The 55,828-nt window shown below is 71.4% G+C and carries 52 protein-coding genes and 1 tRNA gene (1 of these 53 cut by a window edge); 25 read left to right on the top strand and 28 right to left on the bottom strand.

Annotated features, from left to right (window positions below; genetic code table 11):
• From ubiM to GXW76_RS01560, 3 genes are all read right to left on the bottom strand, one after another.
• The coding region (gene ubiM / locus GXW76_RS01550) for a 5-demethoxyubiquinol-8 5-hydroxylase UbiM (protein WP_211860229.1) at positions 1–1,118 on the bottom strand (1,118 nt) is incomplete at its 3' end.
• Between the two features lie 62 nt (positions 1,119–1,180).
• Complete coding sequence (locus tag GXW76_RS01555) at positions 1,181–1,876, bottom strand: TVP38/TMEM64 family protein (RefSeq protein WP_211860230.1); 696 nt, start codon at positions 1,874–1,876, stop codon at positions 1,181–1,183.
• The gene (locus GXW76_RS01560) at positions 1,873–2,661 is read right to left on the bottom strand and encodes a glycosyltransferase family 2 protein (protein ID WP_211860231.1); all 789 of its coding nucleotides are present in this window, start codon (positions 2,659–2,661) and stop codon (positions 1,873–1,875) included. The genes GXW76_RS01555 and GXW76_RS01560 overlap by 4 nt, the downstream gene beginning before the upstream one ends.
• Before the next feature lie 99 nt (positions 2,662–2,760).
• On the opposite strand from GXW76_RS01560, the gene GXW76_RS01565 reads away from it, so the two are divergent.
• From GXW76_RS01565 to tldD, 3 genes are read left to right on the top strand one after another with little or no spacing between them, the layout of a single operon-like run.
• Positions 2,761–3,849 (top strand): COX15/CtaA family protein, encoded by a 1,089-nt coding sequence (locus GXW76_RS01565; RefSeq protein ID WP_211860232.1) that lies wholly within the window; start codon positions 2,761–2,763, stop codon positions 3,847–3,849.
• Entirely contained in the window at positions 3,846–6,482 is a 2,637-nt protein-coding gene (locus tag GXW76_RS01570; protein ID WP_338150863.1) for a sensor histidine kinase, read from the top strand. Before GXW76_RS01565 ends, GXW76_RS01570 begins: the two co-directional genes overlap by 4 nt.
• On the top strand, positions 6,479–7,909 hold the full coding sequence (tldD, locus tag GXW76_RS01575) for a metalloprotease TldD (RefSeq protein WP_211860234.1): 1,431 nt from the start codon (positions 6,479–6,481) through the stop codon (positions 7,907–7,909). Before GXW76_RS01570 ends, tldD begins: the two co-directional genes overlap by 4 nt.
• A gap of 178 nt (positions 7,910–8,087) precedes the next feature.
• On the opposite strand, the gene GXW76_RS01580 is transcribed toward tldD, so the two are convergent.
• The 8 genes from GXW76_RS01580 to rpmI form a co-directional block, all read right to left on the bottom strand.
• Positions 8,088–8,178: transfer RNA gene (locus GXW76_RS01580), tRNA-Ser, on the bottom strand.
• Positions 8,179–8,242: 64 nt separating this feature from the next.
• On the bottom strand, positions 8,243–9,232 hold the full coding sequence (locus GXW76_RS01585) for a tripartite tricarboxylate transporter substrate-binding protein (RefSeq protein WP_211860235.1): 990 nt from the start codon (positions 9,230–9,232) through the stop codon (positions 8,243–8,245).
• Between the two features lie 161 nt (positions 9,233–9,393).
• Positions 9,394–11,199 (bottom strand): translation elongation factor 4, encoded by a 1,806-nt coding sequence (gene lepA, locus GXW76_RS01590; RefSeq protein WP_211860236.1) that lies wholly within the window; start codon positions 11,197–11,199, stop codon positions 9,394–9,396.
• Positions 11,200–11,311: 112 nt separating this feature from the next.
• A complete protein-coding gene (locus tag GXW76_RS01595) occupies positions 11,312–12,493 on the bottom strand; it encodes an MFS transporter (protein WP_211860237.1) in 1,182 nt (393 codons plus the stop codon).
• On the bottom strand, positions 12,490–14,985 hold the full coding sequence (gene pheT / locus GXW76_RS01600; RefSeq protein ID WP_211860238.1) for a phenylalanine--tRNA ligase subunit beta: 2,496 nt from the start codon (positions 14,983–14,985) through the stop codon (positions 12,490–12,492). The genes GXW76_RS01595 and pheT overlap by 4 nt, the downstream gene beginning before the upstream one ends.
• Before the next feature lie 177 nt (positions 14,986–15,162).
• Positions 15,163–16,242 (bottom strand): phenylalanine--tRNA ligase subunit alpha, encoded by a 1,080-nt coding sequence (gene pheS / locus GXW76_RS01605; RefSeq protein ID WP_211860239.1) that lies wholly within the window; start codon positions 16,240–16,242, stop codon positions 15,163–15,165.
• Between the two features lie 250 nt (positions 16,243–16,492).
• Complete coding sequence (gene rplT / locus GXW76_RS01610; protein ID WP_211860240.1) at positions 16,493–16,849, bottom strand: 50S ribosomal protein L20; 357 nt, start codon at positions 16,847–16,849, stop codon at positions 16,493–16,495.
• Positions 16,850–16,864: 15 nt separating this feature from the next.
• A complete protein-coding gene (gene rpmI, locus GXW76_RS01615) occupies positions 16,865–17,071 on the bottom strand; it encodes a 50S ribosomal protein L35 (protein ID WP_168040549.1) in 207 nt (68 codons plus the stop codon).
• 227 nt (positions 17,072–17,298) lie between these two features.
• On the opposite strand from rpmI, the gene GXW76_RS01620 reads away from it, so the two are divergent.
• The 11 genes from GXW76_RS01620 to GXW76_RS25910 all read left to right on the top strand — a co-directional run bounded on the left by GXW76_RS01620 (position 17,299) and on the right by GXW76_RS25910 (position 26,011).
• Positions 17,299–17,889 carry a hypothetical protein gene (locus GXW76_RS01620; RefSeq protein ID WP_211860241.1) on the top strand — a complete coding sequence of 197 codons (591 nt, stop codon included), beginning with the start codon at positions 17,299–17,301 and terminating at the stop codon, positions 17,887–17,889.
• A 68-nt stretch (positions 17,890–17,957) separates the two neighbouring features.
• A complete protein-coding gene (gene dapF / locus GXW76_RS01625) occupies positions 17,958–18,791 on the top strand; it encodes a diaminopimelate epimerase (protein ID WP_456307097.1) in 834 nt (277 codons plus the stop codon).
• Positions 18,788–20,056 carry a tRNA (N(6)-L-threonylcarbamoyladenosine(37)-C(2))-methylthiotransferase MtaB gene (gene mtaB / locus GXW76_RS01630; RefSeq protein ID WP_211860242.1) on the top strand — a complete coding sequence of 423 codons (1,269 nt, stop codon included), beginning with the start codon at positions 18,788–18,790 and terminating at the stop codon, positions 20,054–20,056. Before dapF ends, mtaB begins: the two co-directional genes overlap by 4 nt.
• A gap of 659 nt (positions 20,057–20,715) precedes the next feature.
• Entirely contained in the window at positions 20,716–21,603 is an 888-nt protein-coding gene (gene ftsY / locus GXW76_RS01635; protein WP_246513840.1) for a signal recognition particle-docking protein FtsY, read from the top strand.
• Entirely contained in the window at positions 21,600–22,058 is a 459-nt protein-coding gene (locus GXW76_RS01640) for a hypothetical protein (RefSeq protein WP_211860243.1), read from the top strand. Before ftsY ends, GXW76_RS01640 begins: the two co-directional genes overlap by 4 nt.
• Before the next feature lie 68 nt (positions 22,059–22,126).
• Complete coding sequence (locus GXW76_RS01645; RefSeq protein WP_211860244.1) at positions 22,127–22,702, top strand: peroxidase-related enzyme; 576 nt, start codon at positions 22,127–22,129, stop codon at positions 22,700–22,702.
• A 1-nt stretch (position 22,703) separates the two neighbouring features.
• Positions 22,704–23,501, top strand: a complete 798-nt coding sequence (locus GXW76_RS01650; protein ID WP_211860245.1) for a creatininase family protein — start codon at positions 22,704–22,706, stop codon at positions 23,499–23,501.
• Positions 23,498–24,100 carry a C39 family peptidase gene (locus GXW76_RS01655; RefSeq protein WP_246513833.1) on the top strand — a complete coding sequence of 201 codons (603 nt, stop codon included), beginning with the start codon at positions 23,498–23,500 and terminating at the stop codon, positions 24,098–24,100. Before GXW76_RS01650 ends, GXW76_RS01655 begins: the two co-directional genes overlap by 4 nt.
• A gap of 201 nt (positions 24,101–24,301) precedes the next feature.
• A complete protein-coding gene (fdhD, locus tag GXW76_RS01660) occupies positions 24,302–25,198 on the top strand; it encodes a formate dehydrogenase accessory sulfurtransferase FdhD (protein WP_211860247.1) in 897 nt (298 codons plus the stop codon).
• Complete coding sequence (gene mobA / locus GXW76_RS01665; RefSeq protein WP_211860248.1) at positions 25,188–25,889, top strand: molybdenum cofactor guanylyltransferase MobA; 702 nt, start codon at positions 25,188–25,190, stop codon at positions 25,887–25,889. The genes fdhD and mobA overlap by 11 nt, the downstream gene beginning before the upstream one ends.
• A complete protein-coding gene (locus GXW76_RS25910; RefSeq protein ID WP_272876000.1) occupies positions 25,886–26,011 on the top strand; it encodes a hypothetical protein in 126 nt (41 codons plus the stop codon). The genes mobA and GXW76_RS25910 overlap by 4 nt, the downstream gene beginning before the upstream one ends.
• Before the next feature lie 457 nt (positions 26,012–26,468).
• Here the strand turns inward: GXW76_RS25910 and GXW76_RS01670 are convergent, their stop codons facing one another.
• The 12 genes from GXW76_RS01670 to GXW76_RS01725 all read right to left on the bottom strand — a co-directional run bounded on the left by GXW76_RS01670 (position 26,469) and on the right by GXW76_RS01725 (position 37,359).
• On the bottom strand, positions 26,469–27,746 hold the full coding sequence (locus GXW76_RS01670) for a molybdopterin molybdotransferase MoeA (protein WP_211860249.1): 1,278 nt from the start codon (positions 27,744–27,746) through the stop codon (positions 26,469–26,471).
• Entirely contained in the window at positions 27,747–28,277 is a 531-nt protein-coding gene (gene mobB, locus GXW76_RS01675) for a molybdopterin-guanine dinucleotide biosynthesis protein B (protein WP_408904293.1), read from the bottom strand.
• 79 nt (positions 28,278–28,356) lie between these two features.
• Entirely contained in the window at positions 28,357–29,352 is a 996-nt protein-coding gene (locus tag GXW76_RS01680) for a formate dehydrogenase subunit gamma (protein WP_211860250.1), read from the bottom strand.
• Between the two features lie 14 nt (positions 29,353–29,366).
• Entirely contained in the window at positions 29,367–29,963 is a 597-nt protein-coding gene (gene fdh3B, locus GXW76_RS01685; RefSeq protein ID WP_211860251.1) for a formate dehydrogenase FDH3 subunit beta, read from the bottom strand.
• A gap of 15 nt (positions 29,964–29,978) precedes the next feature.
• The gene (locus GXW76_RS01690) at positions 29,979–32,900 is read right to left on the bottom strand and encodes a formate dehydrogenase subunit alpha (RefSeq protein WP_211860252.1); all 2,922 of its coding nucleotides are present in this window, start codon (positions 32,898–32,900) and stop codon (positions 29,979–29,981) included.
• Positions 32,901–32,924: 24 nt separating this feature from the next.
• On the bottom strand, positions 32,925–33,161 hold the full coding sequence (locus tag GXW76_RS01695) for a twin-arginine translocation signal domain-containing protein (RefSeq protein WP_211860253.1): 237 nt from the start codon (positions 33,159–33,161) through the stop codon (positions 32,925–32,927).
• A 25-nt stretch (positions 33,162–33,186) separates the two neighbouring features.
• A complete protein-coding gene (locus tag GXW76_RS01700) occupies positions 33,187–33,789 on the bottom strand; it encodes a TorD/DmsD family molecular chaperone (RefSeq protein WP_211860254.1) in 603 nt (200 codons plus the stop codon).
• Between the two features lie 145 nt (positions 33,790–33,934).
• The gene (locus GXW76_RS01705) at positions 33,935–34,543 is read right to left on the bottom strand and encodes a DUF3306 domain-containing protein (protein ID WP_211860255.1); all 609 of its coding nucleotides are present in this window, start codon (positions 34,541–34,543) and stop codon (positions 33,935–33,937) included.
• On the bottom strand, positions 34,540–35,052 hold the full coding sequence (locus tag GXW76_RS01710) for a DUF3305 domain-containing protein (RefSeq protein WP_211860256.1): 513 nt from the start codon (positions 35,050–35,052) through the stop codon (positions 34,540–34,542). Before GXW76_RS01710 ends, GXW76_RS01705 begins: the two co-directional genes overlap by 4 nt.
• Complete coding sequence (locus tag GXW76_RS01715) at positions 35,049–36,089, bottom strand: DUF6352 family protein (protein ID WP_211860257.1); 1,041 nt, start codon at positions 36,087–36,089, stop codon at positions 35,049–35,051. The genes GXW76_RS01710 and GXW76_RS01715 overlap by 4 nt, the downstream gene beginning before the upstream one ends.
• Positions 36,086–36,634: a DUF6505 family protein gene (locus GXW76_RS01720; protein WP_211860258.1), complete on the bottom strand. Its 549-nt coding sequence runs from the start codon at positions 36,632–36,634 to the stop codon at positions 36,086–36,088. The genes GXW76_RS01715 and GXW76_RS01720 overlap by 4 nt, the downstream gene beginning before the upstream one ends.
• Positions 36,631–37,359 (bottom strand): biotin/lipoate--protein ligase family protein, encoded by a 729-nt coding sequence (locus tag GXW76_RS01725; RefSeq protein ID WP_246513834.1) that lies wholly within the window; start codon positions 37,357–37,359, stop codon positions 36,631–36,633. The genes GXW76_RS01720 and GXW76_RS01725 overlap by 4 nt, the downstream gene beginning before the upstream one ends.
• A 56-nt stretch (positions 37,360–37,415) precedes the next feature.
• Between GXW76_RS01725 and GXW76_RS01730 the strand changes: the two genes are divergently transcribed.
• A complete protein-coding gene (locus tag GXW76_RS01730) occupies positions 37,416–39,455 on the top strand; it encodes a 4Fe-4S dicluster domain-containing protein (protein WP_211860259.1) in 2,040 nt (679 codons plus the stop codon).
• Positions 39,456–40,019: 564 nt separating this feature from the next.
• Here the strand turns inward: GXW76_RS01730 and aroC are convergent.
• Positions 40,020–41,126, bottom strand: a complete 1,107-nt coding sequence (gene aroC / locus GXW76_RS01735) for a chorismate synthase (protein ID WP_211860260.1) — start codon at positions 41,124–41,126, stop codon at positions 40,020–40,022.
• A gap of 19 nt (positions 41,127–41,145) precedes the next feature.
• The gene (fabI, locus tag GXW76_RS01740; protein WP_211860361.1) at positions 41,146–41,988 is read right to left on the bottom strand and encodes an enoyl-ACP reductase FabI; all 843 of its coding nucleotides are present in this window, start codon (positions 41,986–41,988) and stop codon (positions 41,146–41,148) included.
• 168 nt (positions 41,989–42,156) lie between these two features.
• On the opposite strand from fabI, the gene pdxH reads away from it, so the two are divergent.
• The 4 genes from pdxH (at position 42,157) to GXW76_RS01760 (ending at position 46,133) form a co-directional block, all read left to right on the top strand.
• Positions 42,157–42,741: a pyridoxamine 5'-phosphate oxidase gene (gene pdxH, locus GXW76_RS01745; protein WP_211860261.1), complete on the top strand. Its 585-nt coding sequence runs from the start codon at positions 42,157–42,159 to the stop codon at positions 42,739–42,741.
• Positions 42,742–42,895: 154 nt separating this feature from the next.
• Entirely contained in the window at positions 42,896–44,350 is a 1,455-nt protein-coding gene (locus tag GXW76_RS01750) for a bifunctional aminoglycoside phosphotransferase/ATP-binding protein (RefSeq protein WP_211860262.1), read from the top strand.
• Between the two features lie 67 nt (positions 44,351–44,417).
• Positions 44,418–45,296: a universal stress protein gene (locus GXW76_RS01755; protein WP_211860263.1), complete on the top strand. Its 879-nt coding sequence runs from the start codon at positions 44,418–44,420 to the stop codon at positions 45,294–45,296.
• Between the two features lie 126 nt (positions 45,297–45,422).
• Positions 45,423–46,133 (top strand): pirin family protein, encoded by a 711-nt coding sequence (locus GXW76_RS01760; protein WP_211860264.1) that lies wholly within the window; start codon positions 45,423–45,425, stop codon positions 46,131–46,133.
• A gap of 132 nt (positions 46,134–46,265) precedes the next feature.
• Here GXW76_RS01760 and GXW76_RS01765 read toward each other — a convergent pair whose 3' ends face one another.
• Positions 46,266–46,754: a hypothetical protein gene (locus GXW76_RS01765; protein WP_211860265.1), complete on the bottom strand. Its 489-nt coding sequence runs from the start codon at positions 46,752–46,754 to the stop codon at positions 46,266–46,268.
• A gap of 187 nt (positions 46,755–46,941) precedes the next feature.
• Here GXW76_RS01765 and GXW76_RS01770 point away from each other — a divergent pair, with 187 nt between their 5' ends.
• The gene (locus GXW76_RS01770) at positions 46,942–47,766 is read left to right on the top strand and encodes an aldo/keto reductase (RefSeq protein WP_211860266.1); all 825 of its coding nucleotides are present in this window, start codon (positions 46,942–46,944) and stop codon (positions 47,764–47,766) included.
• Between the two features lie 42 nt (positions 47,767–47,808).
• Here GXW76_RS01770 and GXW76_RS01775 read toward each other — a convergent pair whose 3' ends face one another.
• A complete protein-coding gene (locus GXW76_RS01775) occupies positions 47,809–49,221 on the bottom strand; it encodes a TRAP transporter large permease (RefSeq protein WP_211860267.1) in 1,413 nt (470 codons plus the stop codon).
• 4 nt (positions 49,222–49,225) lie between these two features.
• Positions 49,226–49,774, bottom strand: a complete 549-nt coding sequence (locus GXW76_RS01780) for a TRAP transporter small permease subunit (RefSeq protein WP_211860268.1) — start codon at positions 49,772–49,774, stop codon at positions 49,226–49,228.
• Between the two features lie 196 nt (positions 49,775–49,970).
• Here GXW76_RS01780 and GXW76_RS01785 point away from each other — a divergent pair, with 196 nt between their 5' ends.
• The 5 genes from GXW76_RS01785 to GXW76_RS01805 form a co-directional block, all read left to right on the top strand.
• Positions 49,971–51,986 (top strand): proton-conducting transporter transmembrane domain-containing protein, encoded by a 2,016-nt coding sequence (locus GXW76_RS01785; RefSeq protein WP_211860269.1) that lies wholly within the window; start codon positions 49,971–49,973, stop codon positions 51,984–51,986.
• Between the two features lies 1 nt (position 51,987).
• Positions 51,988–52,947, top strand: a complete 960-nt coding sequence (locus GXW76_RS01790) for a respiratory chain complex I subunit 1 family protein (protein ID WP_211860270.1) — start codon at positions 51,988–51,990, stop codon at positions 52,945–52,947.
• Positions 52,944–53,612, top strand: a complete 669-nt coding sequence (locus GXW76_RS01795) for a hydrogenase-4 component E (RefSeq protein WP_211860271.1) — start codon at positions 52,944–52,946, stop codon at positions 53,610–53,612. The genes GXW76_RS01790 and GXW76_RS01795 overlap by 4 nt, the downstream gene beginning before the upstream one ends.
• Positions 53,612–55,048, top strand: coding sequence for a hydrogenase 4 subunit F (locus GXW76_RS01800; RefSeq protein WP_211860272.1), 1,437 nt, complete (start codon positions 53,612–53,614; stop codon positions 55,046–55,048). Before GXW76_RS01795 ends, GXW76_RS01800 begins: the two co-directional genes overlap by 1 nt.
• 157 nt (positions 55,049–55,205) lie before the next feature.
• Positions 55,206–55,828, top strand: the 5' end (the start) of a protein-coding gene (locus tag GXW76_RS01805; protein ID WP_211860273.1) for a hydrogenase large subunit. The gene runs 889 nt beyond the window's last position; the window shows 623 of its 1,512 coding nt (coding positions 1–623); its start codon is at positions 55,206–55,208; the stop codon falls past the right edge of the window.

A 55,828-nucleotide genomic window follows, 5' to 3' on the forward strand; every position in this document is an offset into this window, starting at 1 on the left:
ACCGGCGCCAGCGCCGCGCCCGCGCCGATCAGCGCCGCCCGCGCCAGCCGCGCCGGCGCCCGGTCGTCCGTGTAGAGCCGGGCGATCGCGTTGGTCCCCAGGAACATCGGCAGCGTCGCCCGCCGGTGGGCCGAGGCGTAACCGGCCAGCACCCCGGCCTCGCCCGGATCGGCGGCCCGGCGGATTCGCGCCGCCAGCACCTCCGCCCCCGAAAGCCCGAAATTGAACCCGTGCGCCGTGACGGGATGCATGCCCACCGCGGCATCCCCCAGCAGCGCGAAGCGCCGTCCGGCGAAGCGGTGCGCATAGACTGCCACCAGCGGATAGGCATGCCGCGTCGCCACCAGGCGCATCTGCCCGAGCCGCGCCTCGTAGCGCTTCGTCACCTCGGCGCCGAACTCCTCCGGCGTCATCGCCATCAGCCGTTCCGCCTTGTGCGGCGGCAGGGTCAGCACGACAGAGGAGACCTCCCCGTTCAGCGGCAGCATGGCGATGGTCTGCCCGTGGCCGAACCATTCCGTCGCGATGCCCTCGTGCGGCTGTTCGTGCGACACCCGCGCGACGATCATGGTGCGCCCGAAATCGAGCATGGCGGCGCCGATGCCCGCCCGCCGGCGCGATTCCGAAAAGCGGGAATCGGCGGCGACGACGAGGCGCGCCCGCACCTCCTGCCCGCCGTCGAGCGTCACGCGCGCCTCCTTCGGCAGCAGCGCCAGCCCGGTGACGGACCGCCCGGCCACCAGCCGCGCGTCCTGTCCGGCCGCGGCGCAATCGAATAGCGCGCGGCGGATCAGGTGGTTCGGCACCAGCCGGCCCAGCGGCTCGCCATCCGCCCCCGGCGCGAAGTGCAGCGCCAGCGGGGAGGCGCCATTGATCACCTTCGCCTCGCGCAATGGCGCCGTCTCGGCGGCCGGGATGCGCTCCCAGGCACCGACGTCGCGCAGGATGGCCTGGGAACGGTGGGTCAGCGCGATCTCACGCCCGTCGAAGGCGGGGTCGGCGATCGCGGCCTCCGGCGCCCGTTCCAGCAGCGTGACCTTGAGCCCGCTGCCCTCGAGCGCGCAGGCCAGCGCCAGCCCCGCCGGCCCCGCCCCGATGATCGCGACATCCGTGTCCATGCCGTCCCATCCCCCCGGACGGCCCGCGCCGTCCATGATCCAGCGCAACCGGCGCCTTGGCCCTACTCGTCCTCGTCCATCGCCTGCCCGGCGCGGTGCCGTCGCAGCAGCGCGAAACCGAGCGCCGCCGACACCACGAAAAGCCCCGCCGCCAGCGCAAGCTGCCACGCCCCATCCACCCGGACGCCCTTGCCGAGCAACGCGAAGACCACCGTCTGCGGCAGGTACCCGATGGCCGAGGCCGCCAGGAAGGGCCAGGCGCTGATCGCCGCCATCCCCGCCAGCAGGTTCAGCGCGAGGTTGTTGCCGATCGGCAGCAGCCGCAGCGCCAGCGTCGCGTTGAAGGGGCTGCCCGCCAGCACGTCCCGCAGCGGCCGCAGCCGGTGTCCGTAGCGGCCGGCCAGCCGGCGTTCCGCCCAGCCCCGCCCGACCGCCCTCGCCCAGCCATAGGACAGGCCGCAGCCCGCCACCTGCGCGATCAGCGAAAGCAGCGTGCCCTCCACCGCCCCGAAAGCGTAGCCCGCGAGGAACGCCACCCCCTGGCGCGGCGCGCCGGCGGCGGTGACGGCAGCCCCGATCGCGATGAAGACCAGGTCCCCGAGCAGCCCCTGCCCGAGCACCCAGCGGTCCACCCAGTCCGTGCCCGGCGCCAGGCCGATGCCGCGCAACAGGAACCCCGCCGCCACCAGCCCGGCCGCGAGGGTGGCCAGTTTCAGCAGCGCCGCGCGGCGCCGGGCCGCCGCCGCCAGGGCGGTCATGGCCCCTCGTCGCGCTCGATCACCGGCCGGCGGCCGCGCCGCTGCAGCCAGGCCACGCCGACCAGGTCGAACAGGCCGACCATCAGCCGGTCCAGCGTGCCGTAGTTGGACGCGCCGCGCACGCGCGGCCGGTGATTCACCGGCTCGCTGACCACGGTGCCGCCGGCGCGCAGGGTGAGCGCCGGCAGGTAGCGGTGCATGTGGTCGAACTGCGGGAATTCGAGGAACAGGTCCCGCGGGAAGACCTTCAGCCCGCAGCCGGTATCCGGCGTCGCGTCCTTCAGCAGGCGCGACCGCACGGCGTTGGCGATGCGGCTGGTGTAGCGCTTCATCCCGCTGTCCCGCCGGTTCACCCGGTGGCCGGCGACCAGGGTGCGGCGCCCTGCGGCGGCCTCGGCCTCGGCGCGGGCGAGCAGGCGGGGGATGTCGGCGGGGTCGTTCTGCCCGTCCCCGTCCAGGGTTGCGATCCAGCGGCCGCGCGCGGCCTTCACCCCGGTCACGACGGCGGCGGACTGGCCGCAGGAGTCGCGGTGGCGGATCGCGCGCACCGGCGCGCCGGCGGCCCGTGCCTCGCGCAACGCATCGGGCGTGCCGTCGGTCGATCCGTCGTCGACATAGACGATCTCATGCGGAACTGGCCCGAGCGCGGCCTCGATCTCGGCCACCAGGGGCGCGATGTTGGGCGCCTCGTTGCGGACGGGGATGACGACGGACAGCAGAGGGGGCGCGACGATATCCGGCGCCGCCTCGGCGGGCACGGAACCGGCGCTGGGCGCGGGAACCATGCGGCGGGCGGTAGCAGCCCGGCCCCGCCCCCGCAAGCAGCCCGGACGAACGGGGCACCCCCCGTGCGTCGGGCCGGCGCCTCCCCTATATCGCGCGGCATGCCCTTCGATCCCCGCAGCCAGACCCTCCCTTCCGCCGAGGATTCCGCCGACCGTCGCCGCGCCGTGGCGCGCTGGCTCCTCTTCGTTGCGGGGTTGGTCTGGATCATGATCGCGATCGGTGGGGCCACGCGGCTGACCGGTTCCGGCCTGTCCATCATGGAATGGGCGCCGATCACGGGCTTCCTGCCGCCGCTCTCGGACGCGGAATGGAACCGCCTTTACGATCTGTACCGGACCATTCCGCAGTATCAGCTCATGAACCAGGGCTTCGGGTTGGAAGGGTTCAAGGAAATCTTCTGGCTGGAATGGATCCACCGCTTCTGGGGACGGCTGATCGGCATCGCCTATGTGGCGGGGTTGGCGTGGTTCTGGCTGCGCGGACGGGTGCCGGCGGAGCTTAAGCCGCGGCTGCTGCTGCTGCTGGCGCTCGGCGGCCTGCAAGGGGCGGTGGGCTGGTTCATGGTCGCCTCGGGCTTCGAGGCCGACCGCACCGCAGTTTCCCCATATCGCCTGGTGATCCATCTCGGCATGGCGCTGCTGCTTTATGCCGTGCTCCTCTGGACCGCCTTGACCCTTGTGCGACCCGCGCCCGAGCCCAACCCCGCCCCGCCCGCGCTGCGCCGCTGGGCGCATGCTGCGGCTGGGCTCGCGCTGCTCGCCATGCTGGCGGGCGGCTTCGTTGCAGGCATCCGGGCCGGTTTCGACTACAATACCTTCCCATTGATGGAGGGACGCCTGGTGCCCGAAGGCTATTGGCGCCTGGAACCGGCGTGGACAAACCTCGCGACCAATATCGCGGCGGTGCAGTTCAACCACCGGCTGCTCGCGACGGCGGCGCTTGCCGCTTCCGCGTGGGCCGCGCTGCTGGCTTGGCGCAGCCTGCCGCGCGGGCGCGTCCGCGGCGCGGTGACGGGCCTCGGGATCGCCATCGTGCTGCAATACTCGCTCGGCGTTGCCACGCTGCTCGCCGTGGTGCCGGTCTGGCTCGGCACGCTGCACCAGGCCGTCGCCGTGCTGGTGCTGACCGGCGCCATCCTGGCCATGCACGCGCTTCGCCGCCCGGCGGCGACGGTCCCCTCCGGGTGACGGCGGAAAACGCCGCGCTGCGGGCCCTCGGGGCCCTGCCACACCCAGTCCTCGTGATGGATGGCGAGGATCGGCTGATCCTGGCCAATGGCGCGCTGTGGCGGGAGGTCGGCGCCGATCCCGCCCGCTTCCCTGCCGGTACGCCGCTGCGTGACATCCTTAGTCTCCTCGCCTTCCGCGGGCTGCTCGGCCCGGGCGACCCCGCCGCGCTGGCGGCCGAAGCGCTGGCGCAGGACCGCAGCACCGCGCGTGTCTGGCACAAGTGCAGCGCCGACGGCGCGCGCCTCGCGGAGGTCACGACCCTGCCGCTGCCCGGCGGCGGCTTCGTGCTCTGCTCGATCGACATCACCACCCTGCAGCGCGCCGAGGGCCATGCGCGCGCCACAGCGGCGCTGCTGGAACGCGTGCTCGGAGCCCAGCGCGGCGGCGTCGCCCTGTTCGACAAGGCGCAGCGCCTGGTCCTGCACAACCCCGCCTATCGACGCCATTCGGGCGCCACGCCGGAGCTCCTGGCCGGCCACCCGACCCTGCGCGAGATCATGGAAGGCCTGGCAAAAGCCGGCGAGTTCCTCACCAGCGAAGGTCGCGAACATTTCGCCACCGGCGTCTCCGCCGACCGCCGCAAGCCGCGCGTCGCCGAGCGCGAGCGCGCGGATGGCTTGATCGTGCGCTTCGCAAGTTCGCCGCAGTCCGATGGCGGCTTCCTGATCGAGGCCGACGACGTCACCGAACTGCGCCGCACCGAGGACGAGGCCCGCCGCCGCGCCGCCCTCATCGACGGCGTGCTCGAGGCGCTGCCCCACGGCATCTGCGTCTGGACGCACGACCGGCGCGTGGCGCGGTTCAACACCGCCTATGTCCGGCTGATGGAAGGCGCGCCGCTGTGGGTCGGCGACACGCTGCAGGATGTCATCCGCCGTCGCGCCGAAGCCTGCGAATACGGACCGGGCGAGGCGGCGGAGGTCTATGCGCGGGAGATTGCGCGCGACACCTCCCGCCCGCAGGAACGGCGACGCCTGCGCCCCAACGGCACCACGCTCGACGTCCGCACCGCACCGCTGCCCGATGGCGGGCACGTCTCCGTCATCACCGACATCACCGCCGTCTGGCGGGCCGAGGAGGAGGCGCGCCGGCGCGCCGCGGTGCTGGAAACCGCGATGGCCTCCATGCGGCACGGCCTCATCGTCTACGGCCCCGACCGGAAGGTGATCACCGCGAATGCGCTCGCCGGCGCGCTGGCCGGGCACGAGCCCGGCGAGATCCGCCCGGGGCGGAGCGTCGACGACCTGGTCACGCTGCTTCACGTCACGGGACGTCTCGGGCCGGATGGCGACCGGCTGGCGCGCGCGGCGCTGGAACTCGACCGCAGCAAACCCTATCGCGGCGTGCGGAAGACGCCCGAGGGGCGCGTGCTCGAGGTCTCCTCCGACCCGACGCCCGATGGCGGCTTCGTCGTCACCCATGTCGACATCACCGCGCTCGCCACGGCGCAGGCGGAGGCCGAGCGCCGCGCCGGCATCCTGCAGGTGATGCTCGACAACATCCGTCACGGCATCTGCCTTTTCGACGCCGAGGGGCGGGTGGTCATGGCCAATGCCCTGGCCGCCGCCATGACCGGCCTGCAGCCGGAGGCCTTCCGCCCCGGCCGGACCGTCTTCGAACTGCGGCAGGATCAGATCCGCGCGGGCGAATACGTCTCGAACAGGGACATGGAGGTGGTCCTCGGCGAGCGCCTGGCGGACCCGCTGCGCGCCCCGGACCGGTATATCCGTCGCCGCGCCAACGGCCTCATCGTTGAGGTGACGACCGACCGCACGCCCGATGGCGGCTACGTGCGCACCTACAGCGACGTCACGGAGGACTGGCGCATCCGCGACGAACTCGAAAGCGCCCGCATCGCGGCCGAGGCGGCCAGCCAGGCGAAGTCCCGCTTCCTCGCGACCATGAGCCACGAGTTGCGCACCCCCCTCTCGGCCGTCATCGGCTTCGCCGAGACCCTCCTGGCCGACCCGGCACCGGAGCAGGTCGCCGAATACGCCGAAGCGGTGCGCGACGCCGGGCGGCAATTGCTCTCGCTGATCGAGGACATCCTCGACGTCGCCCGCGCCGCCGGCCCGCAGGACGCGGCGGCCCGGATGCCGGTCGATGTCGTCGCGCTCGCCGCCTCGCTCCGCGAGGCGATGCGGAGCGCGGCAACGGAGGCGCACCTCACGCTCGACGTCGAGGCCACGCCGGACCTGCCGCATGCCGTCTGCGACGAGCGGCGGCTGCGCCGCATCCTGCTCGCCCTGCTCGACAACGCGGTGAAATTCACCCCGCCAGGCGGGCGGGCCAGCATCACGGTGACACCGGAGGAAGGGGGCGGCCTCGCCTTCCGAATCACGGACACCGGCATCGGCATGCCGCCCGAGCAGATCCCGCGCGCCTTCGAGCCGTTCACCCAGCTCGAATCCTCCCATGCGCGGCGCTTCGCCGGATCCGGCCTCGGCCTGCATCTGTCGCAGGTGCTGGCAGAAGCCATGGGCGCGACCCTCAACCTGGAGAGCGCCCCCGGCCACGGCACCACCGCCACCCTTCGCCTGCCGCCGGGGATCACCATCTCCCCGACAGCCGCGACCCAGGAGACGACATGAGCGCCCTTGCCACCACCGATGCCCTGTTCTTCGGCATGCTCGACCGCGATGCGGCCGAGCGCCGCCTGCGCGAGGCGACGGCGGGCTGCGAGGACGGCGAGCTCTTCCTGGAATACCGCGAGAGCGAGGCGATCTCGCTCGAGGACGGGCGCATCCGCTCCGCCTCCTACGACGCGACGCGCGGCTTCGGCCTGCGCGCCGTGGCGGGTGAGGCGGCGGGCTACGCCCATGCCGGCGAACTCTCCGACGCCGCGCTCGCCCGCGCGGCGGAGACGGTGAGGACAGTGCGCCAGGGCCGCTCCGGCACGCTGGAGACCGGGCCGCGCGCGACCAATGCCCGCCTCTATTCCGACGCCAATCCGCTTCCGGCGATGGATTTCGCCGCCAAGACCACGCTGCTGCAGGAGATCGACGCCTTCGCCCGCGCGCGCGACCCGCGGGTGGTGCAGGTGATGGCCTCGATCTCCGGGGAATGGCAGGCGGTGCAGATCCTGCGTCCGGACGGCCAGCGCGTGGCGGACCTGCGCCCGCTGGTGCGCATGAACGTCTCGGTCGTGGTGGAGGCCAACGGGCGGCGCGAGACCGGATCCTTCGGCACCGGCGGCCGCTTCGACTACGGCCGCATCCTCTCGGAGGCGCAGTGGAAGGCCGCGGTGGAGGAAGCCTTGCGCCAGGCACTGGTGAACCTCGACAGCGTCCCCGCCCCGGCGGGCGAGATGGAGGTGGTGCTCGGCCCCGGCTGGCCCGGCATCCTGCTGCACGAGGCGATCGGCCACGGGCTGGAGGGCGACTTCAACCGCAAGAAGACCTCCGCCTTCGCCGGGTTGCTCGGCCAGCGCATCGCTTCCCCCGGCGTGACGGTGGTCGATGACGGCACCCTCCCCGACCGGCGCGGTTCGATCACGGTGGATGACGAGGGCACCCCCTCCGGCCGCACCGTGCTGATCGAGGACGGCATCCTGACCGGCTTCCTGCAGGACCGGCAGAATGCGCGGCTGATGGGCGTGGCGCCGACCGGCAACGGCCGCCGCCAGTCCCACGCGCATATCCCGATGCCGCGCATGACCAACACGGTGATGCTCGGCGGCGCCCATACTCCGCAGGACGTTCTGGCGAGCGTGAAGCGCGGCCTCTACGCCGTGAACTTCGGCGGCGGGCAGGTGGACATCACCAGCGGCAAGTTCGTGTTCAGCGCATCCGAGGCCTATCTGATCGAGAACGGCAGGATCGGCGCGCCGGTGAAGGGCGCGACGCTGATCGGCAACGGACCGGATGCGCTGACCAAGGTGACGATGGTGGCCAACGACATGGCGCTCGACCCCGGCATCGGCACCTGCGGCAAGCAAGGCCAGGGGGTGCCGGTAGGCGTGGGGCAGCCGACGCTCAAGATGGCCGGGCTGACGGTGGGCGGCACGGCCGTCCGCTGACGCGTTTCCTCGCGGCGGATGCAACGCAGTGCGGAGACCGGCACGGTTCCGAGGGGCGAGGATTATCCCGACCCCGCCGCAGTCGATGCCGCGGCGGATGGCACTCCCGGGGCCATGGTCAAAACCTGCCACCTGGCGCGGTGGTTGGTCAGGTGGAGAGCGCGGCACTCATAGGAACTGGCGGACAGGGAGGGATTCGAACCCTCGATACGCTTTTGACGTATACGCACTTTCCAGGCGCGCGCCTTCGACCGCTCGGCCACCTGTCCGGAGGGCGCGGAACATAATCAGGCTGCGGCCGCAGGGCAACCCACCAACCGCAGCCTTTTCACATCAATCTGCGAACTGCCCCGCCGCCTGGATCAGCGGCCGCCACTTGGCGATATCCGCCTGCCAGAACTCGCGGTGGATCTGCGGCGTCGCCCGCGCCACAGGCACCGGCGCCGTGCCGAGATCGGCGAAACGCCGCGCAATCCCTTCATCCTGCAGCGCCTTCACCAGCGCCTGGTTCAACCGCGCGACGATCGGCGCCGGCGTGCCCTTCGGCGCATAGAGGCCATGCCACACGCTCACCTCGAAGCCCGGCAGGCCGCCCTGCGCGGAGGTCGGCAGATCAGGCAGCGCGGCGATTCGCTCGGGCGTCGTCACCGCGAAGGCGCGCACCGTGCCGGCGCGGATCTGCTCGGTCGTGTTGGTGGTCTGGTCGCACATGATATCCACCGTGCCGGCGACCAGGTCGTTCATTGCCGGGCCCGTGCCGCGATAGGGCACGGTCGTCATGCGCGTATCGACCGCCTTCATCAGCAGCAGGCCACAGAGGTGGCTCGCGGCGCCGATGCCGGCATTGGCGTAGTTCAATCCCTCACCGCGCCGGCGGATCAACGCGACCAGCTCGGCCAGGCTGTTCGCCTCGATGTTGCGGCGGGCGATTAGCGTCATCGGCACCTCGGTCACCAGGCCGAGAGTCTCGAAGCCGCCCACCGGGTCGTAGGAGAGGCGGCGGTAGAGCGTCGGGATCGTCGCCATGCCGATGTGATGCAGCAGGACGGTATGGCCATCCGGCCGCGCCTGCGCGACGCGCTGCGCGCCGAGCGTGCCGCCGGCGCCGCCGACATTCTCCACCACCACCGGCTGGCCGAGCTCGGCGCTCATGGCCTGCGCGATCAGCCGGCCGACCGTGTCCGTCGGGCCGCCGGCCGCGAAGGGGATCACCATCGTGACCGGACGGGACGGGAAGGCCTGCTGGGCCAGGGCCGGTGCGGCGAGCGCGCCGGACGCCGTAATGGCGAGCGCGGCCAGGCCGCGGCGTGAGAGATGAAGCATGATGTCTCCTCGGCGACGGGCTTGCGTGGCCCGTGATTGTTCTTTGATTCGTCAATGGGTACTCAGCCACCCGGCGTCAAGTCACACGGGCGGGTGGCGCCGATCCGTCGCCGGTCTCGCCCCCCGATCAACCCGATGCCAGGCGACCGGGAGGCGACGGCTCAGGCGTCCATCTTCAGCGCGGCGATGAAGGCGCTCTGCGGGATCTCGACCTTGCCGAACTGCCGCATGCGCTTCTTGCCCTCCTTCTGCTTCTCGAGGAGCTTGCGCTTGCGGCTGATGTCGCCGCCATAGCACTTCGCGGTGACGTCCTTCGACAGGGCGGAAATCGTTTCGCGCGCGATGACGCGCCCGCCGATCGCCGCCTGGATCGGGATCTTGAAGAGCTGGCGGGGGATCAGTTCCTTCAGCTTCTCGCAGATCTGCCGGCCGCGGCGTTCCGACTGGCTGCGGTGCGCCATGAACGACAGCGCATCCACCGGCTCGTTGTTCACGAGGATGGAGATCTTCACGAGGTCGCCCTCGGCATAGCCGTCCATCTGGTAGTCGAAGGAAGCGTAGCCGCGGCTGACCGACTTCAGCCGGTCGTAGAAGTCGAACACCACCTCATTCAACGGCAGGCGATAGACCAGCATGGCGCGCGCGCCGACATAGGTCAGTTCCACCTGCTGGCCCCGGCGTTCGTTGCACAGCGCGAGCACCGGGCCGAGGTAGTCGTCCGGCAGCATGATGGTCGCCTTGATCCACGGCTCCTCGATGTGGTCGAGCAGGCTGCCATCCGGCATGTCGGCCGGGTTGTGCAACTCGTACATCTCGCCGCTGGTCTTGTGCACCTTGTAGACGACCGAGGGCGCCGTCGCGATCAGGTCGAGGTCGAACTCGCGCGACAGGCGTTCCTGGATGATTTCCAGGTGCAGCAGGCCGAGGAATCCGCAGCGGAAGCCGAAGCCGAGCGCGGCAGAGGTTTCCATCTCGAAGTGGAAGGAGGCGTCGTTGAGCCGCAGCTTCGCCAGCGACTCACGCAGCTTCTCGAAGTCGTCCGCATCCACCGGATAGAGGCCGCACCACACCACGGGAATGGAGGGCTTGAAGCCCGGCAGCGGCTCGTCCGCGGGACTGCGGTCGTCGGTGATGGTGTCGCCGACATTGGTGTCGGCCACCGTCTTGATGGCGGCGGTGACGTAGCCCACCTCGCCCGGCCCGAGGCTGTCCATCGGCGTCAGCTTCGGCTTGAAGACGCCGACCTGCTCGATGGTGTGCACCGCGCCGTTCGACATCATGCGGATGCGCTGGCCCTTCTTCAGGTGCCCGTCCTTCACCCGCACCAGGATCACCACGCCGAGATAGGCGTCGTACCAGGAATCGACGAGCAGCGCCTTGGTGGTGGTGCTGGCGTCGCCCTTCGGCGGCGGCAGGCGCTGCACGATGGCCTCGAGCACGCCCTCGATGTTCAGGCCGGTCTTGGCGCTGATCATCACCGCGTCGGAGGTGTCGAGGCCGATCACATCCTCGATCTGCTGCTTCACGCGGTCGGGCTCGGCCGCCGGGAGGTCGATCTTGTTCAGGACCGGCACGATCTCGTGCCCCGCATCGATCGCCTGATAGACGTTGGCGAGCGTCTGCGCCTCGACCCCCTGGGAGGCATCGACCACCAGCAGGGACCCCTCGCAGGCCGCGAGCGAGCGGCTCACCTCATAGGCGAAGTCCACATGGCCCGGCGTGTCCATCAGGTTCAGGACGTAGGTCTTGCCGTCCTTCGCCGGATAGGTCAGGCGCACGGTCTGCGCCTTGATGGTGATGCCGCGCTCGCGCTCGATGTCCATGTTGTCGAGTATCTGCTCCTTCATCTCGCGCTGGGTCAGCGCGCCGGTCTGCTGGATCAGACGGTCGGCGAGCGTGGACTTCCCATGATCGATATGGGCGATGATGGAGAAGTTGCGGATCAGTTCGAGCGGCGTGTCGGTCATGGGAATCCGAGGAAGGGCCGGCGCCGGGTGACGCTCGGCCGTCTGCGCGGGGAGATAAGGCAGAAGTGCCGCGAGTCCAACCTTTCCGGCGCCATTCGGTGCGGGTTCGGACCTACCCGGCGGCCGGGCGCGGCAGCATCGGCGCCAGCCGCCACATCGCCACCGCCCCGAGCAGCGGCCCGATGCCCAGCAGCGCGAAGCCCCAACCCGGCCCGAGCTCCGCCATGGCGACAGGCAGCAGCGCGATGGTCCCCGCCGTCAGCAGGAAGCCCAGGGAGGTCTGCACCGTCAGCATGGTCCCGACGTAATCCGGCGGGGACAGGCTGACGATGCAGGCCGAGAATTGCGCCGAATCCGCCACCACCGTGAACCCCCAGAGGAACGCCAGACCCAGCGCCAGCGCGGGCCAGGCCGAAGCCGGCCCGATCAGCACCGCGCAGGATCCCGACGCCACCATGCAGAGCGCGGCGACCCTCGCCCGGTTCCACCGGTCCGCCACCAGTCCCGCCAGCACGCAGCCAGCGGCGCCCGCCGCCAGCACGCCGAACACCCAGGTCCCGACATACGGCCGCCCCAACATCGAGGCCAGGAACACCCCGATCCAGGCCCACATGGCATAGAGTTCCCACATGTGCCCGAGGTAGCCGAGGTTCGCGAGGCGCAATCCCCGGTTGCGCCAAGCCTCCAGCACCTGCGCCGGGTGGAAGGGCGGGCGGGCGCCGAGCAGCGGCCCCGCCCGGAATGGCAGGATCAGCGCCCCGCCCGCCGCCGCCAGCACCCCGGCCCCGGCATAGGCGGTGCGCCAGTCGAGGCTGCCTGCAACCTCCGGCAGCAGATGCGGCAATCCGGAACCCAGCGTGACCGCCCCGACCACGATGCCGATCAGCAGCCCGAGATCGCCCTTCGCCCAGGACGCCGCCAGCTTCATGCCCACGGGATAGACGCCGGCCATGGCCGCACCGGCCACGAAGCGCAGGGCGAAGGCCGCCCCGCCCGCCGGCGCCGCCTGCGTCTGCGCCAGCGTCGCGACCGCGGCGAGCAGCGCGCAACCAAGGAACAGCCGCCGTGCGTCCATCCGGTCGGCCAGCGACAGCACCGCGCTGACCAGCGTTCCGGCGACGAAGCCGAGTTGCACGCAGGCCGTCAGCCAGGCCGCCCGGCCCGGCGAGATGAGCCCCTGCCCGATCAGCGACGGCACCGCGACCGTCCCGGCGAACCAGACCGACAGCACCAGCACGATCGCCGCGGCCAGCAGCGCCAGGTTCAGGCGCTTGCCGTCCGCGGCGGCGGTCATGCGCGGAGCACCGCCCCGGTGGCCTTGGCAACCGCCGCCACCACGCGGTCCGCGACGGATTCGATCTGCGCGTCGGTCAGCGTGGCTTCCCGCGGCTGGATCGTGACCTGGACGGCGAGGCTCTTCGACCCCTCCGGCACGCCCTTGCCCTGGTAGACGTCGAACAGCGAGACCTCGGCGATCAGCGCCTTGTCCGCCCCGCGCGCGGCGCGCAGCACGGCTTCGGCGGCGACCTTGTCCTCCACGATGAAGGCGAAGTCGCGCCGCAGCGGCTGGAAGGCCGGCAGGTCGGGGGCACCCTTCTTGCGACGCTTCGGCTCGGGGACGGCGTCGAGAAAGACCTCGAAGGCCACCGCCGGACCCGGCAGGTCGAGGGCGGCGAGCACCTTCGGGTGGATCTCGCCGAAGGTGGCGAGCACCGTCTTCGGCCCCTGGCGGACCACGCCGGAACGGCCGGGATGGTAGAAGCCCGGCGCGTCCGTCGTCACCTGCAGCGCCGCCATCGGCACGCCGAGCGCGGTGAGCACCGCCAGCGCGTCGCCCTTCGCGTCCAGCGCATCGACGCCGCGCGACGCTTCCGCCCAGTGGCGCGGCGTGGAGCCGTGACGTACGCCCGCCGCCACCGAGGCCTGACCGTCCGGCGTGACGTCGCGATAGGCGGCGCCGAGCTCGCACAGCGCCACATCCGCGAAGCCGCGCGCCGCATTGCGGGATGCCGCGAGCAGCAGGGAGGCGACCGGCGTCGGCCGCATCTGGTCGAGATCGGCGGCGATCGGGTTGACCAGCCGCAGGGCCTCGGGCGTGGCGCCGAACAGGGCGGCGGTCTTCGCCTCCATGAAGGCAAAGGTGACGCTTTCCTGCATGCCGCGCGCAGCCAGCACGCGGCGGGCGAGCGCGGCGCGCGCCTGCTTCGGCGTGAAGGCCGGCGGCGGGATGACGGCGAGCGCCGGCAGCGAGACCGCCGGCACGGCATCGAGACCGCCGAGGCGCAGCACTTCCTCGACCAGGTCGCATTCCGGCTCGATGGCGGCGCAGCCCTCGGCGGCCTTGGCGGCGCGGGCCGGGTCGAGGCCCGCGAACTGCGCCAGGGCACCGCCCCCAGCACGGTAGGAGGAGAGGTCGGAGGCCACGTCGTTGCGCCAGGACGGCACCGCGACGGTGACGCTCGCCGCATCCCGCGCCTGCACGGCGAAGCCGAGGCGCTGCAGGCGCGCGACGGATTCATCCGCCGGCAGGTCGAGGCCGCCGTAGTCGCGCACGCGGTCGAAGCGCAGCGTGGCGGAACGCTTCCAGGACGGCTGCGCGCCCGCTTCAGACACTTCGCTCGCCTCGCCGCCGCAAAGCTCGATGATCATGCGCGTCGCCGCTTCCAGCGCATCGGGCAGGAAGGCCGGGTCGAGGCCGCGCTCGAAGCGCGCGCGGGCGTCGGTGCGGACATCATGGCGACGGCCGGACAGCGCGATGCGCACCGGATCGAACAGCGCGCATTCGATGAAGCATTCGGTCGTCGTCTCGTCGCAGCCCGAATGCTCGCCGCCGATGACGCCGCCGAGGGCTTCCGCACCAGCCGCGTCCGCGATCACGCCATCCTCGGCCGTCAGCGCGTATTCCTTGCCGTTCAGCGCGGTCAGCGTCTCGCCGTCCCGCGCCATGCGCATGGTCAGGTCGGTGCCCTTCACCTTCGCCACGTCGAAGACATGCAGCGGGCGGCCGAGGTCGAAGGTGAAGAAGTTGGTGATGTCCACCAGCGCGGAAATCGGGCGCAGGCCGATCGCGGTCAGGCGGTCCTGCAGCCACTTCGGCGAAGGCCCGTTCTTCACGCCACGAACGGCGCGACCGAGCACCCAGAGGCAGGCGCGCGGATCCTCGATCTTCCAGTTCAGCGGCGACTTGTAGGCCGGCGCCGCCGCCGGAGCCGACCACGGCTTCAGCGTGCCGAGACCCGCCGCCGCCAGGTCCCGCGCGACGCCGCGCACGGACAGTGCATCGCCACGGTTCGGCGTGACGCTGATCTCGATGATCGGATCATCGAGCCCCGCCCACTTCACGTAGGATTCGCCGAGCGGCGCATCGGCCGGCAGGTCCACGATGCCGGAGTGATCGTCGCCGAGGCCCATCTCGCGGGCCGAGAGCATCATCGCTTCCGACTTCACGCCGCGGATCTCGCCGACCTTCAGCGTGACGCCAGTGCCGGGGACGTATTCGCCCGGCAGCGCGGCGACGCCCATCATGCCCGTGCGCGCATTCGGCGCGCCGCAGACGACGGAACGCTCGACGCCGTCGCCGATATCGACGCGCAGGTGGCGCAGCCGGTCGGCATTCGGGTGCTGCACCGCCTCGATGACGCGGGCGATGCGGAAGGTGGCGAGCGCGGCGCCGCGATCCTCGATGCCTTCGACCTCGAGGCCGATGGCGTTGAGCGTGCGGGCGATCTCGTCGATGCCGGCCTCGGTGTCGAGGTGGTCGCGCAGCCAGGAGAGAGTAAACTTCATCGGGTCAGCCTCGTCTTCCTGGAGGGGCCTTGCCCCTCCAGACCACCCCACCAAAGGCCGAAAGGCCTTTGGAAACCATCACATGGCGCCCCACCGCCGAGGGTGGCGCGGTATCGGGTTCCGAGGGCCTTTCGGCCCTCGGCGGGGGAGCGCGAGGGGGCGGCGCCCCCTCGCACGTCACACCCCTTCATGCAGCGTCGCCGGCGCCAGCGGATCCGCGCCGTAATGCCGCAGCCAGCGGATATCGGCCTCATAGAACGGCCGCAGGTCCGGGATGCCGTGCTTGAGCATGGTGATGCGCTCGATCCCCATGCCGAAGGCGAAGCCCTGCCACTCGCGCGGGTCGATGCCGCAATTCGCCAGCACCTTCGGGTGGACCATGCCGGAGCCCAGGATCTCCAGCCAGTCGCCGCCCTTGCCGAGTTCGCCGGTCTTCCGGCTCCAGCCGATGTCCACCTCCATGGAGGGCTCGGTGAACGGGAAGTAGGACGACCGGAACCGCACCGGCAGGTCGGCGATGCCGAAGAAGGCGCGCAGGAAGTCGATCAGGCAGCCCTTGAGATGCCCGAGCGTGATGCCGCGGTCGATCACCAGCCCCTCGACCTGGTGGAACATCGGCGAATGCGTCGCGTCATGGTCGGCGCGGTAGGTGCGGCCGGGAACGATGACGCGGATCGGCGGTTCCTGCGCGATCATGGTGCGGATCTGCACCGGGGATGTGTGGGTGCGCAGCACCGGGCGCTTCCCGTCCGCTTCCGGCAGGTAGAAGGTGTCGTGATCCTGCCGCGCCGGGTGGTGGTCGGGGATGTTGAGCGCGCCGAAATTGTACCAGTCGCCCTCGATGTCCGGCCCCTCGGCGACCTTGAAGCCCATGGCGCCGAACAGGGCGGTCAGTTCCTCCATGGTCCGCGCGATGGGGTGGATGCCGCCATCGGATGCAGTGCCGGCTGCGAAGGGGCGCGGCGGCAGCGTCACGTCCATGCGCTCGGCGGCGAGGCGCGCGTCCAGCGCCGCGGCATCCAGCACCAAGCGGCGGGCGTCGATCGCCGCCTCGATCGCTGTCTTCAGCCGGTTCAGCGCGGCGCCGCGCTCCTTGCGCTGGTCGGCGGGGACGGCGCCCAGCCCCTTGAGCAGCGCGGTCAGGCTGCCGGACTTGCCCATCACCCCCACGCGCACGGCATCGAGCGCACGGAGGTCGGCGGCGGCCGCGAGTGCGGCCTCGGTCTCGGCCTGCAGGGAAGCAAGGTCGTCGGTCATTGGCACCATGTCCGGAAAGCACGAAGGGCCGCGCCCCGTCGCCGGGAAGCGGCCCTTTGCTAAACGCTGAGGAGGCCCGGGGGAACCCCCGGATGACGAGACACGCCTGAGCCGGTTTCGCGAAACCTGCGGCTCGCCGATCGGCGAGCCGAGGCCGCGAATGCGGCCCGCGGCTAGTGCCGCGAGGCCAAGGCGGCCGGATGGCCGCCGCCCGGCGCCTGAGGGGCGCGCGCGGTGCGCGCGCGCACCATCAAGCCAGCTTCGCCTTCGCCTTCTCGACCAGCGCCGCGAAGGCCGCCGGTTCGTCGAAGGCCAGCGCCGCCATCACCTTGCGGTCCATCTCGATCCCCGCCGCCTTGATGCCGGCGATGAAGCGGGAATAGGTCAGGCCGTGCTCACGGACCGCGGCGTTGATGCGCTGGATCCACAGGCCGCGGAACTCGCGCTTCCGGTTGCGGCGGTCGCGATAGGCGTACTGCAGCGCCTTCTCGACGCGCTCGAGCGCGGGGCGGTAGGCGGTCGAGGACCGGCCGACATAACCCTCGGCGAGCTTGAGAACCTTCTTGTGACGGGCGTGCTTGGTGACGCCGCGCTTTACACGAGCCATGGTGCGTCCCCTTCCTTACCGATCCAGCCCGTAGGGCAGCCACTGCTTCACGGTATCGCCATCCTGCTTGTCCAGGACGTACATGCCGCGATTCTGGCGCTTCATCTTGTTGGTCTTGGCTGTCAGCATGTGGCGCTTGTTGCCGGCGCCGGCCTTGACCTTGCCCGTGGCGGTCAGTCGGAAGCGCTTCTTCACGCTCGACTTCGTCTTCATCTTGGACATTTGGCCCTCCTGTGGGGTCGGCACGTCCCGCTTCGCTCCCGGCAGGCCGGGGCCGCACCATGCGGCGGGGACGCGTGTTCCCGGCCGGGCATGTCCATGGGGCCACGACGCGGGAGGCGGGCGTATAGACCCCGGCGCCGACTGCCGCAACCCTGCCCCCCCCCGCAACGGAGCCTTTATCTTCCGAGGTGTCTGATGGGTGCGCCCCCTTTCCCGAGGCCAGCCCCTTGCCGCCCGAGACCGCCGAGACGATCCGCACCGCCCTCGCCCCCGACTTCGCCGCGCTGCGCGCCTTCATGGACCGCCGCATCGCGGAACTCAGCGCGGAGGTCGCTGCCTCCGTCCAGTTGCTGGGGATGAGCGAGGAGAACCTCGCCGCCCGCATCACGGAGGTCCAGGCCCAGATCGCCCGGCTGATCGCCATCCCGGCCTCCGGCGCCCGCAATTCCGGCCTGGAGCTCGAAGCCGTGGTCCAGGCCACCGAAACCGCGGCCGAGACCATCCTCGAAGCCGCCGAGGCGATCCAGTCCTGGCTGGACGATGCCCCACAGGATGCCGCCTCGCTCGCCGTGCTGACCGAACGGGTGAACGCCATCTTCCAGGCGTGCTCCTTCCAGGACCTGACGGGCCAGCGCATCCGCCGCGCCATCCGCCAGTTGCAGCAGGTGGAAACCATCCTGGACGGCCTGGTGCCGGGCCTCGTGCCGGCCGATGCCCCACGGCTCGAGGTCCACGGCGCCGCACCCACCATCGCCGACCCCGCCACCGCCGGCCCGGACCTCGCCCAGGCCGAGATCGACCGGTTGCTGAACGGCTGAACGCCGCGCGTGGCAGTCCCGCGCGCTAAGCCCTTGGATCGCGAGGCCCGGCGGGGCATATCGACCCCGTGATGGTCCCCTTCCGCAAGATGCACGGCCTGGGCAACGACTTCGTCGTGCTGGACGCGCGCGCCGGCGCCCTGCCGGTCACCCCCGCCCGCGCCGCCGCCATCGCCGACCGCCATTTCGGCATCGGCTGCGACCAGTTCATCATCATGGAGAAGCCGCCGCCCGGCGCCGACGTCTTCATGCGCATCCGCAACCCGGACGGCTCCGAGGCCGGCGCCTGCGGCAATGCCACGCGCTGCATCGCCTCCCTGGTGGCGGAGGAGGCCGGCAAGGACCGCGTGGTGGTCCGCACCATCGCCGGCGACCTGCCGGTGGAGCGCCTGCCGGGTGGCCTCTGGCGCGCCGACATGGGCCCCGCCCGGCTGCGCTGGGACGACGTGCCGCTGGCCCGCAAGGTGGATACGCTGCACGTGCCGCTCTCCCTCGGGCCGGTGTCGGGCCCCGCGGCCTGCTCCATGGGCAATCCGCACGCGACCTTCTTCGTGGAGGACCTCGACGCCATCCCGGTGGCCGAACTCGGCCCGAAGCTCGAACGCGATCCGATCTTCCCGGACCGCGCCAATATCGGCTTCGCGCAGGTGCTCTCGCCCGCGCATATCCGGCTGGTGATCTGGGAACGCGGCGCGGGGCTGACGCTCGCCTGCGGCTCGGGCGCCTGCGCGACGGTGGTGAACGCCGCGCGCCGCGGCCTGACCGGGCGGCGCGCGACCGTGTCCCTGCCCGGCGGCGACCTTGTGATCGAATGGCGTGAAGCCGACGGCCACGTGCTGATGACCGGCCCGGTCGCCACCGCATTTTCCGGCACGCTGGACCTCGGGGCCTACGGCGCATGACGGTCGAGGTCCTCACCTTCGGATGCCGCCTCAACACCTATGAATCCGAGGCGATGCGCGACCTTGCGTCCCGCGCCCTCGCGGGCGACGCCACCAAGGCCGGGCAGACGGGCGCCATCGTCGTGAACACCTGCGCCGTCACCGCCGAGGCCGAGCGCCAGGCCCGCCAGGCCATCCGCAAGGCACACCGCGACAATCCCGGCGCCCGCATCATCGTCACCGGCTGCGCCGCGCAGATCGCGCCGGAGAAGTGGTCCGCCCTGCCCGGCGTCGATCGCGTGATCGGCAATGCCGACAAGCTGAAGCCCGAGACCTGGGCCGCGCTGGACGCCCCCCCTGCCCCGGTCAGCGACATCATGGCGGCGACCGAGACGGCGGCGCATCTCGTCACCGAATTCGCCGGACGCGCGCGGGCCTTCGTGCAGGTCCAGCAGGGCTGCGACCACCGCTGCACCTTCTGCGTCATCCCCTTCGGCCGCGGGCCGTCGCGCTCGGTGCCGATCGGCGCGGTGGTGGAGCAGGTGCGCGCGCTGGTGCAGGCCGGCTATCGCGAGGTCGTGCTGACCGGGGTGGACATCACCTCCTACGGCCCCGACCTGCCGGGCAGGCCGAGCCTCGGCCAGATGGTGCGGCGGCTGCTCGCGCTGGTGCCGGAACTGCCGCGGCTGCGGCTGTCCTCGCTGGATCCGGTCGAGGTGGACGAGGATCTCTGGCGCCTGATCGCCGAGGAACCGCGGCTGATGCCGCACCTGCATCTTTCCTTGCAGCATGGCGCGGACCTGATCCTCAAGCGCATGAAGCGCCGCCACCTGCGCGCGGACGCCATCGCGCTGGCCGAGCGCGCCCGCCGCCTGCGCCCCGGCATGGTCTTCGGCGCCGACCTGATCGCCGGCTTCCCGACCGAGACGGAAGAACACTTCGCCGATACCCTCGCCCTGGTCGAGGATTGCGGCCTGAGCTTCCTGCACGTCTTCCCGTATTCCGAGCGTCCCGACACGCCCGCCGCGCGCATGCCGCAACTGCCCGTGCCCTTACGCAAGGAACGCGCAGCCAGGCTGCGCGAAGCCGGCGCCCGCGCCGCCGCGCGGCTGTTCAACGCCCGCATCGGCCAGGAGGAGGCAGTGCTGTTCGAACACGCCGACCGTGGCCACACGGAACACTTCGCGCCCCTGCGCCTCGCGCGCGGCACCGCCACCCCCGGCGAGATCCGCCGCCTGCGCGTGACCGGCGCGACCCCTGACGCCCTGCTGGCGGAGGCCGCCTGATGGTCCTCAAATCCCTCTTCAGCCGTTTCCGCTCCCGCGGGGAGGAGGCTCCCTCCGATCCCCAGCGCCCGCCGGAACTCCCCATCCCCGGCCCGCCGGAGGCCCCGCCCTCCGGCCCCGAGACGCCTGAACCCGGCCCCGCCGAGACGCCGCCCTTCATCCCCGACCCGTCGCCGGAGCCGATGCCGGTCGAGATCCCGCCACCCAGCGGGGGTGCGCCCGTCGTCGAGGCCTGGGCACCGGCAAGCATCGCCACCCCGCCCGCGCCGGTCGCCGATGCCGGGCGTCCCTCCGACGCCACGCGCCAGCCGGCGACCGCCAGGGCTGCGCCGCCCGTGCCTGCCGCCGAGGCCGCATGGTCCGCGCCCCTCGTGGAAACGCTGCCACGTCCGGAGGTCGCACCAGCCGCCGAGGCCGCGTCCGGGACCGCATTCTACGCACCTCTCGCGGAAGCCCCGCCTCGCCCGCCGCTCGCGCCCTCGGCGCCTGCCCCCGCGGCCCTTCCGGCCGCCTCGCCGAGCGAGCCCGCCGCCGTCGCAACCACGGCCCCGCTACCGGCCGGCCACACCGCGACCTCTGCCGACACGACTGCGGCTGCCCCCGCGCCGCAGCCAGGCACGGAGCCGCGCCAGGGCTGGTTCTCCCGCCTCAAGGCCGGCCTGGCGCGTTCCACCGCGAAGCTGACCGACAGCGTCACCACCCTATTTCGCAAGCGCCGCCTCGATGAGGAAGCGCTGGAGGAACTCGAGGAAACGCTGATCGCCGCCGACCTCGGCGTCGCCGCCTCCCGCCGCATCGTCGAGGGCTTCCGCAAGACGCGCTTCGGCAAGGAAGTGACGGATGAGGAAGTGAAGGCGACGCTGGCCGAGGAGATCGCCGCCATCCTCGCCCCGGTCGCGCAGCCGCTGGTGATCGAGCCCGCCCGCGCGCCGCATGTCGTGCTGGTGGTCGGCGTGAACGGCACCGGCAAGACGACGACCATCGCCAAGCTCGGCCGGCAGTACCGCGAGGCCGGGCTGAAGACCGGCTTCGTCGCCGGCGACACCTTCCGCGCCGCGGCCGTCGAGCAGTTGCAGGTCTGGGCTGACCGCACCGGGGCTCGCTTCTTCCCGCCCGCAAAGCCCGGCGCGGACGCCGCCGGCCTCGCCTTCGACGCGCTGGGCACGGCGCGGGCGGAGGGCCTCGACGTGCTGCTGGTCGATACCGCCGGCCGCCTGCACAACAAGTCCGCGCTGATGGAGGAACTGCGGAAGGTCATCCGCGTCATCCGCCGCGTGGACGAGACCGCGCCGCATTCCGTCCTGCTCGTGCTGGACGCCACCACCGGCCAGAACGCCGTCCAGCAGGTGAAGGTGTTCAAGGAGATGGTGGACGTCTCCGGCCTTGCGGTTACGAAGCTCGACGGCTCGGCCAAGGGCGGCGTCGTCGTCGCGCTGGCGCAGGAATTCGGCCTGCCGGTGCACGTGGTCGGCGTTGGCGAGAAGGCCGAGGACCTGCGGCCCTTCGAGGCAAGGGACTACGCGCGCGGGCTGCTCGGGCTCGAATGATCCCGCGCGGCGGCCGGCGAGCCTTTCTGCTGGCCGCGCTGCCCGTCCTCACCGCGCAGGCGGGCGGGGACTTCATCGAGATCTCGCCCGGCCTCGGCACCCGGCCCGTGCTGATCGCGGCAAGCCAGGTGGTGCGGATCGGCCGTGCCGAGGGCTACACGGTGGTGGACACCACCGCCTGGGTGCAGCAGCGCACGGTCGAGCCATTGGAAGCCATCGCGCAGCGGGTCGCCGCGACCGGACAGCGGCTCATCCCGCTGACCGACCTCAACGGCCAGCGCATCTACATCGCCGCCGACCGCGTCGTGCTGGTCCGGGAATCGCAGGAACGCCACGCCGCCGGGGCGCGCGCGGCTATCGTGATGGTCGGGCTGCGCTTCAACACCGACGTCGCCGTGCGCGAGACGCCGGAGGACGTGATGGCCGCGCTGCGGGGCGCGGCGCCGCCCCGCTGACCGCCCACCCCTTGCCAGGGGCGGCGGGTGGCGCGACATCCTCGGGGCAGGAACTCCAGGACCAGGCCATGCCCAAGACCCGCCCGATCGCCCGCACGCCCATCCCCGACCTGAACACCCTGCCGGATGACATCCGCACCCGGATCCTGAAGGTGCAGGAGAAGTCGGGCTTCATCCCGAACGTCTTCCTGATGCTCGCGCATCGGCCGGAAGAGTTCCGCGCCTTCATGGCCTACCACGACACGCTGATGGACAAGTCGGAAGGCGTGACCAAGGCGGAGCGCGAGATGATCGTCGTCGCGGTGTCGTCGCGGAACCAATGCCAGTACTGCGTGGTGGCGCACGGGGCCATTCTGCGTATCCGCGCCAAGAACCCGCTGATCGCCGACCAGGTCACCGCCAACTGGCGCAAGGCCGACATCACCGACAAGCAGAAGGCGATGCTGGAATTCGCCATGAAGGTGAACGACCGCGCCAACGAGGTGAACGAGGCCGACCACGAGGCGCTGCGCAAGGCCGGCTTCAACGATGAGGCGATCTGGGACATCGCCGCCATCGCCGCCTTCTTCGGCATGTCCAACCGGCTGGCGAACGTGACCAGCCTGCGCCCGAACGACGAGTTCTACGCGATGGGGAGGGGCTGAGATGACCGAGGTCCGCTGGGAACGCCTGACGGCGCCGGAACTGCGCGCGCTCGCCGAACGCGACGCCGTGGTGGTGGTGCCGGTCGCGAGCATCGAGCAGCACGGCCCACACCTGCCGGTCTGGACCGACAGCTTCATCGGCCATTCGGTCAGCATCCGCGCGGCGGAACTTTGCGAAGACCTGCCGGCGGTGGTGCTGCCGCCGATGTGGCTCGGCCTGTCCGAGCACCACTTCCCCTTCGGCGGCACGATCAGCGTGGACTACGCGACCTTCGCCGGCATCCTGCGCTGCATCGTGCGCTCGCTGCTGGCGGATGGCTTCTCGAAGGTGATGTTCTTCAACAGCCATGGCGGCAATGCAGACCCGCTTGCGGTGGCCACGCGCGAACTGGCGCATGAGTTCGGCATCCCGGTGCTGACCACTGCCATCACGCGCGTCGCGCCGAAGGAGATCGCGGCAGCCCTCACCGCGCAGCCCGGCATCCATCACGCCTGCGAGGGCGAGACGAGCCTCTGGATGCATCTCGACCCGAACCAGGTGCGGACGGCGGAGATCGCGAATTCCGTCTCGCCCGGGAACTTCGACGCATCCAGCCAGGCCGTCACGCGCTTCTGGTCCTTCTCCGAACGTGCGCCGGTGACCGGCGTGCGCGGCGATGCGCGCGCCGCGACGCCGGAAAAGGGCAAGGCCATCTTCGAGGCGATGGCCGCCGGCCTGGCGCGCGAACTGCGTGACCCGGCCAACTGGTCGAAGCCCGACGATGTGTGGCGGCGCGGGCGGGCCCAGGGGCCGCGGTGATCCCGCCCTTCTTCGGGCAGTGGGAATCCGCCGAGCGGATCGGCGACATCCTCTCGGGCGCGCTGCGCGCGGAGGATGATCCGCTCTGGCCTCGATCCGGCGCGCGCGACGCAGCGGAATACGCGGAGTGGGCGGACCATCTCTGCGGCGTGGCGTGCCTGCGCATGGCGCTCGGCGCACGCGGCATCGCGCCGCCGCGCGCCTTCGACCTCGCACGCGAACTGACCACGCGCGGCGGCTACGTCGTGCAGCCGGACGGCTTCATCCGCGGGCTGATCTACGCGCCGGCCGCTTCCTGGCTGGCCGAGGCGCACGGCATCGCCGCCGAGGTCCGCGTGGACATGCCGGCCGAGGCGATCCCGGCCCTGGTGGCGAAGGGCGGGATGTTCGTCGCCTCAGTGCATCCCTGGGTGCGCTGGCAGGAACGCGAACCGCCCTCGCGCGGGGGGCATCTCGTGCTGGTCTTCGCGGCCGCGGGCGACGTGCTGCGCTTTCACAACCCCTCGGGCCACTCGCCGGCAGCACAAGCGGATACACGCCTGCCGGTGGCGGATTTCGCGCGCTTCTATGCGGGGCGTGGGATCTGGCTTCCGGGGTGATTGCCGGAGGGGCGCTGCCCCTCCGGACCTCCCCGGCAAAGGCCGAAAGGCCTTTGCGAACCATCACCTGGTATCGACGCAGACCGACGCCCGCTGCTCCCGGTAACGGGCTCCGAGGGCCTTTCGGCCCTCGGCAGGGTGGCGCGGAGGGGCGGCGCCCCTCCGCTTGCTTCGCATCGCGCGATCGCCCATCTGCCTCGTATGGATGACCTCCTCCGCGTCAAGCCCGACCCCACCGATCCGCGCCTGACGCGCCGCGTTGCCGGCGTGGATCACACCGGTGCCCCGATCGAGACCAGCGTCACCGTGGAGCGCCCGCTGACGCTGTTCCTCAATGGCCAGGAGATCGTCACGATGATGACGATCGGCGACCGGCCGGAGGACCTCGCGATCGGCTACCTGCTGAACCAGGGCATGCTGAAGCCGGATGCCGTGGTGACGGGCGTGGACTACGACGACGACCTCGGCGTGGTGGTTGTGCGCACGCCGGAGCGCACCGACTTCGAGGCGAAGCTGCGCAAGAAGACGCTCACCTCCGGCTGCGCGCAGGGCACCGCCTTCGGCGACCTGATGGAGGGCTTCGCGCAGGTCCGCCTGCCGAGGACGGAGTTGCGCACGACCTGGCTCTACCGCCTGCTCCACCGCATCAACACGCTGCCGACGCTGTATCTGGAAGCCGGCGCGATCCACGGCTGCGCGCTGTGCTGGCAGGACCAGCCGGTCGTCTACATGGAGGATGTCGGCCGCCACAACGCGGTGGACAAGATCGCGGGCTGGATGTTCCGCAACCACGAGGCGCCCGGCGACAAGATCTTCTACACGACCGGGCGCCTGACCTCGGAGATGGTCATCAAGACCGTGCGCATGGGCATCCCGATCCTGGTCTCGCGCTCGGGCTTCACCGCCTGGGGCGTGGAACTGGCGCGCGAGGCGGGGCTGACGCTGATCGGCCGCTGCAAGGGCAAGCGCTTCGTCGCACTCTCGGGGCAGGAGCGCATCGTCTTCGACGCCGACCTGACCTACGTCGAGGAGGAATCCGCGAAGCACTGGCGCAAGAACAGCGCCGAGGCGATGGCGGCGACCGACGATGCGGGCTGACACGCAGGGCATCGCGCAGCAGGCGCGCGGGACGCTCGGTTGCGTGCTCGCGGGCGGTCTCGCGCGGCGGATGGGCGGCGGGGACAAGCCGCTGCGGCTGCTCGGCGGAAAGCCGATGCTGGACCACGCGCTGGATCGGCTCTCGCCGCAGGTGGCGGCGATGGTGATCAACGCGAACGGCGACCCTGCGCGCTTCGCGGGCTACGGCCTGCCGGTGGTGGCGGATGGGCTGCCGGACTATCCGGGGCCCCTCGCGGGCATCCTCGCCGCGCTGGACTGGGCCGCGGCGAAGCGGCCGGACCTGCCCTGGGTGGCGTCCGTGCCCGGCGATTCCCCTTTCATCCCCCTGGACCTCGTGGCGCGGCTGCATGCGGCGCGGGAGGAGGCGGGCGTGCCGCTCGCCTGCGCGCGTTCCGCCGGCCAGGCGCATCCGCCGGTCGGCCTCTGGCCCGTCGCGCTGCGGGAGGACCTGCGCGCCGCCCTGACCGGCGGGGAACGCAAGATCGACCGCTGGACCGCCCGCCACGGCTGCGCCCATGCCGACTGGCCGGACAGCCCCGTGGACCCCTTCTTCAACGCCAATTCGCCCGCGGAACTCGAGGCCGCCCAGGCCCTCCTGCCGCTGTTGCAATCGGCCGGTGGCAACGCCATAGACAATACCGATCACGCTTGCGGGGAGCGCCAGACATGAAGGCCATCATCACCGGCATCGTCATCGCGGTCATTGTCGCGGTGGGCGCAGCCTATGTGCTCGACACCAAGGTGCAGCAGACCGCCGAGGTTGCCTTCACCACATCCGGCGCGCGGCTGTAGGTCTCAGCCCCAGCCCTCGCGGATAACGAGGGCGATCGGCACGACGCCCCAGGGCAGCCGGAACCGGAGTAGGCCGCAGACATCGAAGGCCGTGCGCGGCGCACGCGGATCATGCGGCACAACCACCCGCATGGGCGCGCTCGCGGGACTTCCGCTGGGGGCCCGGTTCACCGGGACGCTAGAGCGGTTTCCGTTCGCCTCAGCTCACGAACACCGCTCCAGGCCTTTGTTTTTTCGAGCATCTTCACCCGATCAGGTGATTCCACCTGATCGGGATCTGCTCTAGCCGCTTCCCCATTCGGCAGGGCATGGTCCACGCTTGCGATATCGCCGATCCCCGTCCGCCGGGTGACGACGCCCTGCGCCCGCTCCCAGCCAAACCGCCGCACCAGGCTCCGCAGGTCCGGCTGCTGGAACATCATGCCGAGGCCGCAGAGAAAGTGACCGTAGCCCCCTGTCAAAGCAGGCCGGTGAAGGGCATCACCATCACGCGGTCCCCGGGAGCCACCTCGGTCACCTCCTCCGGCAGTTCGGCAAAGCCGTCCGACTGCGTCAGGGAGGAGAGGAGCCCTGCCCCCTCGCGCGGGAATTTCCGCGCCCTCGTCACGCCATCCGCCGTAACCAGCGTGACCCGCACGTATTCGCGCCGCCCGGCCTTCTTGCGATAGGCGAAATCCGCGGTGGCGACGAAGCGCGCCGGCGCTTCCCCCGCCGCGCCGGCGAGGCGCAGCACCAGCGGCCGGGCCAGGTGCAGGAAGCAGACCACCGCCGCGACCGGGTTGCCCGGCAATCCCACCACCGGCGTACCGCCCGCGGCGAAATCGCCGCCCGACTTCGGCAGGACGCCCATCGCCGCCGGCCGGCCCGGCTTCACCGCGAGCCGCCAGAACACCAGCCGGCCGCCCGTCTCGATGGCGGCGCGGACATGGTCCTCCTCCCCCGTCGAGACGCCGCCGCTGGTCAGCAGCAGGTCATGGTCGCGCGCGGCCTCGGCCAGCGCCGCGGAAGTGCGTTCCGCATCGTCGGGCAGGATGCCGAGATCGGTCGCCACGCAGGGCAGGCCCGCGAGCATCGCGAGCAGGGTGAAGCGGTTGCTGTCGTAGGTCTGCGCCGGACCGAGCGGCACGCCCGGCTCGGCCAGTTCGTCGCCGGTGGAAAAGACCCCCACGCGCGGCAGCGGCCGAACGGGAAGCGCCCGCTGGCCGAGTGCCGCGGCCAGCCCGAGTTCCGCCGCGCCGAGGATGGTCCCGGCGACGAGCGCCACCGCCCCGCGCGCCACGTCCTCCCCGGCCGGGCGGGCATTGGCGCCGCGCTTCAGCCCGGGAGGGACAAGGATGGCGCCGCCCTCGCGCCGCACATCCTCCTGCATCACGCAGGTATCCGTGCCGGGGGGCATGGGTGCTCCGGTGAAGACGCGCACCGCCTCCCCCGGCCCCACCGGGCGCGCGTTCAGGTGGCCGGCGGCGATCCGCCCGGCCTCGATGAAGCGCGTCGGCGCGCCTTCCACCAGGTCGACATGGCGAAAGGCCCATCCGTCCACCGCGGCATTGAAGAAGGGCGGCAGCGGCATCGGGGCGACGAGGTCCCGCGCCAGCACGCGGCCGCGCGCGGCCATGAGCGGCACCTCCTCCTCGCCCTCGGGAGCGGGAATGCGCGCGGCGATCAGCGCCTGCGCCTCCTCCACCGGCATCAGTGCGCCGCCGAAGGCGAAGCAGTCGTCGCTGAGCTGCGCCATTCAGCCCTCCTGCCGCGTCGCCCAGGCGATCGACGCAAGGGGCACGGCATGCGCCAGCACCAGCTCCGCGATGGCCTCCACGTCGTCGAGCCCGGCCCGCGGCAGGTCGTAGGGCGGCGGCACGTCGGAGGCGACGGCGACGATGCCCGGCATGTCCGGCCGCATCCACGGCTTCTCGTTGGCCGCGCGGTGGATCTCGATCTTCGGGTGGGCGTCGCGCTTGAAGCCCTCGACGATGATGAGGTCCACCGGGTCCATCCGCGCGACCAGTTCCGGCAGGCTCGGCTCCCGCGCGGTGCGGAGTTCCGTCATCAGCGCCCAGCGCGCGCCGGAAGCGACCATCACCTGCCGCGCGCCGGCCTTGCGGTGCTCGTAGGAATCCTTGCCCGGCACGTCCACGTCGAAGCGATGATGCGCGTGCTTGAGCGTGGAGACGGAAACGCCCCGCCCGATCAGGCAGGGCAGCAGCTTGACCATCAGCGTGGTCTTGCCGGCCCCGCTCCAGCCCGCGAGGCCGATGATGCGCGTCACGTGTGCGATCCCCTCAAAAGCGACGGGCGCACGGCCTTCGCCATGCGCCCGCGTGTCATGGCAGCGATGGGCGGCGCGGTCAGTCCGCGCCGGCCGGCCTCGCGGCGGGGGGCGGAGTCGCGGTGCGGCCCTTCGCCAGTTCCTGCTCGACCCACAGGTTGTGGTGCTGCTTCGCCCAGTTGAGATCCACCTGGCCGGTGCTCATGGCATCGATCGCACCCTCCATGCCCACCGTGCCGATGTAGATGTGGGCCAGCATCACGGCGATCATCAGCGCTGCGATGATGCTGTGGATCATGTGGCTGAGCTGCATGCCGGCGATGTCGGTGAAGAAGAAGGGGAAGACCAGCATGTAGCCGGTGACGGCCACCGCCGCGCCGCCGAGCACGGTGATCCAGAAGATCCCCTTCTGCCCCGCGTTGAACCGCCCGCTGTCCGGATGCGCGTTGCCGATGAGGCCGCCGCCCGCCTTCACCCAGCGGATGTCGGTCCCGTTCGGGATGTTGTCCTTGATCCAGACCAGCAGCATCAGCACGAGGCCGAGGGTGAACGGGAAGGCCAGGAAGTTGTGGGCGTACTTGCCCCATTGGCTGACCGCGGTGAACGCCTCCGGCCCTACCACCGGCAGCAGCACGTGCCGTCCGAAGGTGAGGTTCAGCCCCGACAGCGCGAGGATGATGAAGCAGGACGCCACCATCCAGTGGTTCGCGCGCTCAAACCCATTGAAGCGCTGGATGGTGCGGCCGGACGGGCCGCCCTCGATCGGGATGCGCCCCTTGGCGAGGCGGAACACGACCAGGATGGCCAGCATGCCCAGCACCGCGATGCCGCCCACCCAGGCGAGCGTCACGTTGTGGAACTCACGCCATTCGCGGCCCTGGGGCTGGATCAGGTTGGCCGCGCGCTGGTCCGGGATGGTGATGCGGCCATGCACGGTCTCGCCGCGCAGGAGAGCCTGGATCGCCATCTCGTCGGCCAGCGACGGCGCCTGCTGCGCCGTCCCCTGCGCGAGGGCCGGCAGCCCCGCCGCGCCGATGAACAGCGCGGCGAGCAGGGCGAGGATGCGGATCTTCATCTTGCTGCCCTCCCTCAGATCGCGACCGTTTCGCGGTACGCCGTGCGCCAGCCCCAGGCGCCCGACCCGTAGCCGCGCTTCTGCACGCGCTCGCGGTAGATCTGGGCAATGATCTCCCCGTCGCCGGCGAGCAGCGCCTTGGTCGAGCACATCTCCGCGCAGAGCGGCAGCTTGCCCTCCGCGATGCGGTTGGCGCCGTACTGGATGTACTCGGCTTCCGTGTTGTCGGCCTGCGGGCCGCCGGCGCAATAGGTGCACTTGTCCATCTTGCCGCGGCTGCCGAAGTTGCCGACGCGCGGATATTGCGGCGCGCCGAAGGGGCAGGCGTAGAAGCAGTAGCCGCAGCCGATGCACAGGTCCTTGTCGTGCAGCACGATCGCATCCGCGGTCGTGTAGAAGCACGACACCGGGCAGACCGCCGCGCAGGGCGCGTCGGTGCAGTGCATGCAGGCCATCGAGATCGAGCGTTCCCCCGGCTTGCCGTCATTGATGGTGACGACGCGCCGGCGGTTGATGCCCCAGGGCACCTCGTTCTCGTTCTTGCATGCGGTGACGCAGGCGTTGCACTCGATGCAGCGCTCGGCGTCGAGAAGGAACTTCATGCGGGCCATCTTCGTGGTCCTCCCTTACGCCGCGCGGATCTGGCAGAGCGTGACCTTCGTCTCCTGCATGAAGGTCACCGGGTCGTAGCCGTAGGTCGTCACGGTGTTCACGCTTTCGCCAAGGACGTAGGGGTCCGACCCCTGCGGGTAGCGGCTGCGCTGGTCCTCCTGCATGAACCATCCGGCGAAGTGGAAGGGCATCCAGGCGACGCCCGGGCCCACGCGCTCGGTCACCAGCGCCTTGACGCGCACCTGCTTGTCGCGCGGCATCTCCGGCCCCTGCACGAGCACCCAGGCGCCGTCGCGGATGTTCCGCGCCGCGGCGTCGCGCGGGTTGATCTCGACGAACATGTCCTGCTGCAGTTCGGCAAGCCACTTGTTGGAGCGCGTCTCCTCGCCGCCGCCCTCGTACTCCACCAGCCGGCCGGAGGAGAGGATGATCGGGAAGTTCGGCGCCACCTGCGGCATGCGGTTCTGCAGGGACTGGCCGAGATGCGGCAGGCGGAAGGCCCGCCGGTCCGGCAGCGTCGGGTATTGCGCGATCAGGTCGGTGCGCGGCGTGTAGATCGGCTCGCGGTGCACCGGCACGGGGTCGGGCAGGTTCCAGGCATTGGCGCGGGCCTTGGCGTTGCCGTAGGGCACGCAGCCATGCTCCATGGCGACGCGGATGATGCCGGCGGACAGGTCGGTGGCCCAGGATGCCGTGCCGCCCTGCCGCGCGATCTGCGCCTTCTCCGCTTCGGTCAGCTGGTCGTACCAGCCGAGGCGCTGCAGGACGGCCGTGGTGAATTCGGGATAGCCGTCCGTCAGTTCCGAGCCCTTGGAATAGGACCCCTCGGCGAGCAGCGAGACGCCGTTGCGCTCCACGCCGAAGCGCGCGCGGAAGGTGCCGCCGCCTTCCTTCACGTGCAGGTTGGTGTTGTAGAGGATATGCGTGCCGGGATGCTTCATCTCCGGCGTGCCCCAGCAGGGCCAGGGCAGGCCGTAGAATTCGCCGGCGACCGGCGTGCCTTCCTTGCCGCGCAGGGTCACCAGGTCGAAATGCTCCTGGTTCGCCATGTGCAGCTTCAGCCGCTCCGGCGACTGGCCGGAATAGCCGGTGCTGAGCGCGCCGCGGTTCATCTCCTTCAGGATGCTTTCCGAGGTCGGGCCTTCAGGCCCGATCTCGTAGGTCTTGAAGCATTCCGCCTGGAGGCGGAAGGCCATGTTGCGCCGTTCCGCCGCGCGGTCGAGCGCGCCGGCGAAGCGATACATCGCCTCGTAGTCGTTCTTCGATTCGAAGATCGGCTTGACGATCTGCTCGCCCCACTGGAGCGAACGGTTCGACGCCGTCCTGCTGCCCGTGCATTCGAGCTGGGTGCAGATCGGCAGGAGATAGGTGTTGTCCTGCCGGTTCGCGAGCACGGCGAAGGTGGTCGGCACCGGGTCGGCCACCACCAGCAGGTCGAGCTTCTCGAGCCCGCGGGCCACTTCCGGCATGCGGGTGACGGTGTTGCCGCCATGGCCGAACACCACCATGCCCTTCAGGTTGTCGCGCTGCTGCACCTGGTCCTTCGGCAGCAGCACGGCATCGAAGTAGCGCGTCGACGGGATGCCCGGCGTCTCGGCCATCTGCGGGCTGTCGAAGCGCGCCATCATGCTTTCGTAGGAGACTTCCCACACGCGCGACCAGTGCCGCCAGGCATTCGCGTCGAGGCCGTAGTAGTGCGGCAGGGTCACGACATCGAGCCCGACATCGGTGGCGCCCTGCACGTTGCAGTGGCCGCGGAAGATGTTGGCGCCGTTGCCGTTGCCGCCGACATTGCCGGTCGCCAGCAGCAGCGTGCAGAAGGCGCGCACGTTGGCGGTGCCTACCGAGTGCTGGGTCGCGCCCATGCACCAGATGAGCGTCGCCGGCTTCTCCTTCGCGAAGGTCTCCGCGACCTTGCGCAGCTGCGCCTCCGGCACGCCGGTGACCCGCTCGACCTCCTGCGGGTTCCACTTCGCGACCTCGGTGCGGACGTCGTCCATGCCGTAGACGCGCTGGCGGATGAAGTCCTTGTCCTCCCAGCCGTTCTGGAAGATGTGCCAGAGCATGCCCCAGATCACGGGGATGTCGGTGCCCGGCCGGATGCGCACGTATTCGGTCGCGTGCGCCGCCGTGCGCGTGAAGCGCGGGTCGATGACGATCATGTTGGCGCGGTTCATCTCCTTGCCCGACAGCAGGTGCTGGAGCGAGACCGGATGCGCCTCGGCGGGGTTGCCGCCCATGATGATCATCGTCTTGGAAGTGCGGATGTCGTTGTAGCTGTTCGTCATCGCGCCGTAGCCCCAGGTGTTGGCTACGCCGGCGACGGTCGTCGAATGGCAGATGCGCGCCTGGTGGTCGACGTTGTTCGTCCCCCAGAAGGCGGCGAACTTCCGCATCAGGTAGGCGCCCTCGTTCGACTGCTTGGCGCTGCCGAGCCAGAAGACCGCATCCGGCCCGCTCGCCTGGCGGATCGCCATCAGCTTGTCGGCGATCTCATTCAGCGCGGTGTCCCAGTCGATCCGCTGCCACTGCCCGTTGACCTTCTTCATCGGGTACTTGAGGCGCCGGTCGCCGTGCACCAGCTCGCGGATCGCGGCACCCTTCGCGCAATGCGTGCCGCGGTTGATCGGGCTGTCCCAGGACGGCTCCTGGCCGACCCAGACACCGTTCTGCACCTCGGCCGTCACCGTGCAGCCGACGGAGCAATGCGTGCAGATGTTCTTGATGCGCGTGATCGGCTGGGCGAAATTGGTTGGCCCGGCCGCCGCCGGCCGCACCGTGGTCAGCGGAATGGCGCCGAGCGCGGACAGCCCGACGCCGGTCAGCCCGGCCTGCTTCAGGAAGGCGCGGCGGTCGAGCCCGCCCGCGGACAGCCCGGCATAGGCCGCGGCGAGACGCTGCTTTCCGGCGCGAGCCTCGGAACGCTTGATCAGCATGGGGTTTCGCTCCCTCTTCTCGGCTCAGCCGCCGTAGCGGTTGGTGCGGTAATAGGCCTGGATGTGGGCGCTGTTCGGCTGGTAGCGCGCCTTGAGGCGGTCGGCCTCACTCTCCTTGCGCGCGGTGCCGGCGGGCACGGCGTCGGCCCGCTGGGGGCCGGCGGCTTCCGCGACACCCGCGGCGGCGGCGCCGCCCGCGGCCAAGCCCAGCGCCTTCAGGAACCCACGACGTTCGGCCACTTCCTTGTCTCTCGTGCTCATCTCGCGGCTCTCCCCGGTCCAGTTCCTAAGCCGGCAGCCCAAGGGCCGCCTGCTCGATCTCCACTGCCACGCGCCCGAGCTGCCCGACGGCGCGGTAGAACCGCCCCGCCTCGGCCTTCTCGAGATCGGCGAAGAACCTGCCGGCCCAGGGCCGCAGGTGCTTCCCGAAGAACGCCTCGGCTTCCGCCGCGCCGCCCTCGAAGCTGCCCGAGAGCAGCCCGGCATAGACTTCGCACTCCGAGCCGACGTGGTCTTCCGGCTCGGAAACGCCAGCGGCGCGCTCGAGCCCGAGCCGGACGAGGTCGCCGCGCAGCTCGGCCAGCGGCCGCTCATGCAGGAATCCGGTCAGGTAGTAGGAGGCGAAGGGCAGCAGCTCGCCGCGCCCGAGGCCGATGAAAAGGTCATGGAACTCGCGCTCGACGGTCACGGGGTCGGTGGCGGCGGCGGCCTCGGCCAGCGCGCCATAGGTTTCGCCGAGCGGGGTGCGGTCCCCGCGCAGGCCTTGCAGGGCGGCGAGCAGTCCCGCATCCGGAGCGGCCACCAGGAGTCGCCCGAGGAGCGCGAAGAGCCTCGCCCGCTCGGTCGTCAGCGCGTCCCGCGCTATGTCGGCGGTGGCCTCCGTGGACATGCCGTGACTGGCCTCCCTCTCCCCCGATTTCCGACTATTATACTCCGAAAATCCGAAACGGGACAATTCCTGCAAGTCGTCGTCCTTTTCGTGGCTAAGGGGCGCAAGTCCCGGGTGGCGCGCATGGCTGTCGTGGGAGCGTCCCTCAACAGGGAAGGGCCGAGCCGTGCCGCCGCGGCGCCAATGGGGCCTCGGCCGTCACGGCCGCGCCACTGCCGGTTTCCTCCGCGACGACCGGCGCCGCGGGCTCGGGCTCGGGCTCGGGCTCGGGTGCCGACGGGGCGGCGGCGACGTCCTCCTCCACCGCGGCGGCCCTTGCCGCGGCCTCGCGCGCTGCCTCGGCCGCTTCCTCGTCGCGTTCGAGGCCGATGGCCTGGGCCAGCAACTGCTTCACGTCGCCGCCGAGTTCGAGTGAGAAGCCCGGCACGCCGTCCGGGGCGTTGTAATCCCACGCGTAGTCGGCAGGGCCGACGAAGTCGCGGATCGCGGGGTCGAGCGCCCAGGCCTTCCGCAGCGCCGCCCGCTTCAGCGCCTCCGGCACTTCCTTGCGGAGGAAGGCGGCGAAGTCGCTCTCGATCGTCAGCGAGTCGACCGGGGGCAGGCTGGCGGGATCGAAGGCGGGTTCCTCCGGCGCGGCGGGTGCTGGCGCGGGCGCTTCGGACAGGGGAACGACAGCCGGCTCCGGCGCCGGCTGCCCTGCCTCGGCCGCACGCTTGCGGCGCGACCAGCGTGAGAGGAAGCCCTCGTCGCTCATGTTTCCTCCACCCGCGTGCGGCGGCCGAGTCCCTGGGTGTCCGCGCGGTCGCGCTTGCGCTTGTGGAATTCGCGCACCTTGTGGTGCTCGGCGACGAAGCGTTCGAGCAACAGGCGCAGGCTGGGCGGCATCGGCAGCGCCTCGAGCAGGTCGGAGCCGGAATCCGCGTAGAGTTCCGCCTCCCCCGCATCGACCGTCGCGGTGTGCAGGGCGAAGCCGGGCGCCGCCTCGACCGGGCGCAGGACCACCCAGATGCGTGGCGGATCCTGCTGCAGGTTGTGGATGTAGTTGTCGGTGTCGGTCGGGTAGATCGCGACCTCGGCATTGCCGGCGAAGAACAGCGTGCGGCCGCCGTCCTCGCGCAGCACGCTCCAGGGCGGGACCGGCGGCGCGTCCTCCAGCACCTCGCGCGCCGCCCAGACGTGCTCGGCCCAGGGCGTGACGCCGGGGCGGCGTTCCACGACCACGCCGACGGGGATGCGGATCGTGCCGGGAACCTCGAGCGTCATGCGGCTTCCTCCTTCGCCACCAGCGGCAGGCCGGAGACCAGGTTCTGCGGCTTCATCCGCACCCGGTTCGCCGCATCCATCGCCAGCGCGAGATAGACCGGCCGCCCCGCGACGCGCGGCAGCACGCGCGAGGCATCGCCGAATTCCATCACGCCGAGCCAGAGGATGCGCGCCAGCCGTTCCTGCTTCACCTTCTTGCCCTGCCAGAGATCGTTGGCGATCGCCGTCGCCTCGGCGTCGAGGCCGACATGCCAGGTCCAGTTGGAATCCTCGATGACCGGCACGGGGCGGATCGCGACCTCCTCCGCGAAGATGTGGCGGATGAAGCGTTCCAGCGCGCGCGCCAGGCCGCGCTGCCCGTCGCGGCCCTCGGCGATGTCGAGGGCGAAGTCGTGCGCGTCCGAACGCCCGGCATAGAGCGGGCCGTTCGCCTCGGTCAGCACGTCGAGTTCCACCTCGCGCGGCGGCGCGCCGGCCTCGGTCAGCAACTGCCCGATCGCGCCGAAGCCGCCGTCGCGGCCGCGCATCTCGACCACCTCCTCGTCGGCGAGCAGCAGCGCGCCCTGGTGGATGGCGGCGCGCTGCGGACGGTAGAGCAATTCCCCGGCGCGCAGCGCGAAGGGATCGCCCTCCCCTTCCAGCGCCGCCCGCGCGACGAGATGCGTGAGCATCTGCAGCAGGATCGGCGGGATGCCCGTGACCCCCTCGCGGTACAGCGCGAGCCACGCCGCTTCCAGCGAGGGCTGCGCCGCGACGCGATCACGAAAGCGCAGGAAATGCGTGAAGTTGTCCCGCGCATCGGCATCGGCCAGCGCCGCGATGCGCGTGGGTTCCACCGCCTGCCGCGGATCCTCCATCAAGGCCGCGTGCAGCGTGCGCTCCGCGTCGCAGGCTTCCTCCGGCGGCACGAGTTCCGGCCGCGCAAGGAAGGCGCGCCACAAATCCGGCGTCGCGCCAAGCCGGCCATGTTCCATCTCGTCGCAGAGATGATGGCCGGAGGCGACCCAGAAATCGCCGGGGGAGAGCAGCCCGCTCATCGGTTCGTCCTTGCCATGCGCGCGAGGTCGGGACGGATCGGGTCCTCCTCCTCGCCTTCGACGCTGACGGTCGCGAAGACGGGCAGCGTCTCGAAGGCGCGGTGCTCGCGCGGACGTTCGTGCAGGGTGCGGAAGCGTTCGCGCTGCTCGCCACCCTCCGCGCTGCGCGCCAGCGCGACCAGTGTGCCAGGCGGGTGCTCGCAGAGGGATTCCGCGAAGGCGATCTCCTCCTCCGCAGCAGCGCGGGCGGTGGCCTCGTCCGGCGCGCCGAAGGCCGCGCGCAGATGCGCGGCGAGTGCCGCCACCGCGGCGGCGCGTTCCGCCGGGCCTGCCTCCGCCACCTCGACCAGCGTGGACCACCCGAAGGAGGACAGGCCGAGGAACCCCGCGCGGAAGGCCTGGCGACGCCTGCCCTCCATCCTTGCCGGGTCCTCGTCCCAGAAGCAGAAGCCGCCGGGCACGGCCCATTCGCCCGGTTCGGCCGCGCGCGGGAAGACCAGCGCGTCGGAAGGGTCGAGCCGCACCGTGCGCAGCAGCCGCGTCATGCCGCCACCGCCTCGGCGAGCGGCCGCCGCTCGCGCTGCCCGTCGCGCTCGATGACGAGGTCGCCCGTGGCCGGGTCGATGCCGCGCCGCCCGCCCTCCCCCACCGCGGGGTCGAGCCGCGCCAGGTAGCGATCCGCCACCGTCCGCACGCCGCGCCCCTGCCAGTCCGCGAGCGTCGCCATCAGGTGGCGCGCCCAGGATGCGGTGAGCTCGGCGGGCGTGACGTCGGCATAGCCTTCCTCGAACAGCGTGGTGCGGCCCGGGTCGCGGCCGGGGTCGCCATCCGCGGAGTCGGCGAAGCGGGCCTCGATGCCGACGACGATCCAGTCCGGCACCGAATCTTCCGTGCAGCCGGGCGGCGCGATCAGGCGCGCGGCGCCGACGACGCCGCCATTGACGCGGATGCCCGCGGGCCAGTCGAAGGTCAGTGGCACCTCGGGCGGGCCGTGGGTGCCGGCGGCATCGGCGAAGGCGCTCATCGCCGCGAGCAGCGCGGGGCGCGCGGCAGCCAGAGTCTGCTCCGGCTCGAGCACCACGGCGACTTCGACCCGCGCCCAGGACCGCACCCAGACGAGTGTGCCCGCGCCATGCTGCGGCGCCATCGCGACCGCGCGTTCCACCGCGTCGCCGCCTTCGCGCAGGGCGACGATGGGCGTGAACACGCTCGGCAGGTCGGGCAGGCCCTCGGACACCTCGCTCCCTCGCAACTCCGTCAACTGGGGCATATATGCCCGCAGCCCCGGACTTCCCAGCGGGGCAGGTCGGGAGGTTTGTTCGGTCGATGAGCGGAACGGACGGTCGCATCGCCTTGGTGTGCAGTTGCGAGGACACGATGCGCCTCGACGAGAAGGCCATCGCCCGCGGCTGCGGAGCGGAGCTGCGCACCGCGGAGCAGCTTTGCATGAAGCAGCTCGACCGCTTCATGGCAGCGCTCGCCACCGGGCGTCCGCTGACGGTCGCCTGCACCGCCCAGGCGCCGCTCTTTGGCCAGGAAGCGGAGCAGGCGCAGGCCGCGACGCCCACCTTCGTCAATGTCCGCGAGCACGCCGGCTGGTCGGCCGAGGGCAAGGCGGCCGGCGCCAAGATGGCCGCGCTGATCGCCGCCGCCGCCGAGCCGATGCCCGCGACGCCCCTCGTGCCGCTGGAAAGCGGCGGCGTCACCCTCGTGCTCGGCCGCGACGCGGTGGCGCTGGACGTCGCTGCGCGGCTGCAGGACAGGTTGGACCTGACCGTCCTGCTGACCGGCACCGAGGACGTCACCCCGCCCCGTGCCGTGCCTTTCCCGGTGATGAAGGGCCACGCCCGCGCCGCCACCGGATACCTCGGCGCCTTCGAGGTGACGGTGGACGGTGCGGCGATGCCGCGCCCGTCCTCCCGCGCGCGCTACGAATGGGGGCCTGGCAAGGACGGCGCGACCAGCCACGCCGATGTGGTGCTGGACCTGACCGGCAACCCGCCGCTGTTCCCGACGCACGAGGTCCGCCAGGGCTACCTGCGCGCGGACCCGGCCGACGCGCTCGCCGTGGAGCGCGCCATCGCCGCCGCCGCGGATCTCCTCGGCACCTTCGACAAGCCGCGCTTCATCACCTTCGACGCCGCGCTCTGCGCGCATTCGCGCAACAGGCGGACGGGCTGCACGCGCTGCCTCGACCTCTGTCCCACCGGCGCGATCACGCCGGGCATCGGTCCGCAGAAGGACCAGGTCGTCATCAGCGCGGAGATCTGCGCCGGCTGCGGCGCCTGCGCCGCCGTCTGCCCGACCGGGGCCGCGACCTATACCCTGCCGCCCGCGGCCGCGCTCGCGCGCCGCATCCGCACGTTGCTGCTCGCGTACCGGGAAGCCGGCGGCGAGGCACCCGTGCTGCTGCTGCACGACGAGGCGCAGGGCGAACCGATGCTCGACGCCCTCGGCCGCCACGGCGACGGCCTGCCCGCCCGCGTGCTGCCGCTGCTCGTGAACGAACCGACGGCGCTGGATCTTTCGCTGCTCGCCGGCGCCCTCGCCTGGGGCGCTTCCGCCGTGCGCGTGCTGCTGCCAGGCAAGCGCAGGCACGGCGCCGAGGGCGTGTTCCGCAACATCGACTACGTCAACGCCGCGCTTGACGGACTCGGCCTCGGCCACGCCACCGCGCGCGCCGCGGCGATCGAGACGGACGATCCCTTCACCCTCGGCGAGACGCTCGCCGCCCTGCCCCGCGCGCCCTTCGCCTTCGCGCCCTCCACCCACCAGGCGATCGGCGCGCCGCGGGAGATGGCGCTGCAGGCCCTCCGCGCCCTGCGCACGGCCGCGAATGCCCGCGTCGAGATCGTGCCGATGCCGGCCCTCGCGCCCTTCGGCGTCGCGCATGTGAACGCGGCGGGATGCACGCTGTGCCTCGCCTGCACCAGCGTCTGCCCGACCTCGGCCTTTTCCGCGAACCCGGAGACGCCGCAACTCCGCTTCCTCGAGGATGCCTGCGTGCAGTGCGGCCTCTGCGCCGCGACCTGCCCGGAGAAGGTCATCACCCTCGAGCCGCGGCTGAACTTCAGCGAGGCCGCCGCGGTGCCCCGCGTGGTGAAGGAGGAAGAACCCGCCGCCTGCCCGCGCTGCGGCAAGCTGTTCGGCACCAAGGCCTCCATCGCGCGGGTGAAGGCGAAACTCTCGGCGCACTGGATGTTCGGCGACCCGAAGAAGCTCGCACTGCTGGAACTCTGCGAGGACTGCCGCATCACCGAGGCGACGATGGGCGGGCTCGATCCCTATGCGGGGGCGGAACGGCCGGCGGTGAAGACGACGGAAGACTACCTGCGCGAAGCCGAACGGTCGAAGAAGACGCAGTAGTCGTCGTGGAGGGGCGCCGCACCTCCACACCACCCCGCCAAAGGCCGAAAGGCCTTTGGAAACCGGGATTTTTAAGGTTTTAGGACTTTAGGTGCTTTAGCCCTTTAGAGCAGGTCCCGATCTGGTGGAGTCACCTGATCGGGTGAAGATGCTCGTAAAAACAAAGGCCTGGAGCGGTGCTCGTGAGCCGAGGCGAACGGAAAACGCTTTAGGCCGGGGTCCGACAGCATATCCGGGACGTGGCTGTCGGTGTTGATGAGAATATTGTCCCGCACCGAGGCGCCAGTTGCAACCCTCGGCGGAGGTTCGGCGGCCCCAGGCGGAGCGCGTGGTGGAGCCTCGCCCTCATGCCACGCGACAGGCGTCTCGCCATGGCGGCCAGTGCAGCGGCACGCGAGGTCGAACGGCCGGCGCAATCTCCGCAGAACTCGCTCCTTCGCGGAGCCCATCTCATGAACCGAGCCAGGCCGGCGCCTTCATCTCCAAGGCTCGGCGGCATGTCGCGGAGCGGCCGTGCGCAGGACGAAAGGCTTTGATACCAGGCAGCGGAATGGAAGGCCGGTCTCAGTTCCTCGGCAGCCGCGCGACCGAAGGCGCATCCGGATTCTGCGCCCGGTGCCGCAGCAGGTGGTCCGCCAGCACGATCGCCAGCATCGCCTCGCCCACCGGAACCGCGCGGATGCCGACGCAGGGGTCGTGGCGGCCCTTGGTCTGCACCTCGACCTCCTGCCCCTGGCGGTCCACCGAGGCGCGCGGCGTCAGGATCGAAGACGTCGGCTTGACCGCGAAGCGCGCGACGATCGGCTGGCCGGTGCTGATGCCGCCCAGGATCCCGCCGGCATGGTTGGCCTGGTAGGCCACCGTGCCGTCGGCGTTCATGCGCATCTCGTCGGCGTTCTCCTCGCCGGTCAGCGCGGCGGCGCCGAAGCCGTCGCCGATCTCGACGCCCTTTACCGCGTTGATCGACATCAGCGCGGCGGCGAGGTCCGCATCGAGCTTGCCGTAGATCGGCGCGCCGAGGCCGGGGGGCACGCCCTCGGCCACCACCTCGATGACGGCACCGACGGAATTGCCGGATTTGCGCAGGTCCAGCAGGCGTTCTTCCCACCGCACGGCGGCGGCGCGGTCGGGGCAGAAGAAGGCGTTCTCCTCCACCGCCGCCCAGTCCCAGGCGGCGGGATCCACCCAGTCGCCACCCATCGCCACCAGTGCGCCGCGGATGCGGACCTCGGGGCCGAGCACCTTGCGCGCCACCGCGCCGGCGGCGACGCGCATCGCCGTCTCGCGCGCGGAGGACCGGCCGCCGCCGCGATAGTCGCGGATGCCGTATTTCAGTTCGTAGGTGATGTCGGCATGGCCGGGGCGGAAGCGCTCGGCGATCTCGGAATAGTCCTTGGATCGCTGGTCGGTGTTCTCGATGTGCAGCGCGATGGGCGTGCCGGTGGTCAGGCCCTCGAACACGCCGGAGAGGATGCGGACCTGGTCCGGTTCCTGGCGCTGGGTGACGAACTTCGACTGGCCGGGGCGGCGGCGGTCGAGGAAGGGCTGGATGTCGGCCTCGGTCAGCGCGAGGCGCGGCGGCACGCCGTCCACGACGCAGCCGATCGCTGGCCCGTGGGATTCGCCCCAGGTGGTGAAGCGGAAGAGGTGGCCGAAGGTGTTGTGGCTCATTGCCCCTTGTCCCGGGCGATCAGCTCTTCTCGATCGTTAGGTCCGGCGCGTCCGGGTTCTTCATCCCCACGATGTGGTAGCCGGAATCGACGTGGTGGACCTCGCCCGTCACGCCCTGCGCCAGGTCCGAAAGCAGGTAGAGGCCCGAGCCGCCCACTTCCTCGATCGTCACGTTCCGGCGCAGCGGCGAATTGTACTGGTTCCACTTCAGGATGTAGCGGAAGTCGCCGATGCCGCTCGCCGCCAGCGTCTTGATCGGCCCGGCGGAGATCGCGTTCACGCGGATGCCGCGGTCGCCGAGGTCGGCCGCCATGTAGCGCACGCTGGCTTCCAGCGCCGCCTTGGCCACGCCCATGACGTTGTAGTGCGGCTGCACGCGCTCGGCGCCCAGGTAGGTCAGCGTCAGCAGCGACCCGCCCTCGGACATCAGCGCCGCCGCCCGCTGCCCGGCGGCGACGAAGGAGAAGCAGGAGATGTCCATCGCCTGCAGGAAGGCCTCCCGCGGCGTATCCAGGTAGCGGCCGCGCAGGAACTGCTTGTCGGCATAGCCGATGGCATGGACGAGGAAGTCGAGCTTCCCCCACGCCTTGCCCACCGCGTCGAAGGCCGCGTCCATGCTGGCGTCGTCGGCGACGTCGCAGGGCAGCATGATGGAGGAGCCGACGCTCTCGGCCAGCGGGCGGACGCGCTTTTCCAGCGCCTCCCCCTGGTAGGTGAAGGCGACCTCGCCGCCCTGGGCGGCGACGGCGCGGGCGATGCCCCAGGCAATGGAGCGGTCGTTCGCCACGCCCATGATCAACCCGCGCTTGCCTTTCATGAGGCTGCCCGTGGCGATGCTGGGCTCCGGCGCGGCGTCATTCATCACGTTCAGGAGACCCGAGAGGTTGCAGTCATGCGGGGGTGGTGCCATGGCGGGGGGCGCCGGGCAAGAGGTTCCGGTCCCCGCCGCCGCCCGCGCAGGGCCGCATCCCCCGCCGCCCCTTGCCGCCACGGCCGGCGCACCGATACAGGCGGGCACGAGGAGCACCCCATGCCCACCACCGACGACCCCATCGCTACCTTCGAGGCCTGGTTGGCGGAGGCCGCGACGAGCGAGCCGAGCGACCCCAACGCCGTCTGCCTGGCCACCGCGACGCCCGAGGGCCTGCCATCGGCCCGCATGGTGCTGCTCAAGGGCGTCGATGAGCGGGGCTTCGTCTTCTACACCAACCTCGAGAGCCGCAAGGGCGGGGAACTGGCCCGCAACCCCCATGCGGCGCTCTGCTTCCACTGGAAGACGCTGGCCCGCAGCGTGCGCGTCGAAGGGCCGGTCGAGCTCGTGAGCGAGGAGGAGGCCGACTCCTACTATGCCAGCCGGGCACGGACCTCGCGCCTCGGCGCCTGGGCGTCGAAGCAGTCCCGGCCCCTCGAATCGCGCTTCGCGCTGGAGAAGGCGGTGGCGGAATACGGGCTGCGATACGCGATCGGCGAGATCCCGCGCCCGGCGCACTGGTCCGGCTTCCGCGTGCTGCCGAAGCGGGTCGAGCTGTGGCGGGACATGCCCTTCCGCCTGCACGAGCGCCGCGTCTTCCACCGCGAGGGGAAAGGTTGGCGGATGGAAACGCTGTATCCCTGATGGCCGCGCATGCAGGACGGTCGGGGGGAGGGAACTCCCCCCGATCCCCCCTCCTTCTCTGGATACCTGGCACTGACCGCGGCCGCCGGTGCCAAGTGACCAAGGAAGGGAGGGGGTTCGGGGGAGGTTCCCCTCCCCCGGCCTTGTCGCCGCCATGATCCCCCCGGACCAGCGCGAGGCGGCGGCACTGCTTGCCCGCCTCTCCGGGGCCGAGCCGGTCGAGACGCACGTCTCCGCCGTTTTCGTCGGCCGCGACACCGCCTGGAAGATGAAGAAGGCGGTCGCGCTCGACTTCCTCGACTTCACGACACTCGCGGCGCGGGAGCATTTCTGCCGGCGGGAACTGGAACTCAACAGGCCGCATGCGCCGGAACTCTACCGCGACGTGGTGCCCCTCACCCGCGGGCCGGACGGGGCCTTGCGCGAGGGCGGCGACGGTCCGGCGGTGGAATGGGCCTTGCGCATGGCGCCCGTGCCCGCGGGGGATTTCCTGGACGCCGTCGCGGCGCGCGAAGGCCTCGCGCCGCCGCTGCTCGACGCCATGGCCGATGCCGTTGCCGCGATGCACGCATGCGCGCCGCGCGCGGAGACCGATCCGCCCGCGGTGACGTCATCGATCCTGGAGGGGAACATTCCCTCCGCCCGGCAGGCGGGCCTCGATTCCGCGCGGGTGGAGGCCTGGGCGGCCGCGGCGCGGGTGGAACTCGCGCGCGTCGCGCCCGTGCTCGCCGCCCGCGGGGCCGCGGGCTTCGTCCGCCGCTGCCATGGCGACCTGCACCTCGGGAACCTCTGCCTCCTCGAAGGCCGCCCGACGCCCTTCGACGCGCTGGAATTCGACGAGGCGCTGGCGCGCATCGACGTCGGCTACGACCTGGCGTTCCTGCTGATGGACCTCGACCTGCGGCTGGGCCGCGGGGCGGCGAACCGAGTGCTCAATCGCTACGTCGCGCGGACGGGCGACACGGGGCTGCTCGCCGGGCTGCCGCTGTGGCTGTCCCTGCGCGCCATGATCCGCACCCATGTGGAGGCGACGCGCGGGCGGGACTGGCAGGCACTGTTCGCGGCGGCCGAGGCGCACCTCGTTCCGGCCCCCGCGCGCCTGGTCGCGGTGGGTGGCTTGCAGGGCACGGGGAAGTCCACGCTTGCGCGGGCGATCGCCCCGCACCTCGGCCGCGCCCCCGGCGCGCTGGTGCTGCGCACGGATGAGATCCGCAAGCGCCGCTTCGGTGTCGCGCCGGAGGAACGGCTGCCGCCCGAAGCCTATGCGGAAGGCGTCAGCGCCGCGGTCCATGGGGAGATGTTCGCCATGGCGGCAAGCGCGCTCGCCGCCGGCCAGGCCGTGGCGCTGGATGCCGTCTTCCTCGACCCCGCCCATCGCGGGCAGGCCGAGGCGGTGGCGCGTGCGGCGGGGCTTCGATTCGACGGCATCTGGCTGGAGGCGCCGCTCGAGGTGCTGCGCGCGCGCCTCGCCGCCCGGACCGGGGATGCCTCGGACGCGACGGAGGCGGTGCTGCTGCGCGCCGCCGCCGTCGATCCCGGCCCGATGGCATGGCACCGCGTGGCGGCCGACGAGGGTGCCGTCATCGCCTCGCTGAGCGCATTGGCATGAATACGCATTCCATGTGCTAGGCTTTCGCTCCTGGTAACTAGAAGGGCGAGGAAGGGAGCTTCTCCACATGGCCTATCGCCGCCTGCTGCTGCCGCTGACCGGAACCACCGCCGGTGAGGCAGCGCTCGCCACCGCCCTGATCGCCGCGCGCGTCTGGGGCGCGCATGTCCATTGCCTGCATGTCCGGGTCGACGCGCGCGACGTTGCGCCGCTCGCCGGCGAAGGGCTCTCGGGCGCCATGATCGAGGAGATGATGGCCGCGACCGAGCGCGAGAGCGGCGAGCGCGCCGAGCGCGTGCGCACGCTGTTCGACAAGTTCACCTCCGGCCTCGGCGGCGTGACCCTGGCGGACAACCCCGACACCGCGGCCAAGAGCGGCGGCCCGACCCTGTCCTTCGAATCCATCGCGGGGCGGGAGGAGGACATCGTCGCCCAGCAGTCGCGCCTGTACGACATGGCGGTGGTGCCGCATCCGGAGGCGGGCGAGGACGTGTCCTCCTCCGACGCGCTGCACGCCATCCTGTTCGATTCCGGCCGCCCGGTGCTGATCGCCCCGCGCGTCGCGCCACCGGATATCGGCACGCGCGTCTGCGTCGCCTGGAACGGCACCGCCGAGAGCGCGGCCGCCGTCGCCGCCGCGCTGCCCTGGCTGCACAAGGCGAGCGCGGTGCGCATCCTCTGCTCCGACGAATACCAGCGGCGCGGCCCGAAGGCCGAGGGCATCCAGGCCTATCTGCGCTGGCATTCCATCGATGCCGAGATCATCCCCTTCAAGCCGCAGACGCGCGAAGTCGGCGCCGGGCTGCTCGGCGCGGCGCGGGATTTCGGCGCCGACCTGCTGACCATGGGCGCCTATTCCCATTCCCGCCTGCGCCAGCTGATCCTGGGCGGCGTGACGCGCCATGTGCTGGAGAATGCCGAGATCCCCGTGCTGATGTGCCGCTGACCGCGGCATCATCACCATACTGAATGGCCGCGATCAGGGCCCGCGCGTGGCGGGCCCCCGGCAGGGCGCCTATCTCCGCTTGCGAACGGAAGCCCGCACCGCGGGCACAGCAGACGGAGCGCCACGATGATCGAGATCCGCCCCTTCGCGAGCCTGGGCAAGGCGAATTTCGGCTGGCTCAATGCCAACCACCACTTCTCCTTCGGCAACTACATGGACCAGTCCCGGATGAACTGGGGCCGGCTGCGCGTGTGGAACGACGACGAGATCGCCGCCGGCACGGGCTTCGACCCGCACCCGCACCGCGACATGGAGATCATCACCTACGTCCGCGAGGGTGCCATCACCCACAAGGACAACATGGGCAACGAGGGCCGCACCGAGGCCGGCGACGTGCAGATCATGTCGGCCGGCACCGGGGTGGTGCATGCGGAATACAACCTCGAGCCCACGACGACGCGCATCTTCCAGATCTGGATCATGCCCGACCGCCGCGGCGTGAAGCCCGCCTGGGGCGCGAAGCAGTTCCCCAAGGAGAAGCGGGACGCGTCCTTCGAGGTGCTGGCCTCCGGCCGGGCGCAGGATGCCGGCAACGGCGCGCTGCCGATCAACGTCGATGGCGCGGTGATGGCCGCGACGCTGAAGAAGGGCCAGACGCTGGTGCAGCCGCTCGCAGAGGGGCGCGCCGCCTACATCGTGTCGGCGAAGGGCACCGTCACGGTGAACGGCGTGGCCGCCGCCGCGCGCGACGGCATCGCGGTGCGGGAGGAGAAGGACATCTCCATCACCGCGACCGAGGATGCGGAACTGGTGATGGTGGAAGTCGCCGACGCCTGATGGCAGGCAGGGCGCCGCGCAGCGGGAGGCATCCCCTGCGCCGCGTCCTGCCGGACGCGCAAGGGATGAACCCTTGCCCGCCTGGTATCCGCAGCCTGGTCCTGCGCGCCTTCGCCCCGACGGCCCCGCGCGTCATGCGTCGCGCGGCGGCTCGGCGGGCCCAGGCAATGCGCGGCGGCGGAAGCGCCAGCCCGCGGCGCCGAGCCCGCGGCTCAGGTCGATGAGCGGAAAATCGAGCCAGGTCAGCGCCACGGCGCGCATGAAGGGCGCGAGCGCCTCGGCGGGCCGATCGGCGCCGGCGGCGGCCTCGGCAATGGCGTAGAGCAGCAGCGCCTCGTCCGGCGAGAGCCGCTCGCAATGCGGGCAGCCGATGACGACCTCGCGCAGGGACTGCATCGCAACGCCGTACATCAGGGCATTGACGGAAAGCGCCACATCAGCCGGCCCGCCGGCCTCGGCGATGGTGGCACGCACCTCCGGCAGGGGATCCACCCCGCAACGCATCGCGTTGACCCATGGCCGCAGGCCGCGCCTGAGGACGAACTCCGCCGTCCGATCAAGCTCCTTCGCCCGATCCGGCCATGGCATGGCGGAGCGGCGGAAATGCACGACATCGCCCATGCGCAGTCTGGCCCCCGATGCGCCGGCACGCTTGGACGCGACGCGCGATTCGCGCGAAGTATTGCATGCTCCCGCATATGTCACGAGGTGGTGATCGGCGGCCCGCTCCACGGCCGGCCGGCTCGGCGCTTCGTCGCCTTCCTGGTGCGGGAGTAGGCTTGCGCGGCAAGGTTCAGGAGACGCCTTCATGCCCACGCTGCCCGATGGCACCAGGGTGCCTGCCCTCGGCCAGGGAACCTGGCACATGGGGGAGGATGCGCGGGCGCGAAAGGCGGAGGCCGATGCGCTGCGCCTCGGGCTCGACCTCGGGCTGACGCTGATCGACACCGCCGAGATGTATGGCGAGGGCGGCGCGGAGGACGTGGTCGGCGACGCCATCGCCGGGCGGCGGGACGGCGTGTTCCTCGTCTCCAAGGTCTATCCGCACAATGCGTCCCGCCGCGGCGCCGTCGCCGCCTGCGAGCGCAGCCTGAAGCGGATGCGCGTCGAGACCATCGACCTCTATCTGCTCCATTGGCGGGGATCGGTGCCGCTGGCGGAAACCGTGGAGGGCTTCGAGGCGCTGCGGCGCGCCGGCAAGATCCGCCACTGGGGCGTGTCCAACTGCGACGTGGACGACCTGGAGGAACTCGGCCCCGCGCTGGCGGACTGCGCGACGGACCAGGTGCTCTACAGCCTGGAGCATCGCGGGGTGGAATTCGACCTGCTGCCCTTCTGCGCGCGGCACCGCATGCCGGTGATGGCCTATTCGCCGATCGGCCAGGGCGGGCGGCTGCTGCGGACGCGCGCGCTGGGCGAGGTCGCGGCGCGACACTCCGTCACGCCGGCGCAGGCGGCGCTCGCCTGGACGCTGCGCGACCCGAACGTGATCAGCATCCCGAAGTCGGCCGACCCTGCGCATGTGCGGCAGAACGCCGCGGCAAGGGAGATCAGGCTGACGGCGGAAGACCTGGCGACGCTCGATGCCGCCTTCGCGCCGCCGGCGCGCAAGCGCGGGCTCGCGATGCTGTAGCGCGGCGGGGAGGGCCCTGCCCTCCCGCCGCACCGCGCGCCCCTACCGGAACACCGGCACCGCGTTGTCGTCCGACTGGTCCGGCAGCGGCACTTCGATCCGCACGGTGGACGGGTCTACGCCCGTGCCCTTGTCGAGCCAGTAGGTCACGCTCTCCGGCCAGACGATGACGATCGCCACCAACAGCAATTGCAGGCACAGCCACGGCACGGCGCCCCAGTAGATGTCGCGGCTCAGCACTTCCTTGGGCGCGATGCCGCGCAGGTAGAACAGCGCGAAGCCGAAGGGCGGGTGCATGAACGACGTCTGCATGTTGATGCACAGCAGCACCCCGAACCACACCAGGTCGATGTCGAGCTTGGCCGCGACGGGCGCCAGCAGCGGGATGACGATGAAGGCGATCTCGAAGAAGTCGAGGAAGAACGCCAGGAAGAAGATGAAGACATTGACGAAGACCAGGAAGCCCGTCTGGCCGCCCGGCAGGTGGGACAGCAGGTATTCGATCCAGTGCGACCCGTCCACGCCCTGGAACACCAGGCTGAAGACCGTCGCGCCGATCAGGATGAAGATCACCATGGCGGTGATGCGCATGGTGTTCGACATCGCCTCGCGCAGCAGCTTCCAGGAGAAGCGGCCATTCATCACGGCCAGCGCGACGGCCCCGACCGCGCCCATCGCACCGGCTTCCGTCGGCGTGGCGAGCCCGAGGAAGATCGTGCCGAGCACGAGGAAGATCAGCACGACCGAAGGCACCATGCCCTTGAGCACGCGCCACCACAGCGACCAGCCGCGCGGCACCAGCGCCTCGGGCGGCAGGGGGGGCACCTTGTGCGGGGCGAAGATCGACACGCCGGCGATGAAGGCGATGAACAGGAAGACCTGCAGGAAGGACGGTCCGATCGCGCCCGCGTACATGTCGCCGACCGACTTGCCGAGCTGGTCGCCCAGCACGATCAGCACCAGCGACGGCGGGATGACCTGCGTGATGGTGCCCGAGGCCGCGATCACGCCCGTCGCGATCCGCATGTCGTAGCCGTAGCGCATCATGATCGGCAGGGAGATCATGCCCATGGCGATGACCGAGGCCGCGACCGTGCCGGTGATGGCCCCCAGCACCGCGCCCACCAGGATGACGGCGTAGGCGAGGCCGCCGGGCACCTTGCCGAACAACTGGCCGGTGCCTTCGAGCAGGTCTTCCGCCAGCCCGCATCGTTCCAGGATCGCGCCCATCAGCGTGAAGAACGGGATCGCGAGCAGCAGGTCGTTCGACAGGATGCCGAAGACGCGCAGCGGCAGGTTGCCGAGGTAGGCGGTGGTGAAGAAGCCCATCTCGATCGACAGGAAGCCGAAGAACAGCCCGACCGCCGACAGCGAGAACGCCACCGGGAAGCCCATCAGCAGGAACACCACCAGGCCGCCGAACATCAGCGGCGGCATGATCTCGAGGCTCAGCATCCGCTCACTGCTCCGGCCGCTGGTATTCGGCGAGGTGGGCCGTCGCGGGATCGATGCCGCGCAGCGCCGCGATCCGCTTCACGAGTTCCGACAGCCCCTGCAGGGAGACCAGCGCGAAGCCGAGCGGCATCATGATCTTGACCGGCCAGCGGATCAGCCCGCCGGCATTGGGCGAGCCTTCGCCCCGGACGAGGGAATCCCAGAAGAAGGGCAGCGTCATCCAGGCCAGCAGCATCATGGCCGGCAACAGGAAGAAGATGATGCCGAAGACGTCGATCCAGAGCCGCGCCCGCGCGGAGACGCTGCCATAGACCAGGTCCACCCGCACATGCTCGTTGCGGTTCAGCGTATAGGCCGCGCCGAGCATCACCGTGCCGGCGAAGAGGTACCACTGCACCTCGAGCCAGGCGTTGGAGGACATCGAGAAGCCGTAGCGGACGACGGCGTTGCCGGCGCTGATCGCGCAGGCGGCAAGCACCATCCAGTCGGCGATCCGGCCGAAGCCGCCAGTCACCCAGTCCACGGCGCGGCTGAAGGCGAGCAGCGCGCGCATCTATCCCCTGACCCGGCCGCGCAGCGGCCCCCGATTCCGGCGCATTCCGCGCGGTCCCCCGTACGTGTCCGTGCCCCCCGACTGGCGGTCGATTCTCCTAGACCCGGCAGCGAACCAATGCAAACGGCGGCATATGTTTGTCGTTGCGGCGGGCGGGCGCCTATCCTGCCCGGGTGACTCGGCCCTTCCGCCGTCCATGCTGACGGTCCTCGTCCTGCTGGTGGGAGCCCTGGCTGCGCTCGGCGGCGCCGCGATGCCGCTCGCGCGGAGTGCGGCGGGGGCAAGGCTCGTCCATGCCGGCTGCGTCGCGGCGGGGGTGGTGCTGGCGGCGGGCGGGCTGGCGGGGCTGCTCGGCGGGCCGGCGGCGCTCGAACTGCCCTTCGGCCCGCCCTGGGGGCCGGCGCGGCTCGCGCTCGATGCGCTGTCGTCGTGGTTCCTGCTGCCGCTCGGGATCGCGGTCGCCTGCGCCTCTCTCTTCGCGCTGGGGGGCGTGCATGGGGCGGTGCCGGCGCGGGAACTCGTGCCCTGGCCGCTCTTCGTCGCGGGCATGGCGCTGACGCTGCTCGCCGCCGACGGCTTCACCCTGCTGCTGGGGTTCGAGGCGATGTCCCTCGCCTCCTGGGTGTTGGTCGCGCATGACCACGCGCAGGCGGAGAACCGGCGGGCGGCGCGGATCTACCTGGTCTTCGCGGGCTTCGGTGGGCTGGCGCTGATCCTGGCCTGTGGGCTCATGGCGGGCGGGGCGGGGGATGTCGCCTTCGCGGCCTTCCGCGACGCGCCGCCGGAAGGCTGGCGCGCGGCGGCGGTGCTGGCGCTGGTGCTGGCGGGGGCTGGGTCCAAGGCGGGGCTGGCGCCGCTGCATGTGTGGCTGCCGCTCGCGCATCCGGCCGCGCCGAGCCATGTCTCGGCGGTGATGTCGGGGGCGATGACCAAGGTGGCGCTCTATGTCCTGGCGCGCTTCGTCTTCGACCTGATGGGGCCGGCGCAGCCCTTCTGGCTGGGGGCGCCGCTGATCGCGCTGGGGGCCGCCTCCGCCGTGATCGGGGCGCTGCGGGCGAATCTGGAGGAAGACACCAAGACCCTGCTGGCCTGCTCGACCATCGAGAATGTCGGGCTGATCGCCATCGGGCTGGGGCTGGCGCTGGCCTTCCGCGGGGCGGACCTGCCGGCGCTGGCCGCGCTCGCCGCCGGGGCGGCGCTGCTGCACGTGCTGAACCATGCGGTGTTCAAGACGCTGCTGTTCCTGGCGGCGGGCGAGGTGCTGCACGGCGCGCTCTCCCGCCGGATCGACCGGCTGGGCGGGCTGATCCATCGCATGCCCTGGACCGCCTGGGCGGCGCTGGCGGGGGTGGCGGCGGCGGCCGCGCTGCCGCCGCTTTCGGGGTTCGCCTCGGAATGGCTGCTGCTGCAGGCGCTGCTCTCGGCCTGGAGGGTGGGGGACCTCGCCTTCCAGATGGGGGCCGCGGCGGCGACGGCGCTTGCGGCGCTCGCGACGGCCCTGGCGGCGGCGGCGATGGTGCGGTTCTGGGGGCTGGTGTTCCTCGGCCGTCCGCGCACGCCGCGCGCGGCGGGGGCGGAGGAATCGGGCGGCGCGGTGCGGATCGCGCTGGTGGTCCCGGCCGTGCTGACCGTGCTGCTGGGGCTGGTGCCGGGGCTGATGCTGGACCTCGCGGAGCCCGCGCTGCGGCTGATGGCGGGGGCCGCCGCGCCGCGAGCGGACCTGCTGGCCGTCGGCGCGGCCGAGGGCGGGGCGCGCTACTGGCCGATCCTGGTCGCCGCGCTGGTCGCGGCGGCGATCGGGCTCGTGGTCTGGCTGGTCCGGCGCCGGGCGCCGGCGGGCGTGGCGCGCGGCCCGGCCTGGGATTGCGGCTTCATGGCCCCGCCGCACCACCTGCCCTTCGGCGACCCGGCGACCCAACCCAGCGCCGCGGGCTTCGGCCAGCCGCTGCGGCGGATGCTGGGCGAGAGCCTGCTCGCGGCGCGGGAGGGAGTGGCGATGCCCCCGCCGGGCGACACCCGGCCGGCAGTGCTGGAATCGGGCTTCCACGACCCGGCGCTCGCCGCGCTGGAAGGACCCCTGCCCCGCTGGCGGGAGGCCTTGGCGACGCAGGCGGAGAAGCTGCGCGACCTGTCGATCCGGCAATGCCTCGGGCTGACCTTCGGGGCGGTGGTGCTGATGCTGGCGCTGCTCGCCTGGCTGGAGGGGCGCTGAGATGGCCGCCATCTGGTCCGTGCTCGCGCAACTGCTGCACATCGCGCTGATCCTTGCCGCGGCGCCGCTGCTGACCGGCGTGGTGCGCTGGCTGAAGGCGCGGATGATGGGACGGCGCGGGCCGCATCCGTTGCAGCCGGTGCGCGACCTGACGAAGCTGCTGCGCAAGCGGCCGGTGCTGGCGGAGAACGCCTCCGCAATCTCGCGCGCCGCGCCGTATGTCGCGGTGGGCGCGGCGATGGCGGCGGCGGCGCTGGTGCCATCCTTCGCGCGGGGCATGGTTTTCGCGCCGCTGGCGGATCTGATCCTGGTCGCGGGGCTGCTCGCCGTCGGGCGGGTGGCGATGGCGCTGGCGGGGATGGATGTGGGCACGCAATTCGGCGGGCTCGGCGCGGCGCGGGAGATGTCCTTCGCCGCAATCGCCGAACCGGCGCTGGTGATCGCGGCGCTGACGCTCGCGATCCTGGCGGGGACGACGAACCTCGATGCGATTGCGGGGGCGTTCCGGGAGGGCGGGCTGGGGCTGCGGGTCTCGCTCGGCCTCGCGCTGGTGGCGCTGCTGGCGGTGGCGGTCGCGGAGAATGCCCGCATCCCGGTGGACAATCCGGCGACGCACCTGGAACTGACCATGGTGCATGAGGCGATGATCCTGGAAGCCTCGGGCCGCCACCTCGCGCTGTGGGATTATGCGGCGATGCTGCGGCTGACCCTGTGGCTCGCGCTGCTGGCGGCGGTCTTCCTGCCGTTCGGCCAGGCGCCGTCCGGCTCGGCGCCGCATGTCTGGGTGGTGGGGCTGCTCGCCTGGGTGGTGAAGATGGGCGGGCTGGCGCTGGCGCTGGCCGGTTTCGAGAGCGCCATCGCCAAGATGCGCGTCTTCCGCGTGCCGGAATTCCTCGGCGCGGCGCTGCTGCTGGGGTTGCTTGGCGCGGTCTATCTGTTCGTCTCGACGGGGCTGTCGTGAGTTTCGGGCATCTTCCCTACGACGTGGCGCATCTGCTCGGCGGCGGGGTGCTGCTGCTGTCCTTCGTGCTGCTCTACCAGCGGCGCATCGGGGCGGTGATCAACGCCTTCGCGATGCAGGGCACGCTGCTGGCGCTGGCCGCGGCGTGGCAAGGGTATGTGCAGGGGGCGCCGGGGCTCTACCTGACCGCGGTGCTGGCGCTCGCGGCCAAGGGGGTGCTCATACCGCTCGCGCTGCATGCGATCGTCCGGCGGCTCGACCTGCATCGCACGGTGGAAACGGCGCTCGGCATCGGGCCGTCGCTGGTGGCCGGCGTCGGGCTGGTGGGGCTGGCGATCCTGGTGGTGCTGCCGGCGACCGAGGGCGCGCGGGCGCTGGCGCGCGAGGACCTGGCGCTGGCGCTTTCCGTCGTGCTGCTGGGCATGCTGATGATGATCTCGCGGCGCAACGCGATCAGCCAGGTGATCGGGCTGCTGAGCCTGGAGAACGGGCTGATCCTCGCCGCCATCGGCGTGGCGGGGATGCCGCTGGTGGTGGAACTCTCGACCGCCGCGCTGGTGCTGATGGTCGCGGTGGTCGCCGCCGTCTTCGCCTTCCAGATCCGCGAGCGGTTCGACACGCTCGACACGCATCACCTCGAAGAACATCGCGGGGAGCGGCGCTGATGCCCCTGCAATGGGTCATCGTCTTCTTCGCCTGGGGCGGCGCCGTGGTGCTGGCGGCGATCCCCAACTTGCGGCAGGCGACGCTGGCGAACATCGCGGTCAGTGCGGGGTCCTTCCTGCTGGCGCTGATGCTCGCCGCGCAGCCTTTCGCGGAACATGGCTGGACGCGCACCGACGCGCTGAACCTGCCCTTCATCCTGCTGTCCGCCTTCGTCGGGCTGACCACCTCGGTCTTCTCGGCGGCGACGCTCGACCAGGAAGGCTTCGACCACTGGCGCATCCGCGCCTACCACGCCGCCTACCAGGTGTTCATGGGGGCGCAGACGCTGGCGCTGCTCGCGGACAATCTCGGCGTGATGTGGGTGGCGGTGGAGATCGCGACGCTCGCCACCGTCTCCATGGTCGCGGTCCACCGCACGCCGGCGGCCTTCGAGGCGGCGTGGAAGTTCTTCATCCTCTGCGGCGTCGGCATCGCGCTGGCCTTCTTCGGCACCGTCGTCCTCTACCTCGCGGCGCAGCCGCTGCTGAACGAGGAGACGGGCCTGTCCTGGGCCGCGCTGATGGGCGTGGCGGCGCAATGCGATCCGGGCACGCTGAACCTCGCCTTCGCCTTCCTGCTGCTGGGCTACGGCACCAAGGCAGGACTCGTGCCGCTGCATTCCTGGCTGCCGGATGCCCATGCGGAAGGGCCGGTGCCGATCTCGGCCGTGCTCTCGGGGCTGCTGCTGAATGCGGCGATGCTCGCGGTGCTGCGGGCGAAGTCCATCGTCGGCGCGCATCCGGAGGCGATCGCGCCGGGGCCGTTCCTGCTCGCGCTCGGCCTTGCGTCCGTGCTGCTGGCGTCGGTGTCGCTCTGGCGGCGGCGGGACGCGCGGCGCTTCTTCGGGTGGTCGAGCATCGAGCACATGGGGATCGCGGCCTTCGCCTTCGGGCTCGGCGGCGCGGCGGCGAACCTCGCGGGGCTGCTGCACCTGCTCGGGCATTCGCTGGTGAAGAGCGCCGTGTTCTTCGGCGTCGGCCGCGCGGCGCAGGCCAAGGGCAGCCAGAAGATCGCCGATATCGGCGGGCTGGTGGCGACGCACCCGGCGCTCGGCTGGGGGCTGGCGCTGTCCATCGCGGCGATCGCGGGGATGCCGCCCTTCCTGCTCTTCGCCTCCGAGTTCCGGCTCTTGGCCACGGCGGCGGGAGAGGCACCCTGGCTCGCCCTGGCATTGGCGCTCGGGATGGTCACGGCGCTCGCGGCTCTCATCACGGTGCTGCAGGCGCTCTGCTTCGGGGTGCCGACACCGGATGCGGCGACGGCGCCGAACGGCTGGCGGGAAAACGCGGCGGCAGCGCCGCTCTGGCTGCACCTGGCGGTGGCCATGGGGCTGGGGCTCGCCATGCCGGGCGTCTTGGCGGCGATGCTCGCGGAAGCGGCGAGGGTGATCGGATGAGGCGGGATGCGAAAGGAAGGTCGGGGGAGGAGAACCTCCCCCGAGCCCCCTCCCTTCTTTGGATTCTTGGCGCTGGCCTCGGCAGTCAGTCTCCAAATGACAAGGAAGGTTGGGGGGTTCGGGGGGGAGTTCCCTTCCCCCCGACCTTTTCACCGCCATGACCGCCGCCGCCCTCATCCGCACCGGCGCCCCCCAGGGCGCGCACCCCTTCGAGCGCTTCCTGCTGGCCGCCGGAACCTGGGCCGGCCTGCCGGCGGCGCTGACCGCCGATCCTTCCCTCGCGTTCCTCGGCATGTGGGCCGAACCTGGCATGGTCCATGCCGCCTTCCTCGAGGAAGGCGCGAACGCCGTGCTGCTCGCCTCCGCCCCCGCGGAGTCCGGCCGCTACGCCGCGCTCTCCCCCGCCCGCCCCGGCGCCATCCGCTTCGAGCGCATGATCCGCGATCTCTGGGCGCTGACCGCCGAGGGCGCGGTGGACCTACGCCCCTGGCTCGATCATGGCCGCTGGGGCCTGGAAGGCCCGCTGTCCGGCCGCCCGGCTGCCATCCTGGGCGGGGAGCCGCCGCAGCCCGAATTCCTCCCCGCCGAGGGCGAGGGCATCCACCAGATCCCGGTCGGCCCGATCCATGCCGGAGTCATCGAGCCAGGCCATTTCCGCTTCCACGTCCAGGGCGAGTTGGTGGTCCGGCTGGAGCAAAGGTTCGGCTACACGCACAAGGGCACGCTGTCGCTGATGCTCGGCAAGCCGGCGCGCGCGGCGGCGGCCTTCGCGGCGCGGCT

Source organism: Neoroseomonas soli (assembly GCF_018129065.1).
Lineage (GTDB): Bacteria > Pseudomonadota > Alphaproteobacteria > Acetobacterales > Acetobacteraceae > Neoroseomonas > Neoroseomonas soli.

What these genes read in the sequence shown, in the direction of transcription:
- mtaB (WP_211860242.1), top strand. Translation starts at nt 18,788, where the DNA reads ATGACGGTCGAGGTCCTCACCTTCGGATGCCGCCTCAACACCTATGAA.
- GXW76_RS01645 (WP_211860244.1), top strand. Translation starts at nt 22,127, where the DNA reads ATGCCCAAGACCCGCCCGATCGCCCGCACGCCCATCCCCGACCTGAAC.
- GXW76_RS01775 (WP_211860267.1), bottom strand. Translation starts at nt 49,221, where the DNA reads ATGCTGAGCCTCGAGATCATGCCGCCGCTGATGTTCGGCGGCCTGGTG.
- GXW76_RS01730 (WP_211860259.1), top strand. Translation starts at nt 37,416, where the DNA reads ATGAGCGGAACGGACGGTCGCATCGCCTTGGTGTGCAGTTGCGAGGAC.
- GXW76_RS01800 (WP_211860272.1), top strand. Translation starts at nt 53,612, where the DNA reads ATGCCCCTGCAATGGGTCATCGTCTTCTTCGCCTGGGGCGGCGCCGTG.
- pheT (WP_211860238.1), bottom strand. Translation starts at nt 14,985, where the DNA reads ATGAAGTTTACTCTCTCCTGGCTGCGCGACCACCTCGACACCGAGGCC.
- aroC (WP_211860260.1), bottom strand. Translation starts at nt 41,126, where the DNA reads ATGAGCCACAACACCTTCGGCCACCTCTTCCGCTTCACCACCTGGGGC.
- GXW76_RS01595 (WP_211860237.1), bottom strand. Translation starts at nt 12,493, where the DNA reads ATGACCGCCGCCGCGGACGGCAAGCGCCTGAACCTGGCGCTGCTGGCC.
- GXW76_RS01720 (WP_211860258.1), bottom strand. Translation starts at nt 36,634, where the DNA reads ATGACGCGGCTGCTGCGCACGGTGCGGCTCGACCCTTCCGACGCGCTG.
- fdhD (WP_211860247.1), top strand. Translation starts at nt 24,302, where the DNA reads ATGGATGACCTCCTCCGCGTCAAGCCCGACCCCACCGATCCGCGCCTG.
- GXW76_RS01640 (WP_211860243.1), top strand. Translation starts at nt 21,600, where the DNA reads ATGATCCCGCGCGGCGGCCGGCGAGCCTTTCTGCTGGCCGCGCTGCCC.
- GXW76_RS01790 (WP_211860270.1), top strand. Translation starts at nt 51,988, where the DNA reads ATGGCCGCCATCTGGTCCGTGCTCGCGCAACTGCTGCACATCGCGCTG.
- GXW76_RS01695 (WP_211860253.1), bottom strand. Translation starts at nt 33,161, where the DNA reads ATGAGCACGAGAGACAAGGAAGTGGCCGAACGTCGTGGGTTCCTGAAG.
- rpmI (WP_168040549.1), bottom strand. Translation starts at nt 17,071, where the DNA reads ATGTCCAAGATGAAGACGAAGTCGAGCGTGAAGAAGCGCTTCCGACTG.
- fdh3B (WP_211860251.1), bottom strand. Translation starts at nt 29,963, where the DNA reads ATGGCCCGCATGAAGTTCCTTCTCGACGCCGAGCGCTGCATCGAGTGC.
- GXW76_RS25910 (WP_272876000.1), top strand. Translation starts at nt 25,886, where the DNA reads ATGAAGGCCATCATCACCGGCATCGTCATCGCGGTCATTGTCGCGGTG.
- GXW76_RS01565 (WP_211860232.1), top strand. Translation starts at nt 2,761, where the DNA reads ATGCCCTTCGATCCCCGCAGCCAGACCCTCCCTTCCGCCGAGGATTCC.
- GXW76_RS01555 (WP_211860230.1), bottom strand. Translation starts at nt 1,876, where the DNA reads ATGACCGCCCTGGCGGCGGCGGCCCGGCGCCGCGCGGCGCTGCTGAAA.
- GXW76_RS01765 (WP_211860265.1), bottom strand. Translation starts at nt 46,754, where the DNA reads ATGGGCGATGTCGTGCATTTCCGCCGCTCCGCCATGCCATGGCCGGAT.
- GXW76_RS01715 (WP_211860257.1), bottom strand. Translation starts at nt 36,089, where the DNA reads ATGAGCGGGCTGCTCTCCCCCGGCGATTTCTGGGTCGCCTCCGGCCAT.
- GXW76_RS01670 (WP_211860249.1), bottom strand. Translation starts at nt 27,746, where the DNA reads ATGGCGCAGCTCAGCGACGACTGCTTCGCCTTCGGCGGCGCACTGATG.
- GXW76_RS01705 (WP_211860255.1), bottom strand. Translation starts at nt 34,543, where the DNA reads ATGAGCGACGAGGGCTTCCTCTCACGCTGGTCGCGCCGCAAGCGTGCG.
- GXW76_RS01680 (WP_211860250.1), bottom strand. Translation starts at nt 29,352, where the DNA reads ATGAAGATCCGCATCCTCGCCCTGCTCGCCGCGCTGTTCATCGGCGCG.
- GXW76_RS01650 (WP_211860245.1), top strand. Translation starts at nt 22,704, where the DNA reads ATGACCGAGGTCCGCTGGGAACGCCTGACGGCGCCGGAACTGCGCGCG.
- fabI (WP_211860361.1), bottom strand. Translation starts at nt 41,988, where the DNA reads ATGAATGACGCCGCGCCGGAGCCCAGCATCGCCACGGGCAGCCTCATG.
- GXW76_RS01785 (WP_211860269.1), top strand. Translation starts at nt 49,971, where the DNA reads ATGCTGACGGTCCTCGTCCTGCTGGTGGGAGCCCTGGCTGCGCTCGGC.
- GXW76_RS01750 (WP_211860262.1), top strand. Translation starts at nt 42,896, where the DNA reads ATGATCCCCCCGGACCAGCGCGAGGCGGCGGCACTGCTTGCCCGCCTC.
- GXW76_RS01755 (WP_211860263.1), top strand. Translation starts at nt 44,418, where the DNA reads ATGGCCTATCGCCGCCTGCTGCTGCCGCTGACCGGAACCACCGCCGGT.
- tldD (WP_211860234.1), top strand. Translation starts at nt 6,479, where the DNA reads ATGAGCGCCCTTGCCACCACCGATGCCCTGTTCTTCGGCATGCTCGAC.
- GXW76_RS01710 (WP_211860256.1), bottom strand. Translation starts at nt 35,052, where the DNA reads ATGACGCTCGAGGTTCCCGGCACGATCCGCATCCCCGTCGGCGTGGTC.
- GXW76_RS01760 (WP_211860264.1), top strand. Translation starts at nt 45,423, where the DNA reads ATGATCGAGATCCGCCCCTTCGCGAGCCTGGGCAAGGCGAATTTCGGC.
- GXW76_RS01770 (WP_211860266.1), top strand. Translation starts at nt 46,942, where the DNA reads ATGCCCACGCTGCCCGATGGCACCAGGGTGCCTGCCCTCGGCCAGGGA.
- GXW76_RS01780 (WP_211860268.1), bottom strand. Translation starts at nt 49,774, where the DNA reads ATGCGCGCGCTGCTCGCCTTCAGCCGCGCCGTGGACTGGGTGACTGGC.
- GXW76_RS01560 (WP_211860231.1), bottom strand. Translation starts at nt 2,661, where the DNA reads ATGGTTCCCGCGCCCAGCGCCGGTTCCGTGCCCGCCGAGGCGGCGCCG.
- lepA (WP_211860236.1), bottom strand. Translation starts at nt 11,199, where the DNA reads ATGACCGACACGCCGCTCGAACTGATCCGCAACTTCTCCATCATCGCC.
- rplT (WP_211860240.1), bottom strand. Translation starts at nt 16,849, where the DNA reads ATGGCTCGTGTAAAGCGCGGCGTCACCAAGCACGCCCGTCACAAGAAG.
- mobA (WP_211860248.1), top strand. Translation starts at nt 25,188, where the DNA reads ATGCGGGCTGACACGCAGGGCATCGCGCAGCAGGCGCGCGGGACGCTC.
- GXW76_RS01700 (WP_211860254.1), bottom strand. Translation starts at nt 33,789, where the DNA reads ATGTCCACGGAGGCCACCGCCGACATAGCGCGGGACGCGCTGACGACC.
- GXW76_RS01585 (WP_211860235.1), bottom strand. Translation starts at nt 9,232, where the DNA reads ATGCTTCATCTCTCACGCCGCGGCCTGGCCGCGCTCGCCATTACGGCG.
- GXW76_RS01725 (WP_246513834.1), bottom strand. Translation starts at nt 37,359, where the DNA reads ATGCCCCAGTTGACGGAGTTGCGAGGGAGCGAGGTGTCCGAGGGCCTG.
- pdxH (WP_211860261.1), top strand. Translation starts at nt 42,157, where the DNA reads ATGCCCACCACCGACGACCCCATCGCTACCTTCGAGGCCTGGTTGGCG.
- pheS (WP_211860239.1), bottom strand. Translation starts at nt 16,242, where the DNA reads ATGACCGACGACCTTGCTTCCCTGCAGGCCGAGACCGAGGCCGCACTC.
- GXW76_RS01690 (WP_211860252.1), bottom strand. Translation starts at nt 32,900, where the DNA reads ATGCTGATCAAGCGTTCCGAGGCTCGCGCCGGAAAGCAGCGTCTCGCC.